The 44,095-nt window shown below is 45.3% G+C and carries 43 protein-coding genes; 22 read left to right on the forward strand and 21 right to left on the reverse strand.

The genetic code is table 11. From position 1 onward, the window contains the following. Positions 1-509 precede the first annotated feature (509 nt). The 3 genes from glgX to ACTIE0_RS07270 all read left to right on the forward strand — a co-directional run bounded on the left by glgX (position 510) and on the right by ACTIE0_RS07270 (position 6,216). On the forward strand, positions 510-2,576 hold the full coding sequence (glgX, locus tag ACTIE0_RS07260) for a glycogen debranching protein GlgX (protein ID WP_006622503.1): 2,067 nt from the start codon (positions 510-512) through the stop codon (positions 2,574-2,576). Between the two features lie 35 nt (positions 2,577-2,611). Further along, on the forward strand, positions 2,612-3,349 hold the full coding sequence (gene purC / locus ACTIE0_RS07265; protein WP_006622504.1) for a phosphoribosylaminoimidazolesuccinocarboxamide synthase: 738 nt from the start codon (positions 2,612-2,614) through the stop codon (positions 3,347-3,349). Positions 3,350-3,585: 236 nt separating this feature from the next. After that, positions 3,586-6,216, forward strand: a complete 2,631-nt coding sequence (locus ACTIE0_RS07270) for a cell surface protein (RefSeq protein WP_006622505.1) — start codon at positions 3,586-3,588, stop codon at positions 6,214-6,216. Positions 6,217-6,247: 31 nt separating this feature from the next. Here ACTIE0_RS07270 and ACTIE0_RS07275 read toward each other — a convergent pair whose 3' ends face one another. Then, complete coding sequence (locus ACTIE0_RS07275; protein WP_006622506.1) at positions 6,248-6,445, reverse strand: hypothetical protein; 198 nt, start codon at positions 6,443-6,445, stop codon at positions 6,248-6,250. 164 nt (positions 6,446-6,609) lie between these two features. Between ACTIE0_RS07275 and ACTIE0_RS07280 the strand changes: the two genes are divergently transcribed. After that, entirely contained in the window at positions 6,610-7,506 is an 897-nt protein-coding gene (locus tag ACTIE0_RS07280; protein WP_006622507.1) for a segregation/condensation protein A, read from the forward strand. A gap of 364 nt (positions 7,507-7,870) precedes the next feature. Here the strand turns inward: ACTIE0_RS07280 and ACTIE0_RS07285 are convergent, their stop codons facing one another. The 3 genes from ACTIE0_RS07285 to ACTIE0_RS07295 all read right to left on the reverse strand — a co-directional run bounded on the left by ACTIE0_RS07285 (position 7,871) and on the right by ACTIE0_RS07295 (position 12,189). Beyond that, a complete protein-coding gene (locus ACTIE0_RS07285) occupies positions 7,871-9,487 on the reverse strand; it encodes a Ppx/GppA phosphatase family protein (protein WP_006669427.1) in 1,617 nt (538 codons plus the stop codon). Positions 9,488-9,662: 175 nt separating this feature from the next. After that, complete coding sequence (locus ACTIE0_RS07290; RefSeq protein ID WP_006669425.1) at positions 9,663-10,961, reverse strand: YcjF family protein; 1,299 nt, start codon at positions 10,959-10,961, stop codon at positions 9,663-9,665. A 13-nt stretch (positions 10,962-10,974) separates the two neighbouring features. After that, positions 10,975-12,189 (reverse strand): DNA double-strand break repair nuclease NurA, encoded by a 1,215-nt coding sequence (locus ACTIE0_RS07295; protein WP_006618294.1) that lies wholly within the window; start codon positions 12,187-12,189, stop codon positions 10,975-10,977. A 206-nt stretch (positions 12,190-12,395) separates the two neighbouring features. Here ACTIE0_RS07295 and ACTIE0_RS07300 point away from each other — a divergent pair, with 206 nt between their 5' ends. Beyond that, positions 12,396-15,455 carry an ATP-binding protein gene (locus ACTIE0_RS07300; protein WP_006669424.1) on the forward strand — a complete coding sequence of 1,020 codons (3,060 nt, stop codon included), beginning with the start codon at positions 12,396-12,398 and terminating at the stop codon, positions 15,453-15,455. 636 nt (positions 15,456-16,091) lie between these two features. Here the strand turns inward: ACTIE0_RS07300 and ACTIE0_RS07305 are convergent. After that, the gene (locus ACTIE0_RS07305; RefSeq protein WP_006618292.1) at positions 16,092-16,331 is read right to left on the reverse strand and encodes a hypothetical protein; all 240 of its coding nucleotides are present in this window, start codon (positions 16,329-16,331) and stop codon (positions 16,092-16,094) included. Positions 16,332-16,660: 329 nt separating this feature from the next. Next, positions 16,661-16,858 carry a heterocyst-inhibiting protein PatX gene (patX, locus tag ACTIE0_RS07310; protein ID WP_006618291.1) on the reverse strand — a complete coding sequence of 66 codons (198 nt, stop codon included), beginning with the start codon at positions 16,856-16,858 and terminating at the stop codon, positions 16,661-16,663. 224 nt (positions 16,859-17,082) lie between these two features. On the opposite strand from patX, the gene ACTIE0_RS07315 reads away from it, so the two are divergent. Both ACTIE0_RS07315 and cobN read left to right on the forward strand, forming a co-directional pair. Next, positions 17,083-17,367: a DUF3288 family protein gene (locus ACTIE0_RS07315; RefSeq protein ID WP_006618290.1), complete on the forward strand. Its 285-nt coding sequence runs from the start codon at positions 17,083-17,085 to the stop codon at positions 17,365-17,367. Positions 17,368-17,372: 5 nt separating this feature from the next. Then, the gene (gene cobN, locus ACTIE0_RS07320; protein ID WP_006669422.1) at positions 17,373-21,083 is read left to right on the forward strand and encodes a cobaltochelatase subunit CobN; all 3,711 of its coding nucleotides are present in this window, start codon (positions 17,373-17,375) and stop codon (positions 21,081-21,083) included. A gap of 47 nt (positions 21,084-21,130) precedes the next feature. Here the strand turns inward: cobN and ACTIE0_RS07325 are convergent, their stop codons facing one another. Next, a complete protein-coding gene (locus ACTIE0_RS07325) occupies positions 21,131-22,789 on the reverse strand; it encodes a mechanosensitive ion channel (protein WP_006622516.1) in 1,659 nt (552 codons plus the stop codon). Between the two features lie 310 nt (positions 22,790-23,099). Between ACTIE0_RS07325 and ACTIE0_RS07330 the strand changes: the two genes are divergently transcribed. Further along, positions 23,100-23,552, forward strand: a complete 453-nt coding sequence (locus ACTIE0_RS07330) for an SRPBCC family protein (protein ID WP_006622517.1) — start codon at positions 23,100-23,102, stop codon at positions 23,550-23,552. 119 nt (positions 23,553-23,671) lie between these two features. On the opposite strand, the gene ACTIE0_RS07335 is transcribed toward ACTIE0_RS07330, so the two are convergent. From ACTIE0_RS07335 to ACTIE0_RS07350, 4 genes are all read right to left on the reverse strand, one after another. Further along, a complete protein-coding gene (locus ACTIE0_RS07335; RefSeq protein ID WP_006669421.1) occupies positions 23,672-24,316 on the reverse strand; it encodes an alpha/beta hydrolase in 645 nt (214 codons plus the stop codon). A gap of 232 nt (positions 24,317-24,548) precedes the next feature. Next, entirely contained in the window at positions 24,549-25,373 is an 825-nt protein-coding gene (locus ACTIE0_RS07340; protein WP_006622519.1) for a SirB1 family protein, read from the reverse strand. A 56-nt stretch (positions 25,374-25,429) separates the two neighbouring features. Continuing rightward, positions 25,430-27,166 carry a DNA mismatch repair endonuclease MutL gene (gene mutL / locus ACTIE0_RS07345; RefSeq protein WP_006669420.1) on the reverse strand — a complete coding sequence of 579 codons (1,737 nt, stop codon included), beginning with the start codon at positions 27,164-27,166 and terminating at the stop codon, positions 25,430-25,432. Next, positions 27,163-27,639 (reverse strand): hypothetical protein, encoded by a 477-nt coding sequence (locus ACTIE0_RS07350; RefSeq protein ID WP_006622521.1) that lies wholly within the window; start codon positions 27,637-27,639, stop codon positions 27,163-27,165. Before ACTIE0_RS07350 ends, mutL begins: the two co-directional genes overlap by 4 nt. Positions 27,640-27,660: 21 nt before the next feature. Here ACTIE0_RS07350 and petN point away from each other — a divergent pair, with 21 nt between their 5' ends. Next, on the forward strand, positions 27,661-27,750 hold the full coding sequence (gene petN, locus ACTIE0_RS07355) for a cytochrome b6-f complex subunit PetN (RefSeq protein ID WP_006615846.1): 90 nt from the start codon (positions 27,661-27,663) through the stop codon (positions 27,748-27,750). Between the two features lie 424 nt (positions 27,751-28,174). Here the strand turns inward: petN and ACTIE0_RS07360 are convergent, their stop codons facing one another. The 5 genes from ACTIE0_RS07360 to bioB all read right to left on the reverse strand — a co-directional run bounded on the left by ACTIE0_RS07360 (position 28,175) and on the right by bioB (position 33,056). Beyond that, entirely contained in the window at positions 28,175-29,200 is a 1,026-nt protein-coding gene (locus tag ACTIE0_RS07360) for an ABC transporter substrate-binding protein (protein WP_006622523.1), read from the reverse strand. Between the two features lie 106 nt (positions 29,201-29,306). After that, positions 29,307-30,566: an FAD-dependent hydroxylase gene (locus ACTIE0_RS07365; protein ID WP_006669419.1), complete on the reverse strand. Its 1,260-nt coding sequence runs from the start codon at positions 30,564-30,566 to the stop codon at positions 29,307-29,309. A gap of 258 nt (positions 30,567-30,824) precedes the next feature. Further along, the gene (gene lspA / locus ACTIE0_RS07370; protein ID WP_006622525.1) at positions 30,825-31,301 is read right to left on the reverse strand and encodes a signal peptidase II; all 477 of its coding nucleotides are present in this window, start codon (positions 31,299-31,301) and stop codon (positions 30,825-30,827) included. A gap of 16 nt (positions 31,302-31,317) precedes the next feature. Continuing rightward, positions 31,318-31,902, reverse strand: coding sequence for a biotin transporter BioY (locus ACTIE0_RS07375; protein ID WP_006622526.1), 585 nt, complete (start codon positions 31,900-31,902; stop codon positions 31,318-31,320). An 11-nt stretch (positions 31,903-31,913) separates the two neighbouring features. Next, on the reverse strand, positions 31,914-33,056 hold the full coding sequence (bioB, locus tag ACTIE0_RS07380; RefSeq protein ID WP_006622527.1) for a biotin synthase BioB: 1,143 nt from the start codon (positions 33,054-33,056) through the stop codon (positions 31,914-31,916). Positions 33,057-33,568: 512 nt separating this feature from the next. Here bioB and pstS point away from each other — a divergent pair. The 5 genes from pstS to pstB (ACTIE0_RS07405) all read left to right on the forward strand — a co-directional run bounded on the left by pstS (position 33,569) and on the right by pstB (ACTIE0_RS07405) (position 38,747). Next, positions 33,569-34,645, forward strand: coding sequence for a phosphate ABC transporter substrate-binding protein PstS (gene pstS / locus ACTIE0_RS07385; RefSeq protein WP_006622529.1), 1,077 nt, complete (start codon positions 33,569-33,571; stop codon positions 34,643-34,645). Between the two features lie 247 nt (positions 34,646-34,892). Beyond that, on the forward strand, positions 34,893-35,858 hold the full coding sequence (gene pstC / locus ACTIE0_RS07390; protein WP_006669418.1) for a phosphate ABC transporter permease subunit PstC: 966 nt from the start codon (positions 34,893-34,895) through the stop codon (positions 35,856-35,858). A 66-nt stretch (positions 35,859-35,924) separates the two neighbouring features. Further along, a complete protein-coding gene (gene pstA / locus ACTIE0_RS07395; protein ID WP_006669417.1) occupies positions 35,925-36,830 on the forward strand; it encodes a phosphate ABC transporter permease PstA in 906 nt (301 codons plus the stop codon). A 74-nt stretch (positions 36,831-36,904) separates the two neighbouring features. Beyond that, positions 36,905-37,714, forward strand: a complete 810-nt coding sequence (pstB, locus tag ACTIE0_RS07400) for a phosphate ABC transporter ATP-binding protein PstB (protein WP_006669416.1) — start codon at positions 36,905-36,907, stop codon at positions 37,712-37,714. A 205-nt stretch (positions 37,715-37,919) separates the two neighbouring features. Further along, a complete protein-coding gene (pstB, locus tag ACTIE0_RS07405; RefSeq protein WP_006622533.1) occupies positions 37,920-38,747 on the forward strand; it encodes a phosphate ABC transporter ATP-binding protein PstB in 828 nt (275 codons plus the stop codon). A 91-nt stretch (positions 38,748-38,838) separates the two neighbouring features. Here pstB (ACTIE0_RS07405) and ACTIE0_RS07410 read toward each other — a convergent pair whose 3' ends face one another. After that, a complete protein-coding gene (locus ACTIE0_RS07410) occupies positions 38,839-39,006 on the reverse strand; it encodes an NblA/ycf18 family protein (RefSeq protein ID WP_006669414.1) in 168 nt (55 codons plus the stop codon). A 233-nt stretch (positions 39,007-39,239) separates the two neighbouring features. Between ACTIE0_RS07410 and ACTIE0_RS07415 the strand changes: the two genes are divergently transcribed. Together ACTIE0_RS07415 and ACTIE0_RS07420 are read left to right on the forward strand one after the other, a co-directional pair. Then, entirely contained in the window at positions 39,240-39,833 is a 594-nt protein-coding gene (locus tag ACTIE0_RS07415) for a phycobiliprotein lyase (RefSeq protein WP_006622534.1), read from the forward strand. A gap of 112 nt (positions 39,834-39,945) precedes the next feature. Further along, a complete protein-coding gene (locus tag ACTIE0_RS07420) occupies positions 39,946-40,548 on the forward strand; it encodes a Uma2 family endonuclease (RefSeq protein ID WP_006669413.1) in 603 nt (200 codons plus the stop codon). Positions 40,549-40,754: 206 nt separating this feature from the next. On the opposite strand, the gene ACTIE0_RS07425 is transcribed toward ACTIE0_RS07420, so the two are convergent. After that, positions 40,755-40,919, reverse strand: coding sequence for a hypothetical protein (locus ACTIE0_RS07425; protein ID WP_439516866.1), 165 nt, complete (start codon positions 40,917-40,919; stop codon positions 40,755-40,757). A 28-nt stretch (positions 40,920-40,947) separates the two neighbouring features. Here ACTIE0_RS07425 and ACTIE0_RS07430 point away from each other — a divergent pair, with 28 nt between their 5' ends. From ACTIE0_RS07430 to ACTIE0_RS07440, 3 genes are read left to right on the forward strand one after another with little or no spacing between them, the layout of a single operon-like run. Next, positions 40,948-41,082 (forward strand): hypothetical protein, encoded by a 135-nt coding sequence (locus ACTIE0_RS07430; RefSeq protein ID WP_006669405.1) that lies wholly within the window; start codon positions 40,948-40,950, stop codon positions 41,080-41,082. Then, positions 41,079-41,417, forward strand: a complete 339-nt coding sequence (locus ACTIE0_RS07435; RefSeq protein ID WP_006669404.1) for a nucleotidyltransferase family protein — start codon at positions 41,079-41,081, stop codon at positions 41,415-41,417. The genes ACTIE0_RS07430 and ACTIE0_RS07435 overlap by 4 nt, the downstream gene beginning before the upstream one ends. After that, positions 41,404-41,745 carry a HepT-like ribonuclease domain-containing protein gene (locus ACTIE0_RS07440; RefSeq protein ID WP_006669403.1) on the forward strand — a complete coding sequence of 114 codons (342 nt, stop codon included), beginning with the start codon at positions 41,404-41,406 and terminating at the stop codon, positions 41,743-41,745. Before ACTIE0_RS07435 ends, ACTIE0_RS07440 begins: the two co-directional genes overlap by 14 nt. On the opposite strand, the gene ACTIE0_RS07445 is transcribed toward ACTIE0_RS07440, so the two are convergent. After that, positions 41,742-41,882 (reverse strand): hypothetical protein, encoded by a 141-nt coding sequence (locus ACTIE0_RS07445; RefSeq protein WP_187758434.1) that lies wholly within the window; start codon positions 41,880-41,882, stop codon positions 41,742-41,744. The genes ACTIE0_RS07440 and ACTIE0_RS07445 overlap by 4 nt on opposite strands. A 21-nt stretch (positions 41,883-41,903) precedes the next feature. Between ACTIE0_RS07445 and ACTIE0_RS07450 the strand changes: the two genes are divergently transcribed. The 3 genes from ACTIE0_RS07450 (at position 41,904) to ACTIE0_RS07460 (ending at position 42,837) form a co-directional block, all read left to right on the forward strand. Beyond that, complete coding sequence (locus ACTIE0_RS07450) at positions 41,904-42,074, forward strand: hypothetical protein (RefSeq protein WP_193520637.1); 171 nt, start codon at positions 41,904-41,906, stop codon at positions 42,072-42,074. A gap of 143 nt (positions 42,075-42,217) precedes the next feature. Continuing rightward, positions 42,218-42,589 (forward strand): hypothetical protein, encoded by a 372-nt coding sequence (locus tag ACTIE0_RS07455; protein ID WP_150105338.1) that lies wholly within the window; start codon positions 42,218-42,220, stop codon positions 42,587-42,589. Further along, positions 42,586-42,837: a hypothetical protein gene (locus tag ACTIE0_RS07460; RefSeq protein WP_006669408.1), complete on the forward strand. Its 252-nt coding sequence runs from the start codon at positions 42,586-42,588 to the stop codon at positions 42,835-42,837. Before ACTIE0_RS07455 ends, ACTIE0_RS07460 begins: the two co-directional genes overlap by 4 nt. 75 nt (positions 42,838-42,912) lie before the next feature. On the opposite strand, the gene ACTIE0_RS07465 is transcribed toward ACTIE0_RS07460, so the two are convergent. Together ACTIE0_RS07465 and ACTIE0_RS07470 are read right to left on the reverse strand one after the other, a co-directional pair. Then, on the reverse strand, positions 42,913-43,389 hold the full coding sequence (locus ACTIE0_RS07465) for a hypothetical protein (RefSeq protein ID WP_006669407.1): 477 nt from the start codon (positions 43,387-43,389) through the stop codon (positions 42,913-42,915). After that, on the reverse strand, positions 43,376-43,690 hold the full coding sequence (locus ACTIE0_RS07470; RefSeq protein ID WP_006669406.1) for a type II toxin-antitoxin system RelE family toxin: 315 nt from the start codon (positions 43,688-43,690) through the stop codon (positions 43,376-43,378). Before ACTIE0_RS07470 ends, ACTIE0_RS07465 begins: the two co-directional genes overlap by 14 nt. Positions 43,691-44,095: the final 405 nt, after the last annotated feature.

The following is a 44,095-nucleotide window of genomic DNA, read 5'->3' on the forward strand; positions in this document are numbered from 1 at the left end:
ACTCCAAGGATTTGGGCGGCTTCCTTGGGTTTGACATATCTGGCAATAGGTTTATCCTCAACTCTTCTCGCTTATTATACCGTATTGCCGTAAAATGTTAACCTAATTTGAGATTAAATCATGCTTTGATTCGGCGACATTGAAAATTGGCATTCCCACGAGATCACCCTGAACTTCAGAGTTGGTAGACTTAACAGTTTCGCCGAGTCTCATTTTACCATAAATCTGTCGCGAAATGTGTCGCGATCGCCTAAAATCTTAAAGGATTTCTTGACAACATCTTGGCCATAGCTGCCTCGATTGGGAACTAGGGGACATCCCTCATAGACTGAACATACTAAGAAAACACCCAAATCTAACTAAAAGTCAACGAGAAACAATTTCTCCCATTAAAGCATGGTTGCTACATACAGCCTTTGAGGACCAACCTCAACAGTTTCCGGTGAGAATTTGGCGTTCCACCTGAGAATATTAAAACCTCTAAGATTTTCAAAGGAGTCGATTAATTAATGAAGTCTGATATTGGGCGCGGTCAGAGTTTCCCCCTCGGTGCTACAGTTTATCCTGATGGGGTCAATTTTTGCTTATTTTCCAAAACCTGTGCATCTTTAGAGTTGCTGTTTTTTGATGCCCAAGATGATGCCAAACCTAGCCGTGTGATCAAGTTTGACCCTCAGTATAATAAAACTTTCTACTACTGGCATATTTTTGTCAAAGGCATTAAGGCAGGGCAAATTTATGGATATCGCGCCTATGGAATGTTTGAGCCGGAATTGGGCTATAGATTTGACGCGGATAAGGTACTGCTTGACCCCTATGCTAAAGCTGTGGTTAATACCGAAAATTATAGTCGGGAAGCGGCCTCCAAACGTGGTGATAACTGTGCTAAGGCTATGAAAGCCGTAGTCGTAGACCCCAAAACTTATGATTGGGAAGATGATAAGCCGCTGGAAATCCCCTATTCTCAAACCGTAATCTATGAGATGCACGTGGGCGGTTTTACCCGCAATCCTAACTCAGGTATTCCCCCGTCTAAACGAGGAACTTATGCAGCCTTAATTGATAAGATACCTTATCTAAAAGACTTGGGAATCACTGCAGTAGAATTAATGCCTGTTCATCAATTTGATGAACAAGACGCTGTTCCGCCTCGAAAAAATTACTGGGGTTATAGTACAGTTTCCTTTTTTGCTCCCCATAGACAGTATAGTTTTAGGCGCGACCACCTCGGACCTGTTGATGAATTTCGCGATATGGTGAAAGCCCTTCATAAAGCGGGTATTGAGGTAATTTTAGATGTAGTTTATAACCACACCGCCGAGGGAAATGAGAATGGTCCGACTCTCTCATTTAGGGGGATTGACAATTCTATGTATTATATGCTGGAGGAGGAGAATCAGTCGTTTTATAGTAACTATAGTGGCTGCGGAAATACCATTAAAGCCAACCATGAAATCGCGGGACAAATGATTATTGATAGTCTGCGCTATTGGGTTTCCGAGATGCACGTGGATGGTTTTCGGTTCGATTTGGCATCAATTTTTTCCCGAAATCGTGATGGTACACCCATGGAAGATGCGCCGATTTTATGGATTATTAAATCTGACCCGGTATTGGCGGGAGCCAAACTAATTGCTGAGGCTTGGGACGCAGGGGGACTGTATGAGGTGGGGTCTTTTGCAGGCGATCGCTTTACCGAATGGAATGGACAATTTCGGGATGATGTTCGCAGTTTTGTCAAAAGTGAACCCAAACAAATCCAACGCCTAGCCTATCGAATTATGGGGAGTCCAGATATTTACCCCAAACCCGATCGCGAACCTCATTGTAGCATTAACTTTATCACCTGTCACGATGGCTTTACCCTCAATGATTTGGTTTCCTATAACCAGAAACATAATCAAGCCAATGGTGAAAATAACCGGGACGGACACAATGATAATCGCAGTTGGAATTGTGGAGTTGAGGGCTTAACTAATGATACCTATATCGAAGCCCTACGCAATCAACAAATGAAAAACTTGTGGACAATTCTGTTAGTATCCCAAGGAACTCCCATGCTGTTAATGGGTGATGAAGTCCGCCGCACCCAAAACGGAAATAATAACGCCTATTGTCAAGATAACGAGTTAGGTTGGTTTGACTGGAGTGATGTCGGTAAACACCCGGAACTATTGCGATTTGTGAAAAATCTGATCCGATTTACCCAAAGACTGCAAATTTTTCGGATTGAAAGCATTTTAGTCATGGACCCCAATAGTAAATTACCTAACATTACATGGCATGGGGTACGCTTAAATAAACCCGATTGGGCAGATTATTCCCGCAGTATTGCCTTTAGTTTACGACATCCCGAAAAACAGGAATATCTTCATATTATGCTCAATTCTTATTGGGAACCCCTCCTGTTTGAGATACCTATTCTCCCAAAAGGTCAACGGTGGTATCGTATTGTGGATACAGCTTTAGCAGTCCCCAATGATTTCTGTACCGAGAAAACAGCCCCCCCAATTCAAGGGAATCACTATCGAGTCCAGGGACGCGGATCAGTTATTCTGATGGCACAGTCCCGGTAGCAATTACCAAAATACTAACTTAACCATCGCGCTATATGTCTGATATCTCTGACCGACAACAACTGTATGAAGGGAAAGCCAAAATCGTCTATACCACTGATGACCCAGAGGTGTTGCTGGCTTACTATAAGGATGATGCCACAGCATTTAACGCCCAGAAACGGGGGACGATTAAAGGGAAGGGTGAAATTAATAACACCATGTCTGGTCATCTGTTCAAACTCCTAGAGGCGGCGGGTGTTCCCACTCATTACATTGATACCCCTAGTCCTAATGAAATGCGGATCAAACGGGTGAAGATTGTTCCTGTGGAAGTGATTGTTCGTAATATCGCCGCAGGGAGTCTGTGTAAACAGACGGGAATTCCCCTGGGAACAGTTTTGCAGCCCCCTTTGGTGGAATTTTGCTATAAAAATGACCAGCTAGGTGATCCTCTACTAACTCGCGATCGCCTCTTGGTGATGAATTTGGCGACCCCAGAACAGCTTAAATCTATGGAAGACCTCAGCCGCCAGATTGACCAGATTTTGAGTGACTTTTTCAGTGAATGTGGTATCACTCTGGTAGACTTTAAGCTAGAATTTGGCATTACCTCTGATGGTCAGTTAATATTGGCTGATGAGATTAGCCCTGACACTTGTCGCCTCTGGGACCAAGCCGAAACTGACCCTAACCTCCGGGTGATGGATAAGGATCGCTTCCGTAATGACCTCGGAAATGTCGAGAGTGCTTATCAGCAAGTATTAGCTAGGATTCTCAGTCGTCTGGGTTGAACTGCCGGGTTCTACCATCAGCCCCCTTATAGGGACACGACAGGAACCCGCGAAACCCGGTTTCTCTCAGTCTTCTGGCTTCCTCAAAAGATTGTGCCAAGAAACCGGGTTGTCTCTCCGAATAATTGGGCAAAATACCTGAAAATTTCGGATTGGGTCAGGTATCTGGGACGGGAAAAGGAATTTTTCCACCTTGAGGTTGTAACATGATCGATGGCTGATTATTTGGTGTGTGGATGTCCAAGAATGTCAATAACATGGGCTTCTGTTCTTTCTGGGTTGCCTGTTTGGCAACTTCAGCAACGTTTGGGCTATCAAATTCTGCTAGTGGTAAAACCCCTCCACTGATTTTCAATGACTATCAAGGGTCTTTGGCAGTTTCTGATCAGTCTAACGATGCTCATAAGGAGTCAGAAGCGATCGCTATCCCTTCTGTCCAATCGGGGACGACCAGCTCAGACCCGACCCAGTTTCCCCTATTTCAACTCAAAAATAACGACTACCAGAAACTGGCAGATTTTCCTCGGTCCGTAAGTTCCCCATTGGTAGCACTGGAAAACGTCGATGATAGCCTTGTAGCGTCCGACAGCACCGCCAGCGCCAGAACACAGGCACACAAGGAGCCTGCCTCGACCAAGGTGGAAATGGGTCTCGCCTCCTGGTCGGAAAATCCACCCACGCCAGTATATTCGCCTTTTGAACCCTCTCTGGGTAAGCCGGAGTCAAAACAGGCGAATTTTGATGTCATGCCGTCAGCAGACCAAATAGCCATTGCTAACCTTCAGGAAAGGTCAAAGTTTAGGCTCCCTCACTCTCCACAAGACTTGGATAGTTCCACCAAAAGCCATTTATTGACCCCTCAGACACCTTTGGCTGTGTCTCAGGAGCGCGCCGCCGGGGTAAGGCCATCAGAAGACTGGTCTAGGGAGCCTCAATGGGTGGTTAATTTGATGCAGGCGATCGCCTACGAGTGTGAACATTGCAGCCTCGACGGCACTAGGGGCCAGGAAAATCTGGAGTTAGCCCAAAATAATCTACCGCCATCAGTCCCCGGAACAGGCCAGCCGGGAGAACCTGATGTGCTAATTGCTGAAGTTCTCGTATCGGGAACTGATAATGAGCAGTTGGTGGATGTTGTCTATGGGGCGATCGCAGTTCAACCAGGACGCACCGCTACCCGTTCCCAACTCCAACAAGATATTAATGCCATTTTTGCCACCGGTCTATTTAGAAACGTCCGAGCTGTCCCAGAAGATACCCCCCTGGGAGTCAGAGTCACTTTTGATGTCGAACCTAACCCTCCCCTACAGCAGGTTATTATCGAAGGAGATCAGGTTCTCCCCTCCGAGGTCGTTGATGCTAGTTTTGCTAATCAATTCGGTCAAATTATCAACCTGCGACGCATTGAAGAGGCGATCGACGATATCCAAACCTGGTACCAACAAAATGGCTATGTACTCGCCCAGGTAATTGCCGCCCCAGACGTTACCACAGAGGGGGTAGTAACTTTAAGAGTCGCTGAGGGCGTAATTTCCGAGATTATAGTTCGTTTCCTCAATGCTGATGGAGACCCAACCGACCCTGACGGTAATCCCGTTACAGGTCGCACCCGTGACTTTATTATCACCCGTGAAATTCAGTTGCAGCCCGGAGATGTCTTTAACCAAGCAACTATTCAACAGGACTTAGGTAGGGTATTCAGATTAGGCATTTTTGATGATGTCCGACTTCAGCTTGAACCTGCCCCCGAAGACCCCACCAAGGCTAATATGATTGTTAATGTCATTGAACGTAGCACTGGGTCCGTCGCCTTTGGGGGTGGTTTCAGTTCCGCCACCGGTTTGTTTGGAACTCTTAGCTATCGTGAAGCCAACTTGGGGGGAAATAATCACCAATTAGCCGCCGAAGTGCAGGTTGGTGAACAGGTTTTACTCGTCGATTTGAGCTTTACAGACCCTTGGATTGCTGGAGACCCTTACCGCACCTCCTACACTGTTAATGCTTTTCGCCGCCGTGGGATTTCTCTAGTTTTTGAGGAAGGCTCCGAAGATGTTAGACTCCCTAATGAAGACCGCCCTAGGGTAATTCGGACTGGTGGTGGTATTAGTTTTACCCGTCCCTTTGCCGAAAATCCTTTTGTTGACCCCGACTGGGTGGCTTCCTTGGGTTTTCAATATCAACGCGCTCAGGTAACAGATTCTCGTGAACGTATCACCCCCCGCGATGAGAGAGGTAAACTTCTTTCCGCTAGTGAGTCTGGCGAGGATGATTTATTTACCGTTCAGTTTGGGTTGGCCACCGATCGCCGTAATAATCGCCAAATTCCCACCAGTGGCTATGCTTTTCGCTTCGGAACAGAACAATCGATTCCCATAGGTTCCGGGAATATATTTTTTAATCGCGTCCGAGGTAGTTATAGTTATTATATCCCCGTTGATTTCTTACAGTTGGTTCCAGGCGCACCCCAAGCCTTAGCTTTCAATATTCAAGCTGGCACAATTATGGGCGATTTCCCACCCTATGAAGCCTTCCCCTTGGGGGGTGCTAACACTGTCCGAGGTTGGCGTGAAGGTGCTTTAGCCGCCGCCCGCAGTTTTGTCTTGGGTTCCGTCGAGTATCGCTTCCCAGTCTTTTCTGTTGCTAATTTTTTGATTGGCGGCGCTTTATTTATTGATGGTGCCCATGCTTTGGGTACTCAAAGCAGTGTCCAAGGAAATCCTGGCGGTATTCGTGGTAAACCCGGCAGTGGGATTGGTTTCGGGGGCGGCGTTCGCATTCAGTCTCCTCTCGGTCCAATTCGGATTGATTATGGGATTAATGATGAAGGCGGAAATCAGATCCACTTCGGTATTGGTGAACGCTTCTAAATCTCCAGTCAATTACATCTAGTTGGGTGCCTCAGAATTCCCAAATAGACAGGGCACCCAATAACCCTACGCCGTGTTTTATTAAAGCGAGAAGGGGGGAAATTAATAAACGTTCTCGGTTCTGGATTAGACGAGCGATCGCTTCCCATTGTCCATCTCGGAAAGTAGCGTCAGGGTTATTGAGGGCGGTTTTTAAATAAGACAAGGCTTGGGATTTTAAAGATTCCATGATCAGTTAAACTCAGGCATACTAGAGACCATCATATTCATTGTAATCAAAAATATCTAAGTCAGCCCTCATAGCCTTATGCTATAATGCGGAAGCCTACATCCAGCTATAGTAGTAAGCACAAGTTCCTGTTCACACCCCAGCCGACCGGAGAAACAACGCCTATGACCTCTGACAAACCCCAGGACGCTTTAGCCAGCCTCTCAGAAGGAATTGCGCTTCTGATTGATTTGGCTAAACAGGGAGAAATAGATCCCTGGGATGTGCGGGTGATTGACGTGATTGATCGCTACCTCAGCCAACTGACTCCCGGGGTTGATTCCGTCTCCAATAATCAGTTTGTAGAACTTTCCCAATCTGGTCAAGCCTTTCTTTATGCTTCTATGCTGGTGCTACTCAAGGCGGATAGCCTCATGGATTCTGATGCGGCTGGGGATGATGATGCTATGATTACCGAAGAGTTAGAATTTTTGGGGGAAGATTCAGAAGCTGAGTGGCTGCGTCCTCAGAATTTGGAACGACAGTTACGCCGCCGCGCTGTGGCTAAGGTTCCCCAAAAGCGTAAAGTCACACTCCAAGAGTTGATTGATCAACTACAATTAATGGCGACTACCATCGCCCAACACCAGAGTCGTCCCCGTCCCCGTCGTAATGTTTCTGTTAACAAAAATAAAGCAGCTAAAGCGATCGCTGAATTAGCACACCAAGAAAACCTGGTCGAGATGGCTGGAAAATTAGAGGAACTTCTCCAGGCTGAAAGTGTAGACCCACAAGGCGATTGGTTAGAACTTGAACAATTATTAGTTCTCTGGTCTAATCTGATTGGTAAGCAGAAAACACACACCCCCAACCTGTTAGAATCCACCAATCTACTCCCAGAGTCAGCCGCAAATACTCCGCCTATTTATAATTCTAAACATGATCGAGTTGGGGTTTTTTGGGCTTTGTTATTATTATCGGCTCAGTCTAAGGTAGAGTTATCCCAGGATGAATTTTATCAGGATATTAAAGTCAGGACTTTAAATATATCCCCCCAGCCTGAATTAAACAACATCCGATAATCAATTAATAATTAATAATTAATAATTAATAATTGTAGGGGCGGGTTCCTCTAGGACCTCGGCTTTCAAGGAGAATATTAATAAACCCGCCCCACCCCACCCGGTAATTAATTAATTAATAATTAATAATTAATAATTGTAGGGGCGCGCCTCCCCTAGGACCTCGGCTTTCAAGGAGAATATTAATAAACCCGCCCCACCCCACCCGGTAATTAATTGATAATTAATAATTAATAATTAATAATTGTAGGGGCGCGCCTCCCCTAGGACATAGCCTACCAACGATAAGATAAATAAACCCGCTTTCTGGGGAGAGGGGGAAAGGGTAGCGCCACATCAATTATCGGGTTAGTTGACAGTTAATTTAAGGCTCTAAAAACGCCGCCAGTTTGATGTTATATTGTTGCTCGAACACATCTTTTTTGATGTCTAAACTCCACAATTCCAAAGCACAATTATCCTGGCGGTCAACCGGTTTCAGTATCAATTTAAACTCTTTTTTATCACGATCGCACTCACAATTAACCTCAGCTACAGCCCCTATTTGACGACGGTCTAAAGCCACCGCTAACCGCATCAAAGGATTAAGACGGTCGATAATGTGACGGTTTTTCTTCGACAAGTTTTGATAATTTTCATGTTTCTTTTTGGGGGCGCTTTTCCGGTGATAACGAGCCAGATTAGCAATCATCTCAATTTCGGTTTCAGTATAACCCAAAAGTTCCCCATTACGGATTAAATAATAGGAGTGTTTATGGTGTGCAGAATGACTAATATATAGCCCGCAGTTATGCAAAATAGCCGCCGCCCACAACAACTCTCGTTCCGCCGATCCATAGTCATGGAGAACGCCATGAGTTTGGTCAAATAGGCTGAGAGAGAAGGCTGCCACCCGTTCACCATGTTCTAAATCTACATTATATTTTTGAGCAATTTTGAGGATGCTACGTTGTCGGATAGAACTTTCATATCGTAGGCGGTCTTCAATCAACCCATGGGTAAGCATCCAATCAACAATTACCCCTTCCCGCAAACTTCTTTCACAAATAGTCAGAGATTCTATTTCTAATAAACTCATCGCCTCCTGTAAAATCAGCGCCCCAGCCAGGATAATTTCCGCCCGCCGATCATTTATGCCAGGAATTTGTAACCTTTCTTGGTAGGATAACTTCCGCAGACGACTAACGATATTGTGTAACTCATTTAAAGTAATTTGGTATCCTGCTAAAGGTGTAGGCTCAGTGCCTAATTTTTCCTTAGCAATCATCACCGCCAAGGTTTCAATTGTACCGGAAGTGCCGACTAAATGGGATACTTTTCGATTGGGGAGATGAAGACGCAACTCATCAACGGGACGTTCCAACATTCCCCGAATATAGGCTTGTACAAACAGAAATTCTGTGCGAGATATAGGGTCAGTTTTGATATATTCTTGAGTGAGACGGACAGCCCCGACCTTGGTACTACTGAGAAATTTAGGTTCTCCACCATCTCCCAAAATCAACTCTGTCGAACCCCCTCCGATATCAATAATAACGTGGGGTTCGTCGTGAAATTCCATAGCCGAGAGGACACCCAAATAAATTCTCCGGGCTTCTTCAGGACCAGAAATCAGGTTAACTTCGAGATCCAATTCATCGGATACTTGTTTGATAAAATCCCGACCGTTGGGCGCTTCCCGGACTGCACTGGTAGCGACAGCAATAACTTGTTCAGCGTTAAAAGTTTTGGCTAGTTCCTGAAAGCGTTTGAGGGTGGCGATCGCCCTATCCATGACTTCCGGCTTGAGTTGTCCTTTAGGTCCACAGTCTCCGAGTCTGACCGTATCTTTCTCTCGGGCAATAATCGTAAATGCGGGTAGACTCTTATCAATTCGCACTATGACCATGTGCAGAGAGTTGGTTCCTAGGTCAATAGAAGCCAAAATATGTTCGCCACTGGGCCTTAATTGCTTCCCTAAATGCGGAACTGATGTAGCCATAACAAATATATATTAAGCGATTCTAAATTCTATCTTAGATCAAAACTTGCCACTTCAATATCCCCTGTAGACAATCTTAGCCACCAGTAGGGGCGAACAGTAGGGGCGAAAAATTTTTCGCCCCGACAATTGTCCTTTGTCTCCTTCTACCCCTTTCCCAGAGGGAGGGGGAGTTTCATGGTCCATTGTCGATTTGGGTTTGAGAATTTTTAAAGGCTTGTTTCATCACCGATTGAATTCGCTTAGGATCGGGTTTTTTGCCACCCATTAAATCCCCGAAATATACACAAGTAGCTTCACCTAAAGCCCCCGTATAAGCAAAAGCCCAAGAAGCAGCGATCGCACTTCCAAAAGCCGGAATAAACTTAATTAATTCCCGACCGACCGCCTGAGCGAGAAATCCACCAGCGATCGCACTAACAATACCCCCAGCTTGGGAGGGGGTAATAGTTTGACCGTAGAGTTTTCCTAGTAACCCCACCATAGACACTTGTAGGGCTGTTAAAACTGGCATAGTCGCAAAAGGTAGGGGAACCGCTGCTATAGTAGCCGCCATAATTGAAAAAGCTAAAATATAGCGCCTTCCCACGTCTCGATATAAACTACTTAATTCCTGTCCCGCCTGTCCTTCCAAAAGCTGATAAATAGTCCTGGCTTCCGCTTCTGGCAACAATTCTATCAAAGTATCCCTAAAAGTTTCTAACCCATAAAATACCGGGGTGTAGCCATCTTCTTCTAGGGTAAAATCAATGGCAACTAGGCGATTATATAAATTATCAAAATCCTCTTGTATGGCATCAAAACTTCGCTGAAAGTCTGGAAAATCCGGCGGATAGGCGGGATGATTTGCCGTTCCTGTGGGGTAGACTTCATGGAGACAAGTTACCACCAATAAACAGGGTAAATCAGGGTATTTTGACCGTAAACTAGCCGCAATAGTTCGCAGGGTATCTGTAGCGAAATCATTAATTTTCACCGTCAAAATTAGCACCCGTGCGCCGCGAGTTTCCTGCTGTAAATTCTCCACCAATTCCGCTACCAACTCATCCGTATCCTGATTAATATCCCCCAGTCCGACCGTATCCGTAAAAATCAGTAAAGGTAGATCCCCGGAAGGGTAAGCATATCGTTGAGTGTTTTGGGTGTGGGGCTTAAATCCCTGGCCGACAATTTCCGCCGAAACTCCTGTTAATCCCCGAACAATGGAACTTTTACCCGCTTGAGGTTTCCCAATTAGCAGCGCTTCTGTAGTTGGAAGTTCAGCCCGGACGCGCTCTAAAATCTCAGCAACTTCGCTCTCACTAACATTAAATAATCCCCCAATTTTATCAGTTATTTTCCCTAGAGTCAAGACTTTTTTCAATCCTTCGCCAAGAGATTCCCATGGCGCTTTATTGGGCTGTTTTTGATGATTCTGGGAAGACTGAGAAGGTTCTGGGGGTAAATTGCTATCAGTATCAGATGGTTCAGACATAATTAAAGGTGTGTTAAGCAATACTTCCGCGTTTGCGTGCTTCTTTGTAGGAGATACCGACGTTAGGGAGTCCGGCGCGAATCATTTGGTCTTCCAGCATAGCAAAAAACCGAGTCCGATCGCCTCCTCTCACCACCGCTTGATTGTGGGCTTCCGCTAAAGCCACCGGGTAACCATAGCCTTTATAAACTTGGGCTAACATAATTGATAAAGCTAACTCAAATTGTTCCGTATTTTCAGCTACCCAAGCCGGACATTCAATTCTAGCGATTTCTGTGCCGACATTCACATAACAGAAGTAGATGGAATCAAAATCATAATAATCTAAAATACGCGATCGCGATCGCCAGAGGGGGCTGCGCTGTCCCGGTTTCAGATAATTAGACCATAGCACCGTATCTCGCAGAGGTTCAGAAATTTGACAGGGGGCTTGTTTAATCTTGCCTTTTTTGTCCACTTGACCGAAATCTGGGCAATTTCGCGCACAATCAGGTTCATTATACGGACACCCTTGCAATCTCAGAAACGAAATAGTTTCGCTACTGCGAGAGGCGCTGACATAACCCATCATCGGAATACCAGACACTTTAATCATATCCCAGGCTTCTAAAATCGGTTCGATAATGCGATCGCGCGCTTCTGTTGGCAATGTTTCCAAAAACCAGTAAACTAGGGAACCATCTACTAAGGCGAGGGCCGGGTTAAGGTTGTCCCCTTGAATCGTAGCAATCTCTCGGGCTGTTTCCGCGAGGGCGATCGCTTCCGAAATGCTGCGTTGGTAGCCCATCCATTCCTCTGTGCGAATACCCCACTGGCGCGAAATATATAGGTCTTCGGGACGATAAAAAATTTCGGGAACACTATCAAGGATCGGGTGGCGACTTTGACCGTAATAGAGGACAACCCTACCGATGTTGATTAGGTAACAATAGGCGATTTCGTGGGCGTTAGGGGCGATTTGGGACCCGTCTGTGGCAAAAACTGTATGGGCGGCGGGTGGTGCTTGAATCGTGAAACAGCTATCTAATTGGTCTATGGGGATGGCGGGATGAAAGGGAATCCGATCTACCCAGTAATTCAGGCTTTCTATCAATTCTTCTTGATGCTTTTGGGCTTCTGTCAGCAGGTTTTGTGCTGCTTTTAGGCGATCGCTCGCCGCTTGGGCTTCACGGGTCAAGTGTTTACTCATCCCTTGCATTTGGCGAGCCAGTTGAGTTAGGTCAAGCATAGTATTCGGGCGTGAAGTCACACCTAATTATAAATCTCAGAGGTTAACTTGATGTAGCTACCCGGAAATACTTATCGCTGATTGCCAATATAAGTTTTTCGGTACATAATATATATGTTAGGCTCTATTGACAATTTTATGCTCACAAATCATCGGGGCTAATGCTGGGTTACTTTTATGATTAACAACTAGGAGTTAATTAGATAATGGATAAAGTCGAAAATTTTGCCTTAACATCTGTTGATCTCAGTAATTGCGATCGTGAACCCATCCATATTCCCGGTAAGATTCAATCTCACGGTTGTTTGCTAGTTCTCCAGGAACCAGAACTAATCATTTTACAAGCTAGTTGTAATACTCAACTATTTTGGGGGCGGGAAGTAGAGGCTGTTGTTGGCAAAACTTTAAGCCAAGTATTTACCCCGATCGCCTTTCAAAAAATATCCCAATCTCTGAAATCCCATGATCTCAAATATTCAAACCCCATTGATATCGAATTAACCCATAACAATACCCCCCAACAATTGACCGCTATTGTCCATCGACATGATCATGTATTAATCCTGGAGTTAGAGCCACATATACCCACACAAACCCACCGCGCTTATGGCATTTATGCACAAATTCAATCTTCCCTTCCCGCTATTGAAAATAAAAACAGTTTCGAGGAATCTGCCCAATTTTTAGCCCAGGAAATTCGCCAATTAACCGAATACGATCGCGTTATGATTTATCGGTTTGAAACTGATGGGAGTGGCATTGTCGTAGCCGAAGATAAAAAACCAGAATTAGAGCCTTTTCTCGGACTCCATTACCCCGCTTCCGACATCCCCAAACAAGCCCGACAACTCTATTCTAAAAACTGGGTGAGGATTATTGTTAATGTTAATGATAATCCCGTCGCTATTTACCCTCTTCATAATCCCATTACTCAAAAACATATCGATTTGAGTTATGCCACTCTTAGGAGTGTTTCCCCTATCCATATTGAATATCTGCAAAATATGGGGGTTTCCGCTTCCTTGTGTATTTCTCTCATTAATGACCAAAAACTATGGGGTTTAATTGTTTGTCATCACTACAGCCCTAAATTTGTCTCCTATGAATTGCGCCAAGCCTGCGAATTATTAGGGCAATTTATGTCAGTGGAACTGTTCCGTCAATATCAAAAAAATTGGGAAGCCTATCAGATTAAAGTCAAAAAAATTCAGCAACTCTTTAGACAAGAACTCTCCGTACATGAATCGGATTTAATTAATCGAATTAGGACAATGATTGATTCTAGTGGTCAACATTTACTAGAATTAGTTAATGCTCAAGGTGTCGTCATTGGCTTACAGGGAGAACTCACTGAGTTCGGAGAAACTCTCCCTCAACCCGATTTAGATGATCTACTCTCCTGGCTGCGTAGCTATTACCCACAGGAAATTTTTTATACCGATCGCCTCGCTGAAATTTACCCACCTGCTCAAAATTACATCAACCAAGCCGCTGGGTTGCTGGCTATTTCCATTTACTTAGATCAAGCCACTTATCAAATAGTTTGGTTTCGTTCAGAAATTATCCAGACTGTTACTTGGGGGGGGAATCCTAACAAAGCAGTTGTTATTGATGATCATAACCAAATGCGCCTATCTCCTCGCCAATCTTTTGAAGCCTGGAAAGAAACAGTTAGTGGTCATGCTTTGGGTTGGAATGAATTAGAAATTAACGCCGCCATGGAACTCCGCAATACTTTAATGTTGGCGGTTTTGCATTTCTCTCATTTCGCCTTAGAAGAAGTTGCGAAACGCGCGGAAATGGCGAATCGAGCTAAAAGTGAGTTTTTGGCTAATATGAGCCATGAAATCCGCACACCCATGAATGCCATTTTGGGTTTTTGTGATTTACTCAAAGGATTGGTTGAAGATGATAAACAACAATCTTATCTCGATGCGATCGCCGCTGGGGGTCGAGCCTTAATTAGTTTGATTGATGATATTTTGGATCTCTCCAAAATTGAGGCGGGAAAACTTGAACTTGAGTATCACCATGTCTATTTGCCAATATTACTACAGGAAATCCAGCAAATATTTTTACCCACAGCTATGGCTAAGGGTTTATCACTACAGATTAATTTTGAACCCAATGTTCCTAAAATTATCGCATTTGATGAAGTCCGACTCCGCCAAATTCTCTTTAATATTGTCGGAAATGCTATCAAATTTACCGAAGATGGTTCCGTTACGATTTCGGTTCGCGCCCAAAATTGTGATGATGATTCTCGCATCACTCTGGAAATTATGGTAGCAGATACTGGTATTGGAATAAATCCAGATCAGCATCAACAGATTTTTGAAGCCTTTGTACAAAGTGAGGGACAAAGTAATCGTCGCTATGGTGGGACTGGACTCGGTTTGGCTATTACTCGAAGACTCACCCATCTGTTGGGAGGTACACTAACTCTCGACAGTCAGTTAGGCTTAGGAAGCGTTTTTACTTTTACCTTTCCTGATGTCCAAATTACACAATCTCATCAATTAATTAATCTACAACCCGCCATTTATTTGTCAGATTTAATCCCCTCTACTATCCTAGTGGTCGATGATGTCGAGTCTAACCGCAAGCTAATTGCTGGTTATTTTGATACCACAGAACACCTACTGCTAGAGGCTAAAGATGGATACCAGGCGATCGCTATGGTTGAAACTCATCATCCTGATGTCATTTTAATGGATCTACGAATGCCCGATTTAGATGGCATTGCGACCAGTCAACTCATCAAACAAAACCCCCACACTGCTAATATTCCCATTGTTATGTTAACCGCTTCTGTGGTCGCCAAAGATTTTGAATTAAGTCAAAATTTATGTCAGGGATATCTACGCAAACCTGTCAATAGAGAGCAACTCGCCGCTGTATTATCCGATATTTTAGCACGCAAAATCGATATTCAACCGCCTAACATACCTCAACAATTAACTGAAAAAACAGCAATTAATATCACTAAATTACCCTTGAATCAATTGCTAGAGTTAAAGGAAATTTTACGCAAGGAAGAAGAGAAAGGATGGCCAGAATTACGCGATCGCATGACTCAAAGAGAGTTGCGATCGTTTTTGCGACGCTTACAAAAGTTAGCTAAAAACTATCCCTGGAAGCCTCTCCAAGATTATGTCACCATTCTCGATCAGCAATTTGCAGACTTTGATTGGGATAACTTACCAGATACTATCAATAACTTCCCCACATTAAGGCGATCGCTTCAACAACTAGATTCTCCCTAGTCCCCCCGGTACTAAGTCATGGCTTTGTAAAGATTTTGTCATGAGTTGATGAAACTAGCCTCCAGATCATCTATAGAATCTTTGAATTTTGCCACCTTTCGGGTATATTTGAAATAGGGAATTTATCAAAATATCTCGGTGGTGTTAGGGGCAAAAGATTCTCAGTAAAATTACTGAATTACTCATGTAACTTGGTCTATTAGTTCAAGCCAAAAGCCAGTGATTTTACTTACATACTAACTCGCATTCATCTGGGGGAGGTCTATTATGACCGGTCTGGAACTGATTATTTTTATTTTTGGCCCGTTTATTTCATTTAGTTTGGCTTGTTTACTTGTATCTAACCAACGAGAGTTTGGCACCGAACCGGATACCAACAAATACTAACACTAACATATCATCAAAAATTTTCTTGGTGCAGCCACCTAGCGGACAACCGCCCCAAAGCGGACGGGTTGGGTTAGGGAATTGGGGCAGGTAATTATCTACCAAAAAGGCGATCGGGGGGCATATATATCTATAAGTCTCCGATCGGTGATCAAAAGTTCCCGGAAACCACCACTAAAATTGGTACTCCCATGAGTGGTAGCTTCCTGGTGTCTAGTGCTGACCACTAGCTAGGTAGGTAGAGACCGACTAGCGCCGACCATCTCCTGGCTGAGGATAGGAGGGAGACTCCTCTGGGGACTTATTATCGACTGCCATAATCTGGCTATCAACAATGGTCGCCATCTCTTGGGTCAATTGTGTATGAAAATCTAGGGAAGCCACGGAGATGGTTTTTGTCTGCGCGGGGGAAGGGGCGACTAAGGCAGCAGCGCCTACAGAAGCGATCGCAGCACTAATAGCCAAGGAAGCCAAAGCATTATATAGCATTTTTAAAGACCCTATCGATATGTGGTAACAGAACTTGCTTAAAATACTTGGGCTAGATTTCCATATCCGGAAAAAAATATAATTTTTCCCAAAAATCTCTAGTCTAGTTGGATGACAATCAGAATTTTATGAAGACATGGGGGGGGAGACAGTAAACGGAGTAATTCAGATATATTCGGCGTAATATTAGCCAGAAGTGACGATAATCACTCATCCGGGATCCGCCAGCAGTATCACCCATAAAAATAATCCCTCAATTGACAAGGGTTAATTGAGGAGACTATCTGATATATTGCGGGTAATAAAGTATATTTACATGGTTGGATGTCTTAGCCTTTCCTGCCGCTACCTCGGTGGGGGGTAGGACTGGATTCAGTCTCTGGTATTTGGTTGTCATTGACTTGAACTAGCTCATAAATTGATTCATGGGAAGACTCAGACGGGGTAGCTGTAGTCTCCAATTTGGGTTGATTAGCTAGATTAATGAGTGCCAAGCCAGATAGCATAATTAAACTGGAAAGACGCATGAGGGAATGTCCTTATCAAAGTTTCCACTATCTAATACCAGCGGGATATCAGCTATCCGGTAAAAATCGCAAAATGGGATAACTAGGAAATCATTAATCACTGGAAAATAGGGGATTTTACGGATTCATTAATTGCCCCCACCTGCCCCCCATTGGCTAGACCTATCTGGTAATAATGCTTAACTGGGGCTATAATTAACCTGAGTTCTAGGAATGCTGCCAAGATGGACGATCGCCAACAGAAACACCCCCAGTACAAAAGCGATCGCCGAATGGTTGATCAGCTTTTGGCCAATCAGTCACCGGGAGACTTAGAACTGGCGGAACTTGCGCGTCTGAAAATCCGTTACCAGGGGTTCCCCGGCGCTTGGGATATCCAAAAAGACCTAGATCGACTTTTGCAAATGTGGAATTACACGGAAGACAGCCTCTTTGAGAAAACTCGCGCCATTCATGCTGAGGGTCATGTTTACCGCGCTAAAAACCGAGATAGTGATGATTGGGTATAAATAAGATGCACAGAATTGCAGCGATACCAGGAGGCTGGAACCCCGATACAGAGGGGGTTATCTTTATTGAACAAACTGCCGCGCCAATTATTGTTTTAACTGCAGCGGATACAGAAATTCAAACCTTAGCAGCAGCCATAGCTGAGTTACCCTCAGACTTTCCCAATTTACGAGTAACTAATTTGCTGAACCTGCAACAGCAGCTTACTATAGACACCTATGCTGAGGAGGTCTTATCTCAGGCGAAGGTTGTAGTTTTGCGACTGTTGGGGGGACGTTCCTATTGGTCCTATGGTTTGGAAGTTTTGGCGGAAATCGCGGAAACTAAAGGGGTAGAATTGATTATTTTACCGGGAGATGATGGCGGCGACCCGGATTTAATTACTCAGTCTACGGTTCCCCTAACTGTAGCTAACCGAGTTTGGCAATATTTTAGTGAGGGAGGGGTAGAAAATACGATCGCAGCTTTGCAATATATAAGCGATCGCTATTTAGCCACTAATTACAACCCGCCGCCACCTGTAGCCATTCCCAGGGTCGGTCGTTATCCGTGGCGCGCGCTGTCCCCCGTCTCTAACTATCGGGAAGTGGGAATATTATTCTATCGCGCCCATTATCTATCAGGAAATACTGCCCCCATTGATAGCCTTTGTCAAGCCTTGGCGGCTCGTCAACTTAACCCGGTTCCCCTGTTTGTTTCATCCTTGCGAGATCCAGAAATCCAACAGGAGGCGATCGCCTATTTAACCAAAGCCAGACTCTTAATAAATACCACAAGTTTCTCGATTTCATCCCTGGATAATTCCGACCTACCCAGCGCCCCTCTGTTTTCTTTAGATATCCCCACATTACAAGCCATTCTGAGTGGTATTAGCGAACAGAGATGGCAATCAAGTCCCCTCGGATTACCTCCCCGTGATGTGGCGATGAATATCGCTTTACCAGAAGTAGACGGCCGCATTATTACCCGCCCAATTTCCTTTAAAACTGTCAAAAATAGCGATACCAGACTAGAAACAGATATTGTTCATTATCAACCCAAAAGCGATCGCATAGAATTTGTAGCCGACCTCGCCGCCAACTGGGTCAAACTCTCAGAAACCCCCACCCACCAAAGGCGCATCGCCCTAATTTTAGCCAACTATCCCACCCGTAACGGTCGCCTCGCCAATGGTGTCGGACTAGATACCCCCGCCAGTTGTGTAGAAATTCTCCAGGCTTTAAAATTAGCCGGATATACCGTCAGCGATTTTCCCCTTACCGGAGATGATCTGATTCAGGAACTGACCAGGGGAGTGACTAACGACCCAGAAGGGCGAGATTTTCGGGAAGTTAAGCAGTTTTTAAAATGGCAAGACTACCTGACTTATTTTAACACTTTACCCGCCGTTGTGCAAGGGGGAATTAAAGAACGTTGGGGGGTGCATTTTTTTGAGAATCCGCCGGAGATATTACCGATTGCTGGGGTACAATTTGGCAATGTTTTTGTGGGGATTCAACCATCACGAGGTTATGATATTGATCCGAGTCTGAATTATCACGCGCCGGACTTGGAACCGACCCCAGAATATTTGGCTTTTTATGAGTGGCTAAGAAACCACTTTGAGGCTCATGCGGTGGTTCATGTAGGGAAACATGGTAACTTAGAATGGCTACCGGGTAAAGGGGTAGGACTGTCGGAGGAATGTTACCCAGAAATCGCCCTGGGACCTTTACCGAATTTCTATCCGTTTATTGTTAATGACCCTGGGGAAGGTTCCCAAGCGAAACGCCGATCGCAGGCGGTAATTTTAGACCATTTAACGCCGCCAATGACTAGGGCTCAATTATATGGACCTTTGCAACAATTAGAAGGGTTAATTGACGAGTATTATGAGGCTCAAGTATTAGATCCATCTCGGTTAAAAACTATCAGCGATCGCATTGTGGAGTTAATCCGCAAGGAAAAGTTAGACCGGGATTTGGGCATCTCTGACGGGGAAATGGTGTCGGAATTATTTGGCACAATTGACGGTTATTTATGTGAACTAAAAGAAAGTCAAATCCGCGACGGTTTACATATTTTGGGGCGCTGTCCAGAAGGGAGACAATTGCGGGATTTAATCATAGCCATAGCCCGTCATCCCAGCCAAAATCGATGGGGTTTAACCAGGGCGATCGCTCAAGATTGGGGTTGGGAATTAGACCCATTAACAGCTAATCCGGGGGATTTATGGGAGGTGGAAGGCGACCAGAAAAACAGTGAAATCTGTAGGACAGTCGGGGATGCGATCGCCTTAATCGAAGACCAAGCCGCGATTTTAATCGACCAATTAATCAGCCAAAATAGTCAGGAATTCCCAGGGGAATTGACCCGCCAAGAATTAGTTTGGATCGAAAATATCCTCCTCCCCAATCTGAAAAAATGCGATCGTGAAATTCAGAACCTATTAAGGGGACTTGACGGCTGCTATATTCCCAGTGGATCATCCGGTGCGCCGACTCGTGGACGACCTGATGTTCTCCCCACCGGACGGAATTTCTACGCGGTCGATATTCGCGCCATTCCCACAGAAACCGCTTGGCGGGTCGGTCAGTTAGCAGCCGAAGCCTTGGTAGAAAAATACACCCAGGATCATGGAGAATATCCCCAAACTCTAGGGCTATCTGTGTGGGGAACTTCCACCATGCGGACGGGGGGAGATGATATCGCCCAGGCTTTAGCCTTGTTAGGGGTACAACCAGTCTGGGAGGGTGCGTCCCGGCGAGTGGTGGATTTTGAAATTTTGCCGATTTCCATATTGGGACGACCCAGGGTTGATGTCACCTTACGCATTTCTGGGTTATTTAGAGATGCTTTCCCCAATTTAATCGACTTATTCGATCGCGCTGTGGAGATGGTTTCTCAGTTATCAGAAACCCCCTCAGAAAACCCGATCGCCGCCACGGTCTATCAGGAAACTACCGCTGGGGTGGAGGAAGGTTTGACGGAAGATGAAGCTAAAATGCGATCGCGTTTGCGGGTATTTGGGTCAAAACCGGGGGCCTATGGTGCTGGGTTACAAGGATTAATTGAAGCCCAAAATTGGACCGATGACAGCGACCTGGCGCGCGCTTATTTGAATTGGAGTAGTTATGCTTATACTGGCGGTCAGGGAATTTCTGCCCCCCAAGCCTTTGCTAACCGTCTCCAACAAATGCAGGTGGTTTTACACAATCAGGATAATCGAGAACATGATATTTTGGACTCCGATGATTATTATCAATTTCAGGGAGGGATGACGGCCGCGGTGCGGGTTCTCCGAGGCGAAAATCCCGATACTTATTTTGGTGATAATTCTCTCCCAGAAAATCCCAAAGTCCGACAGTTGCGGGAGGAAATCGCTAGGGTATATCGGTCGCGGGTGGTGAATCCTAAATGGATTGCTGGGGCGATGCGACACGGTTATCGGGGGGCTTTTGAAATGGCGGCTACAGTAGATTTTTTATTCGCTTATGATGCTACCGCCCAATGTGTTGATGATTTTATGTATGGGGGGATAGCTGAGGCTTATATATTAGATGCACAAGTCCAAAATTTTGTCCGCGAAAAGAATCCTTGGGCGTTGCGGGATATGGGGGAAAGGTTACTAGAAGCACACCAGCGAGGGTTATGGTCTTCCGTAGACAGAGATTTATTAGATAGACTACGCAACGTGGTTTTAGAGGCGGAAGCTGCGATCGAAATGGCAGAATAAACAGTAGAGGCAGGGTGATAACCTGCCCCTAAGAGGCGATCGCGCCTTTACTGTTTTAAGCGAGAGATGATCTCACGAATTTGCTCCGATGCTACATCGCGACCTCCCAAACCAAAGGCGATCGCAATAGCAACAGCGATCGCACCCAGTAGCAAGCCAAAAGCCAAATTCACAATATCACTAGCAATTCCCATTTGCTGAAGTGCCATAGCACCCACAAAGATAATAACAGCAATGCGGGCAGCCTGAGCCAGCAATTTAGCCGAAGAAGTGCCGGAACTCGATATCAAATTATGAGCCAAGTTAGCCAAGTATAAACCAATGCCAAAAATGATCACACCCAATAGCACTCGGCCAGCAATGATTAACAACTGCTCAACAATCAAAGTTAAAGCAGTTAAGCCCAAAATGTCCGTAGCCGTCACTACCGCAAAGAACATCACACCTACCAAAGCAATCACACCCACGATTTCCGAAGGTGTTTGCTTCGTGGCACTGGTCACAGGCTTATCATCTATCACCTCATCCTCTTCTGTGGTCTGAGTTGGGGTAGAAACCGGACTAGCCTTAGATTCAATTCCCAACCAAACAAAGATATTGTTAAAACCCAGATTGGTTAGCAGGTTAGTCACCAAATCTCGGACAATCACCCCAAACATATAAGCCAACACCAATATCACACCCGCAATGAAAACTTGGGGAATGACATTAAAGATCTGATTCAGCATCGAAATCGCTGGGTCAGAAATCGCATTAATCTGGAGCGCTTGCAGGGCTGAGATGGCAATAGGAATCATCAGCACAACATAAACAATTGTGCCTAGCACAGAAGATAGGGATGTAGTCCCCATCGCCCTTTCTAATCCCAACTGATTGCTGAGACGATCAAAACCAACAGCAGCCAATAAATTGGTAACAATGCGACTGACGATTTGAGCCAAAAGCCAACCACCTGCCGCAATAACTAAGGCTTTCAGGATATTGGGTAGACTCGACAGGATTTGATTGACCATCGTCTGCACCGGAGATAGCAACCCAGCTAACTCCAAAGTGCTAAGAATCATGGGCAGAAACAGCAGGAAAATAAACCAATAAATGGCATTTCCCAAGGTGTGACTCAGAGAAAAATGGCTCTCGTTTGCCCCATGGGGAACCTGCTGGTTGAGTCGCTCATCCAGCCTGAACATATCCAGGAACTTAATCATCAAGGTTCGGCAAATGGTAGCCAATACCCAGGCCACCCCTAACAATCCGGCTGCCCCTAATATCCTAGGTATGTAGCGGGTGATTTCATTCAACAGGGTAGTCAGGGGAGCGGAAACAGAAGTTAACTGGAGTCGGTCAAAGAAACCAATAATCGCAAAAATAAAGATAACCCAGAAAACTAGGGTCCCTGCCCATTTTTCTACGGGAAAGTCCTCACCGCCTTCCGTAGACCCAGAAATCCAACTGACCAGTTTATTATCTATATCGGTCTTTTTGAGTAGCTTTTTGACCAATGAAGCCGCGAAAAGAGCAAGTAGGTAGCCAACTAACAGAATCAAAAGGGCTGTCCCAAAATCTACCAGGGATATATCCCCCAGGCGAAAATTCATCAAGTCATCAACGGGATTCGGTGATGAACCCTCTTGAGCTAAACTTAAATGGGATAGGTTCCCTATTCCTATCCCCAAGGGATTGGGAATTATACACGAAGTTTCAATCATAATCTTTGTAGATGGGTTCTAAAGTTTTACAATCTAACAGAATAATTATCCCCCTAACATCTCCCCAGGGAAGGAAACTAGCAAAATTTGATCAACTCTGTTATTTTCCTCGGTGATGATGTTGAACTCAAATCCAGGTGAGATTCACCAGTAAATCTATGCTCATCAGTTTTCGTCACTGGTTCCGATTGTTATAAAATGCCTACAGATGAGTTAAACCTCTGTGTGTACAAACTTGTTTGATCTCACCGTTGGGGTGGACATTAGTTCGTTCAACGGATAACGTTCTGAATATAGCTTGAGGCTTAGGATGTCATCTCGTCAAGTATTTGAACAGTCTATTCACATTAAAGCGATCGCCACTACGGTTGAACGCTGTATTACCGATCGCCATTTGATGCGTCGTTGGTTAAATCCCGCCCTCCGTTGTGACCCAGTGGGCGATTGGGATACTGATGTAGGGGGACGTTCCCGCTTTGTTATTCAAATTCCTATTATTCAACCTACCTTAGAGAGTATTGTCCTGGAAAGAGAACCGGGGCTAATTGTCTGGGGATTTGATGGATTTTTCCAAGGATGCGATCGCTGGGAATGTCAACCCCAATCCCAGGGAACTTACTTATTAAATCGCTTTGAATTTGAGATTAATAACCCCTTAATTGCCTTTGGTTTTAATCGGTTCGCCGCCCCTTGGACTAAGGCGGACATGGAAGCTCAATTGCGACGGTTGAAGCGAGTAGCAGAAGAACAGCAAAACCTATAGCGATCGCTTCCCAGATAAAAAGGGAACCTCCCCCATACACGAGAAAGATCCCCCATTGTCTGACAATCTAATTACTCCGAGAGTATCCCCAGTCTCAAGCCTTGGGGATTCCTTCCTACCTAATTACAAATCAGTTGTCGAATTTCTGGTTGAGCTCTCAAAAACTCGATCGCTTGTTCTCCTAGTTCACTAACGTCATCATACAAACTCATCAGATTATTGACATCTACCGTGATCGTATCAACCGATTGGAACCCTAAAACCACATCCAACATGGTTAACCGACCATCTCGAGTTGAATCTCGCAAAGCCGACAGTACATCATCAACAATGTTATCAATAGAACTACCAGGATTAATAAACAGACTAAAGGCCCCCACAGCTAATCGACCATAACTCGAACCTAACAGGCTATTAACTGTATCTGTGGGAACATTTACCCCAAAATTCAGAGCATTGCGGAAAGTGGTAATTTGAGAATCACTCAGTTCCGCCAAAGTAAATAAAGAGTTCAGTTGGTTAGACTTTTCCCCAGTTTCAGCAAATGTCTCCAAATCTTGAAACTCTAAGGAAATACTAGCGGGGCCGTAAATTAATTGGATCGCTTCGACTGCAGGAGCCGGGCGACTCATGAAAATTGTCAGACTAGCAGTGATTCCTACAATCATCACTAAACTCAGGGATATATATTTAGAGATCCCTTTGGTGAAGACACTGTAAGGGCTACGAAGTCCCTGACGAAAAGATTTTAGCGAAAAGTTCATGCAATATCTCCAGTAGCTTGGAAACCGCCTAGTGATTGTCACTACTAAAAAGCGACTTAGCCGATTTGGCGGTCAGGAGGATCGGCTTCCCCCCAGAAGAGGTCAATTTATCAATCAGCCTACCCTTTGACCGTGGGACACACGGCTGTAAGTTCAGGTTGATAACCCTATCTGTTTTATAGGTTTACTAGACAGGTTGAATGGTTCCCCAAATCCTTACTAATTAAACGATTCAGATATCCAAGTCCATTCTATCTAGTAACTGCTGAATTATACCAGCATCCTGAGCAGTTGGAAGGTGGTTAAGATAATCTTCTAAGTCACAGCGAGCCTCTGACCAGCGATACAGTTGATAGTAAATAAGACCGCGATCGCGCTTTTCTTTAATATCATCAGGAGACAAGATCACAATCCTCTCCACTACCTTCAGCGCCTCCTCAAATTCCCCAACATTCATATAAATTGCCTTCAGATTTTGCAGCATCCGCCTTAAAAATTGCCGTGGTGCGATCGGATTGAGAAATTCCGGCCGTAATTTCATCGGCTGTCCATAAATTTCCGACAATCTCAGCTCACAGTCCTCGGGGAATAGCACTTCTCCCCGTCCAAACGCATCAACATAAATCCCCGCATCTTCAAATTCTGGCTTAATCAGAAAATGTCCCGGCATCCCAATTCCCACCATCGGAAAATCCATGCGTTTCGCTATCTCTAAATACACCAAGGACATCGTAATCGGAATACCAGTCCGACGGTCTATCACCTGATTGAAAAAGCTATTTTTCGGGTCATAGTATTCAGTCCGATTACCCCGAAATCCTAATTCATCATAAAGGTAATGATTAATCGCCTTAATTATCCGCAGGGGATAAGCCGGCTTTTCCAGTCTCTCTAACACATCCGCCGCCATCCTATCTAAGTGTTGCAGATATTCTAAATGGTTAAAATATGGCTGATGTTCTCGGGCAATATATAGGGCAGCCTTAGCCAAATCTATTTGATTTTCTGGCTGGCTAATCTCCTCATAAAACTGTTGTCTTGGTTCCGCAAAAGTCATGTTTATATTAAGTAGCTTTTCGTCGATAATTACTCAGGGTCATTATCCCCATATCATCATAGGCCATGACTTTTGCCAATCACCCAACTGCGACGGAAAAATCGGGCTAGGGAAGATTCCTCTAAACTTAGGAAAATCGGACGACCGTGGGGACAAGTCCGGGGGGAACGGGTAGTCACCCATTGATCTAATAGGGTTTGCATTTCGGTTAAACTTAGGGGCGTGCCGTTGCGAATAGCACTGCGGCAAGCGGTGGCTACTTGGGCAGCCTGTAAATCGCCGCCATGGCTTAGTTCAATCAGCGCTTCTTGACAGTCTGGGCGATCGCACAGAATTTCTGGGGCGCTTCGGATGGCCCAGAGTCCCTCCCCAAAGGGGTCAACTTCCAAATTGAGGCGGGTTAGTTGTTCTAGTTGCGCCTCGGACAAATTCGCTAAGATGATCGGAGTTGACAGGGGGATTACTTGCCAACGCCTGCATAATTGTTCATAAATTACCCTTTCGTGGGCAATGTGTTGTTCTACTAACCACAAACCCTCTGGGTGTTCGGCCACAATATAGGTATTGTGAATTTGACCGATCGCTTTTAGTTTGGGAACATCAATTCTCTGGGGGTTTTCCGCTGATTCTAGGGGGGTGGGGCGGGTTCGGTATGAGGCAGTATCTTCCGAGACGCGCAACAGCTTCTCGATGGGATTAACCCCCGCTGAGAGACTTTCTGGGTTCAGCTTGAGAGTCTGATCAATGGCTAGGTGAATTTGATCTTGCCAGTGTTTGAGATAATGTAAATAAATCTCGGCTTTGCTAGGATGGCGATTCCAATCAATTAAGGCGGGGTCGATATGCAGATGCACAAAACAAATCGGATAGCGATCGCGCCCACAGGTACGAGCAAAAGCCGATAATATCGTAGGCTCCAATTCGGGCGATCGCACCATACGACCATTAACTCCTATCTTAACCCAATCCTTGCGGCCACGTGAAGCGCGATCGGGCAAGCCAATCACCACCTCTAACCATGATTTCGATAGGTTTTCATGGCACTCTTCTACCGATTCGGGGGGGTCTACATCCATTTTTAAATATTGCAGATCCCCCGCCCTGATACCCCTAATAAATTCTGGTAGCATCTGTTGGGTGGTCATCGCTGGCCCAAACCTGAGCCAGGGGCGATCGTTTTGGTGAATTTGCCATGTCACCTGGGGATGACACAGCGCTATCTGTTGTAACAACAGCTGCGCCCCCCGCAATTGTTGGGTCGCTGTCGGTCCGGCTGTGCGGCGCGAAGACCAGTTAGCAAACAGATTACTCACTCTTACTACAGTACCAGGTGCGATCGCCACCGCTTCCACCATTTCCGTCTCTCCCTGATGGTTATACACTACCCGCCATCCTGAACTTGGGGACGAGGAAAAACCAGGGCGACTGAGAATCTCTAAATCAGACAGTTGCGCGATACTGTGCAGCGCTTCTCCCCGAAACCCTAAACTGCTAATCTTTAATAAATCCCTCGCTGTCGCAATTTTACTGGTACTATGAGCCAGGGCAGCTAGTTTCAGGTTGGCTAAATTCATACCCTCCCCATTATCTGCCACCTCAATTCGCCATTGTTGCGGCCATAGAGAAACTGATATCCGCGTCGCCTTCGCATCAATGGCATTTTCTACCAATTCCCGCACCACCGCCGCCACTGAGTCTATCACTTCTCCTGCGGCTATCAGGTCAACGACTTCTTCTGACAGGATTTTAATGGAGTTCACAGTATATCTATAACCTGGTAAACCTTTGATCACTCCCCCTCTGAGGAAAAGTATTTAATCCAACCCCGCCGCATCCCTATCTCTACCATAATTCCCCCTACTGCAAACATCACTAAATTTTCTACCACCCAGAGGGCCATTTGTGCGAGAGGTTGGGGCGCTATATCCCATATAGCCAACCCCCGGACTAGACCGAAAGCAAACACCACCCCTAGTTTCAGTTGCGGGTTATTATCGCGGCGGACGGTGTAGCGATAAGTCACACCGAAGAGAAAGCCACTAATTATGGCGATCGCTCCCTTGACGATTAAATGCACATCCAAGGGTAGCCCCTCTCCTAGGATACCACTAACGGTCAACTCCATCATTAGGGCGATCGTCCCTACAGAAACACCCGCCCAAATACCCGCCACTAGGGACTGTATGCGTTCAGCCGGACTAAAGTTAGAAGATGGATGCGACTGGCTCAATTTCAGGATATGATAGCCTCTGAAGTCAATTTTCATCTGGTTTTGTAAAATACTACTATGGATATTTTGTCATTAGGTTGGGTTGGATTGTTAGTCGTCTTTACTTTCTCCATTTCAATGGTTGTCTGGGGTCGTAACGGCTTTTAGGCTATCCAGCATCACCAAAAACGAGGGTAAATTATCCTTTTCGCCCTCACTCACCAGTAGGGGCAAAAAATGTTTCGCCCCTACAACTTATTGATCCATTAATTCCCTGGTCACATAGGGCGGGTTTATTAATAGCCCAACCCGGAGGGCGGGTTTATTAATATTGTCTGGGAGAGTTGAGTTGACAGCCCAACCCGGAGGGCGGGTTTATTAATATTGTCTGGGAGAGTTGAGTTGACAGCATAACCCGGAGGGCGGGTTTATTAATATGGTTTTGGAGAGTTGAGTTGACAGCAGAACCCGGAGGGCGGGTTTATTAATATGGTTTTGGAGAGTTGAGTTGACAGCAGAACCCGCCCCTACAATAATTAATTATTAATTATTAATTATTAATTATTAATTATTAATTATTAATTATTAATTATTAATTGATAAATCTATCATCTACTGAATTAGAGAATAATGGCACATCATTTATGATACCATACTTCTCGAATTTGGCAGCCATACTTTGCCAGCGATCGCTATTTATTTTCCCTAAATTCTTATCTGTAAGTCCCCCAGTGACATAATTAGCTACCTGTTTCAGAGAAGCTATTTGATAATCTAAATCGTCATACTCTCCACCGGGTTCTGCATAATTATTAACAATAATTTTCGCCGCCTTTTCCACATCATCCAAAGCCAACCGCCAACCCGCAAATGTCACCTCTAAAAATTTCTGCACTATTTCCGGGTGGTATTGTAATAGTTCATTATGGGCAAAAATTACCTGAACATAGGCATCATAACCATAATCACTAAATTTAATAATGTTAGGTGTAATCCCGGTTTTGGCAGCAAATCCAATCGGTTCGTCTACAATATAACATTGTACAGCATCTACTTCACCCCTCAGTAGCAGATCATGTTTTTCCTCTCCTGAAACTAGGATAATTTCAATGGCATGGGAGGGGATGTTATCATAACCCATAGCCATTTGCATAATCGAGTAACTTTCCCCCTCCATTCCTACCCGTTTCCCGATTAAATCTTGTAAGTCATAAATCTGACTATTTGGCATCGACATTAACCCCAAAGGGGAATTTTGGAACATCGTAGCTATAGCTTTTATCGGTTGACCCGCAATTTGGGCATTCATAATAATATCCTGTTCACCACAACCAATAATCGCCGGATTTTTGGCTACTTGATTAGTTACAATCATCGCCGTTTCTCCCGGTCTAATTTCTACCGCCAAACCACTGCTTTTATAGAGATTATAATAATCAGCCAGCAACACCCCAGCAAATTGGGCATTATATTTCCAGTCTAACTGCATAATAATTTGATCAGGGTGTGTAGCTAACTCATTAGCAGCTACAGCCGCCGGACCTCTCAACTTATCTAGCAGTAAAGACCCCCCCAGAAAAGCAGAAGTTTTTAAAAATTGGCGACGATTGATAATCATGGTCTAAATTACTGATATATAGCGATCGCTTTTAAGATACTCCCACCCTTGGTCAAAAATCAACCCCTCAGCATCACCCCCACCCCCATAATTGATAACTCCCTATTTACTTACATTCAGTAATTTGGGGCGCGCGTCCAAATAATCCCGTCATTATTCGTAATGACAAATAACGCAAAGGTCGGATTTTTTTTAATCCCCAAAGTCCCCAACGACGCAAGATAACTTTAGGTCGCCAATTCCCCGAAAACATCCGATCCAGAAAATCCGTAAACCCCAAAATTAACAGGTTTTCTCCCCGCCGCCATTTCTGATATCGGTTGAGAGTTTTCATGTCGCCAATATCTTCACCCGCTTGATAAGCCTTTTTCACAATTTCGGCGATCGCACCAGCATCACGAATCCCCATATTTAACCCTTGACCTCCCACCGGGTGACAACAATGCGCCGCATCTCCTACTAACGCTAATCTATGATTAACATAGCGATCGCTTTGCATCAATTGCACGGGAAACACTATGCGATCGCTCAATAATTCTAAGCGCCCCAAAACTCCACCCGTCCGATATTCTAGCAATTCCAAAAACTCCCCTTTATCCATTTTTTGCCACTCATGGGCTTGGCTATGGGGCGCAGTTAACACCACTTGACAGCGATTTCCCGGTAGCGGCAAAACTCCCATCGGTCCGCTTGACCAGAATTTTTCAAATGCTACATTATTATGATGTTTTTCTGTTTGAATCGTAAACGCTATACAGGACTGCCAATATTTCCAACCTTTCGTCTTAATTCCAGAGGCTTCACGCAAGGGAGATTTAGCACCATCAGCAGCTAGGACTAACCTCGCTTTAATGGTCTTAATTCCCTCCCCATTTTCTACCTCGATTTCGGCGCGATCGCTATAATAATTAACTTGTTTCACTGTCGCTGGACACCACCAATGCACCTCGGCGCAATCTTCCAGAAACCTTTGCATTGCTGTTAGGATAATCGAATGTTCTCCCACATATCCTAATGCTTCCGTCCCTAAGTCCCTCGGTTCAAAATTGATCACATTTGGATGATCGCTATCACTCAGACTAATTTGATAAAATGTCGTTATTTTGGGGAGAATGTCTCCCCACACCCCGATATCATCTAAAATGCGCCCAGTTTGTAACGTTAAAGCATAGGCTTGGCGACGACTGGCGGCGATCGCTTTTGGCTGAGGTTCAATTAGTGCTATTCTTAACCCAGAATTTCTTAGGCTACACGCTACTGTCGCCCCCACAATACCACCCCCCACAATTGCTATATCATAGTCTCCCTCACCCTTCACCGATTCTGTTATTATCGATTCTGCTGCTAACAATTCATTTACTACCATTGGCCCGCTATTACACTCAATGCTCCACTTTCATCTATCATACATAGTATATTGTTAAGTTTTGTAACAAAAAATTAAGAAATGTTAAAAATTTTCGCTTTTTGGGGAGGGGGGTTGCTTTTGCGGCTGCCTTGCGCTATACTTTTATCATAATGGGATAGTTGCAATTTTTTTATTTTTCCCTATTTCTTATTATTTAGGATATGTCAATATCATAACAGAAAGCGGCGGTCGATGTCAACCCCTTGACCAGAAAAATTATGGGTGAGAATGGGGCTGAAAAGCAGCGATCAGCAAACAGATAATCCCGACATTAATAGAAATATCAGCGACATTAAACACAGGAAATTGAATCAGGCGGAAATCGAAGAAATCGACCACATGACCAGAAACAAAGCGATCGATACCGTTACCCAAAGCGCCGCCAAGAATCAAACCATATCCCCACTGTTCCCAGGAAATGAGCCGAGGGCCAAACCAAGCCCAAAGCATTAATCCCAGACTAACCAGCAGAGACAACCAACGCAGCCAATAAACACCGCCATTGCTGAACAAACTAAAAGCCGCCCCAGTATTAACGACATATGTAATATGAAAAATACCGGGTAAAATGGGGACAGTTTGGGGAGGGGTAGTCAACTCAAAAGTCTGCACGACCCAAAACTTAGTCAAATGATCTATCACCAAACTGATAGTTGCAGCTATCCAAAAAGTCGAGTTTTTTTTAAATCCCATGGAGGATAATTTTGAGTTAATAAAACATTAACCCCCGGAGGACATAGGATATAACAGTTACCGCACAAGCCACAGCCAACTGACCACCGAGGGGAGTAAGAGAATAGCTGTGAATAGCCGTCATGAGTGGAATTATGCGATCGCCTACATCATTCATCAAATGAGTAGCAACCAGATAAAGTATCCCCACCAAGTGAATAGTAATCAATCCACACAGACAGCTAAATCCCAGCAATTCCAACTTAGGATGATTACGAAAAGCCAAAAAACCACAGACCCAACCACCGGGAACAAAACCCAATAGATAGCCAAAGGTAGGCTCTGCGAGGTAGCCAAAGCCGCCGCCTTGGGAAAAAACAGGTAAAACCGTCAAACCCAAGGCTAGATAGGCAATTTGAGACATAGCCGCCGCATTTTTTCCCCCCATACACCCCACCAGTAGAACTGCTCCGATCTGATAGGTAACACCCAAGGAATGTATCTGAATGTTAGGCTGACTCCAAAGGCTAGAGGGGTCGGTGACAAACGCTTCCAAGAAGGTGCCACCGATAGTCAGAAGTACGCCAATGATCGCCCATAAAAATTCAACTGGTGGTATCAATTGTCAGGGAGTTATACTGAAGTTTTAGTCTGGTGTTTATGGTTGGGTTTTTGTCCGGGAATAGGAGCCTCTCCACCCTCAAGACCGAGAGACTCTAACATAGCCCGATCGCTTTCGGGAGGTTGACCCATAGTAGTTAGGTAATGTCCGATCAGCATGGCATTAATCCCCGCTTTCAGACCTAACCCTTGTAATTCTCCCATAACAGCTTCCCGTCCCCCTGCATATCGCAAAATTTGCTCTGGGAGGAGCAGGCGAAAAATAGCGATCGCTTTCAGTGCTTGATATGGGTCAAGACGGGAGCGCCCCCCCAAAGGGGTTCCTTCACGGGGGTTAAGTAGATTAATCGGAACCGACTCTACCTCAAGTTCCCGCAATGCTAAAGCCAGGTCAACACGGTCTTCCCAGCTTTCCCCCATACCGATAATGCCACCCGTACAGGCTTGAATACCAGCAGCCTTGATATTTTTCACAGTTTCAACGCGATCGTGCCAACTATGAGTCGTCACAATATTACCGTAAAAACTTTCGGAAGATTCCAGATTGTGATTGTACCTAGTCACACCTGCTTGCGCCAAAGCCTGAGCCTGTTCTGGGGTAATTTCTCCCAAAGCACAACAGGGTTTAATGGAAGTTTCCGCCTGAATACGGCGAACCGTCTCTAGGATCTGTTCAAACTCACTAGACTTGGGGCTATTGTACTTAATACCCCGTCCCTGAGAAACCAAACAAAACCGTTTCGCCCCAGCTTCTTCAGCAGCTTTCGCCTGAGCCAGAATTTCCTCTGGAGATTTTAGCCCATAAATAGGCGAATTTTCCCCAGGGTGGTGAACCGACTGGGAACAGAAACTGCAATTTTCCGAACAGTTCCCCGACTTGACATTAATAATGCTACATAAATCTACCATTATGCCACAACAGGCTTGACGTACTCGGTCCGCCGCCTCACACAGCAGCAGAATGTGATCATTTCCTTCGATCTTAGTCAGTGCGATCGCCTCTTCTCGACCAATGCGATCGCCCCCAATTACCCGGTCAGCCAGGGAATTGAGCCACTGCAATAGTTGCTCTGTTGTCTGACCCGTAGGTGTAAGCGACCAAGACTCAGCATTGAGTTGGGACTGACGGTTAGTTGATGGCAGTGCTTGAACCACGATTAAGCCTTAAACTGCGTAATTACCTTAATCTCCCCATCCTAGCATCATCTCACCCCAAGCTCAATGGCAACCCCACCCCGTGGCCATAGATGGCAATTGTTAATTATTCATTAATTTTCCTCCCCCTGGTAAAGTTAGGTGCTACTAAAATTTATCAATCTCCCCACAGATCAGACTAAATAAGCCGCCTTTCTTTGACATAAGATGTTCCCCCCAATTAGAATTTAATAAAAACAGCACCATACCAGCCACCTATAGTCAAGTTAGCCTTGATTAAGATTAGTTTAAGGTTAGGTTATCCTTGACAGAAAAACCAAGTTAAGCTAAATCTTTAGATTTTTTTCTAACCATAAACTCCCCTTGTGGAGTCATCAATCTTGTGGTAATTTCTTGTGTAGGTATCGGGCTTAAAGTCTGTTTTTGTACCTGAGTATCAAATTAAACCAGAACCTTAATCGGTTATTGTTCATCTGATTTCCTAGTCGTTTCACCAAGTGGACGTATTTTTCATGGTTCTCAATCGCAAAGTCCTTTTAGCAGTAGCCTCCCTACCAATACTATTGGGAGCAACCGCCTGCGCTCCCGGTCCCCAAGAAGGAGAAACTCGCGGCCAAAGGATATCCATTAGCGGCGCTGGGGCGACCTTCCCCGCCCCCCTATTTCAACGTTGGTTTGATGCCTATAACCGCCAGGTAGACCCCAACGTACAAGTTAGTTATCAGTCCGTCGGAAGTGGGGCTGGTTTAGAGCAGTACATCAATGGCACAGTAGACTTCGGAGCCAGTGAAGCACCAATCACAGACTCCGCCACTCGCACAGAATCCTTCATCGCCGCCCACGGTCACGATCCCATTCAACTTCCCTTAACCGGAGGGTTTGTTTCCTTCTCCTATAACCTACCCGGAGTTGAGAACCTCCAACTGAGACTATCTCGGCAAGCCTACTGTGGTATCGTGACCGGACAGATTACCCAATGGACTGATCCGGCGATCGCCGCCGATAACCCCAACCTCAATCTTCCTAACCTACCCATTATCTTCGCTCATCGTTCCGACGGTAGTGGAACCACCTTTGTATTTACTAACCACATCAATACAGTCTGTCCTGACTGGCCTGCTGGTGTCGGCACCTCCGTAGACTGGCCTATAGGTATTGGTGGTCAAGGAAACGAAGGTGTAGCCGCGGCCATTCAGCAAAACGAGGGAGCCATTGGATTCCTATCTTATGCCTACGCAGCCCTCAACAACATTGACTCAGCTTTAATCGAAAACCAAGCCGGAAACTTTATCACCCCATCTCCAGAAGCAGCAGCTAAAGCCTTACTTGATGAACCCGTACCCGATAACTTTGCTTTGCTAGTTCCTGACCCCTCCGGTGCTGAGTCTTACCCCATTGTCGGTCTAGTTTGGGTAATGATCTATCAAAACTATGAAGACGATGCCAAATGGCAAGCTCTGCGTCAGGTTTTTGAATGGTCTTTAGGTCCAGAAGGCAGAGCCTTAGCAGAAGAACTCCTTTTTGTTCCCACCCCCGATCCTTTAGTACAAAGGATTAAAGCTGTCTTTGACACCGTAAATGCCAACTAACAGATTCCCTTAGACAATTCAGGAGTGCCACATTTTTGGTACTCCTACTACCGAAACTTTTATCGAGTTGGGATATATAGCCCAGAGTCTGGGTGTGTTAACAAACCACTCCGTTAGCCTTTTCCGGTTCAATGGATAACTGACAACTACTCCCACACTTTCCTAGTCCCAGTTACTTCCTGAACATTTTGGCGATCGCTCCTTCCTGTAAATACTCAACTAATCAAAGTGGAGACAAAACAACATCATGACCCTGGTTGATCCATCAAATCAATTCACTAGCCGTAGCCTGGAAAAACGAACCAGCACCATTAGAGTCATCGATATCGGCTTCTGGGGATTAACCCTACTCCTGGCTATTGGTGCCGGAGCCGTTTTACTTTGGGTAATCTTACAAACTGCGATCGAGGCTACCCCCGCCATTCGCGAATTTGGTCTCGGTTTTTTAGTCAATACAACCTGGAACCCTGTAACCAACGTATATGGCGTGCTACCCCAAATTTATGGAACCTTAGTTACCGCCTTTATCGCTCTAGTAATTGCTGTTCCCCTCGGCATTGGGGTCGCTGTCTTCCTCACCGAAGGATTTGCTCCCAAATGGGTGACAACTCCCATCGCTTTTGCGATCGAGCTAATTGTAGCCATTCCTAGTGTGGTTTTAGGCATTTGGGGCATTTTTATCCTCATTCCCATGATCAGACCCGTTTTTAGATTTCTCAACAGCTACTTCGGTTGGATTCCCCTTTTTGGTGGCCCTACCCCCTCCGGTAATAACCTCTTACTGGTCGGTTTAGTCCTATCCATTATGATCGTCCCCATTATCATCTCGATTACCCGTAGCACCTTTGAAGCCCTACCCAGAGACCTCCGCAATGGTTCCCTCGCTTTAGGAGCCACCCGCTGGGAAACTATTCTCAGAGTCCTTATCCCCGCTGGCTTATCTGGGATTATCAGTTCCGTCATGTTGGGAATGGGTCGCGCTATGGGTGAAACTATGGTAGCCGCCATGCTAGTCGGTAACGCCAACCGCATTAACATATCATGGTTACAGCCCGGATCAACCATTACAGGTCTCATCGCCTCCCAGTTTGGCGAAGCCGGACGCACCCAAGTAGCCGCTCTCATGTATGCAGGTTTAGTCCTGATGATCCTATCCCTGGTCGTCAATATCTTGGCCGAACTCGTCATTCGTCGATTTCAGAATATTGAGTAAGGTTTCTGACTTTGACCTGAGTTTTTTGTTCACTCAATCCCCGATTAAGTTTAGCAAGCATAAATTATGGATAATCTAGGTCGTCAGCCTTCCTTTCCTTCTGAAGGCGATAGTTTCGATATCAGCGAGAAAACCATGGCTCGCCATCGCCGTCTCGTGGGACGGGTCTTAACAGTCTTAACCATGGTCTTTGCAGCCACAGTTGTCATTCCCTTGCTGTGGGTCCTCCTTAGCGTCTTTCAAAAAGGCGTAGGCGCTTTAGTCTTTCCCGATATCTTCACTAAATTACCACCCCCTCCCGGCCTCTCTGAGGGCGGTTTTGGTCATGCCATTATCGGTAGCTTAATGACCCTCGGAATTGCTACCATGATTGCTGTTCCCTTTGGTGTCATTGCCGCTATTTATCTAGCCGAGTTCGGTCGCGGCACTAAGTTAGCCTACTTGGTCAAGTTCTCCTGTAACGTACTTACCGGGGTTCCCGCCATTTTATGTGGCTTATTTGCTTACTCCATTGTCGTCAGACCCATGGGAGGATTTTCCGCTTTTTCCGGTGGGGTCGCTTTGGCTGTCTTGATGTTACCCATTATTATTCGCTCTACCGAAGAGGCTTTGTTATTGGTTCCTAATGAAATGCGGTTAGCTGCCACTGGTATTGGGGCTACCCGATTTCAAACTGTAGTGCAAATTGTCTTACCCGCCGCCCTAACTTCTATTGTCACAGGTGTTGTTCTCTCTGTCGCCCGCGCCTCTGGAGAAGCTGCACCCTTACTGTTTACCTCCTTTAACAATAACTTCTGGGCTGCTAATGTTTGGGAACCAGTTGCTACCCTACCTATCTTGATTTACTTTTTCTCGATTATTCCCTACAAAGCATCTCAGGCTTTGGCTTGGGCCGCCGCTTTGGTCCTGTTGTCACTTGTCCTTATTTTCAGCGTTTTAGCCCGGTATTTCAGCCGCCAAAAAACCTTTTAACCTACCCACCCCCCCCTTTTTTTGCTCACCTATTCTGCCTCACTGTTCTTTTAGCTTGACCAATTGGAGAAACCATGCAACAATATATTAGTGATGTGTCCGTAAATACTCGGCGCATTTTTGAGATTAAAAATCTATCGGTTTACTACAGCGGTGCGATCGCTCTCCGGGATGTTAACATGGATATCCTGGAGCGCAAGATTACCGCTTTTATTGGCCCCTCTGGCTGTGGTAAAAGTACCCTCTTACGCTGCTTTAACCGCACTAATGACCTGGTTCCTGGTGCTGAGGTTAAAGGGCTTTTGAATTACCGAGGTCAACCCCTCTATCATAAGGGAGTTGATCCCGTTGTTGTCCGCCGCCGCATTGGTATGGTCTTTCAGCAGCCTAACCCTTTCCCTAAGACCATTTATGATAATGTCGCCTATGGTTTGCGCGTAAATGGGATTAAAGATAACTTAGATGAGAGGGTCGAAAAAGCCCTACGCAGCGCCGCCCTCTGGGATGAGGTTAAGGATAATATGAAAAAGTTGGGGACTTCTCTATCGGGAGGACAGCAGCAACGTTTATGTATCGCTAGGGCGATCGCTGTTCAACCCGATGTTATTTTGATGGATGAACCCTGTTCCGCTTTAGACCCCATTTCCACCATGCGAATTGAAGATTTGATGGCTGAACTAAAGGAACATTATACCATTGTCATTGTTACCCATAATATGCAGCAGGCTTCTCGCGTAGCTGATTATACCGCCTTCTTTAACGCCGAAGCCCTAGAAGGTGGTAAGCGCGTTGGTTATTTAGTCGAAGTAGATACCACTGAAAACATTTTTTCCTGTCCCCAAGACCAGCGAACTCATGATTATGTTAGTGGTCGTTTTGGCTAAACCATAAACCTCCATATATAGCAATATTACATGATGATTGGTAAAATTAAACCTACTCCCCCCGAATCCCATACGGCGGGGATGTTCATGGTTATCCTTAACTCTCATCACCCCGCTATATATCCCATTAATTCCCCAACTGTATTAATCAAGTTGTGGGGGTTCTATTTGTACAATTGCTCAACAATTCAGGAGTTAACTGCTCATGATGGATGCTAGTATTCCCGATACTGCTAATGTGACTGATACCGATATAGTCATCCATGCTGAAAATATTGATGTTTTCTATGGGGATTTTAAGGCAGTTCGCGGCGTGACTATGGACATTCTCCAAAAACGAGTAACCGCTTTTATCGGACCTTCTGGCTGCGGTAAAACTACTATTCTCCGCTGCTTTAATCGCATTAATGATTTGATTCCAGGCTTCAGGTTGTCCGGGAATATTTACTATCAGGGTCAGAATTTATACGATCCCATTGTCGATCCTGTCCAAGTGCGACGACAAATTGGTATGGTATTTCAGAAGCCTAACCCCTTCCCTAAGTCTATTTATGAAAATATCGCCTATGGGGTGCGCGTCAATGGTTTGGCTAAGTCTAAAGCTGATCTCGATGAAATTGTAGAGCGATCGCTCCGTCAGGCTGTACTGTGGGATGAAGTCAAGGACAAACTCCGACAAAGTGGTTTGGCTTTGTCTGGGGGTCAGCAACAACGTCTATGTATTGCGCGCGCGGTTTCCGTTCAACCTGATGTAATTCTCATGGATGAACCTTGCTCCGCTTTGGACCCTATTTCTACCATGCGGATTGAAGAACTCATTGTTGAGCTAAAACAACAATACACTATCATTATCGTTACCCATAATATGCAGCAAGCAACTAGGGTCGCTGATATGACTGCCTTTTTTAACGCTAAAGCCGAAGATGGTAGCAAGCGTTTTGGCTACCTCGTTGAGTTTAGCGATACTCACAGTCTGTTCCAAAATCCCCAAGAAGAAGCCACCCAACAATATGTTAGTGGTCGCTTTGGTTAAGCACAACCTATCCCCAAGAGGTCAGAAGCTACTTAATTAGCCCTGTCTGACCTCCCTCTGGTTGTGGTGATTGGTTGATGGTGTTTTGACGCTATGCGCCTTTCATCCAGTTTTTCAGTAAGTTATCCTTAACCATCCCTTGGCGAAAAACCTCGATTAGATACTCCTGAGCTTCTTCTAAACTTAGGTGTTTGACTTGTTCCTGGATAACCTTCAGCTTGAATTGTTGCTCTATGCTTAGATTTCCTGGGGTTTGCATTGTTCGCTCCTCCTCTGAAATTCTAGGATTGAGACTACGGTTTTGGATTAAACCGTAATTTTTGTTTACCTGGAATGTAAATTATCGTAACATAAACTTGACAATCTGTTCATCATGGACATTTAGCCACTAATCTATTTAACAAAACTTTGGATTTTCCGCTCTGATAGCCACAGACTCAGCCCTAACTGCCATAAAATAAACTGATAGCCGTCAGATTGGAGATTGAGTTAATGGATGCTATAGAATTTTTTAATATGAGTGCCGGAAGATGGCGATCGCTAAGGACTACCCATCACCTAGCTTTTCGTCAAGCCGAAAAAGGATTTTCTGATATCAATGTAACCTCCCTTACCGCTGATGACCCCCAGGTAGCCGAGATCTGCAAAATGCACGATATTGACCCGAGTTTGGCGGCGGGGGGCGCTCATGTCACCTGGAATGGCGAAATGGCTTGGGATAAGGAAGACGAAAATCATAAGGGTTCTACCGTATTTGCGATCGTACCAGACCCAGATGATCCGCGCCGGGGTCGAATGCTGCGGGAACGCGGTTATGCCGAAATTGTCCCCGTGATTGGACGTTTTGAGATGGACGAAGAGGACGGCTTAACCTTAATAACCGAATATGAAACCATGAGTTCCATTGAGCGTTTTTGGTTTGTGGGTCCTCATGTAAGAATGCGATCGAGTGCCGTCAAGCGGTTCGGAGGCTTCAACACCTCCACCTTCTGCACAGAAATCCGCATCGACTCTGATTCTAACACAACCACAACTTCCGAAGCCGACAAACCATCTGCTGATTTTATCTCAGCCTTTGGTTGGTAAAACCGTAACCCCCCTGAAGTCCCAAGGTTTTCAGGGGAGTTAGTTGTTGTGTTTTAGCGGCTACTAACTGGCTGGCTTTCAATAAACCATCAAAAACCATTATACCATAGCCATGACATCTATAACCACCGACAAAACATATACTTTTGAGGACTACCTCAAATATGATGATGGCACAGACAACCATTATGAATTAGTCAATGGACAATTAGAAATCATGAACCCACCAACCATCAGACATTTGCTAATCGCCGATTTTATCCGGGATACTTTAAAAGCCGAAATAACTCGGATGAATTCACCTTGGTTGTGTTTGAAAGAAGCCGGGGTGAGAACCTCACCGAGGAAGTCGCGATTGATGGATGTCTGTGTCGTATCCAGAGAAAAAGTTGTAGAATTGTTGGATGAATCGGCAGTTTTTCAAACGCCACCCCTCCTAGTGGTGGAAGTGGTCAGTCCCGAATCGGTAAACCGGGATTATCGGTACAAAAGAACGGAATATGCGGCGGCGGAAATCCAGGAATATTGGATTGTAGATCCGATATTAAATAAGATATCGATTTTGCGGCTGGATGAGGGTTTATATGAAGAAACTGTGTTGACGGACAATCAACAAATAGTCTCTCAAGTTTTCCCGGAATTAAGGTTAAATATCGGAGACATTTTCGCAGCGGGCAATATTTTCACCTCCCCGGAAAATCCCCCGCAATCCTAAAAAGCGGGGTTATATCAGCCACGCAAACATTTAATAAACGGGGTTTCTAGTAGGTTGGCTGGTGCGATCGCTTGACAACACACTCGGACTCTAGTAGGTTGGGTGGAGCGATCGCTTTACACAAAACAGGCGGCTAGGCTGGGAGACTCTAGTAGGTTGGGTGGAGCGATCGCGAAACCCAACACAGTCGGCTAGGCTGGGAGTGGTTAAGTTTTGGTGGAGTTTACGGAGTTCACATAACCTACTCCTGGTGCGATCGCTTGACAACACACTCGGACTCTAGTAGGTTGGGTGGAGCGATCGCGAAACCCAACACAGTCGGCTAGGCTGGGAGTGGTTAAGTTTTGGTGGGGTTTCCTGGGTTCACCCAACCTACTCCTAATGCTATAATTAGCTTAAATGGCTCAACTGTTTAAAACCGGGCGTTTGACGGTGGGCTATGTCAGTAAATCGGCATATATGCCCCTCCCTGCTTTTCAGCCAATTCTGAAACAGCAAGATATCCCGCTTGACTCTCAGGATGAGGTTAAATGACTACCAAAATAAGCGATCGCCAAATTTATGCTCGCCTAGGAATTACCCCTCAACAACTGGCTGAATTTTGCCAACGTTGGCAGATCGTTGAACTTGCCCTATTTGGATCCATTCTCCGAGATGACTTTAACGCCAATAGTGACGTAGATATTTTAGTCACCTTTCAGCCTAATCACTCTTGGGGTTTAGAGTTTATTCAAATGCGAGAACAACTCTCTACTCTTTTTAATCGTCCTGTTGATCTCATCACCCAACAAAGTATTCTCAATAGTCATAATGTTCTCCGTCGCCAGAGCATCCTCAATTCAGCAGAGGTCATCTATGGCCAAGGATAAACAGGCATTAATAGATATTCTAAAGGCTATCCAGCAGATTATTAGTTATGTTGAGGATATCAAAAAAGAAGACTTGCAACAAGATGATGAAAAACAGGCGGCTATTTTATATAGGATTATTATTGTTGGGGAAGCAACTAAACGATTATCCCCTGAATTTCGTCAACAATACCCCATGATTCCTTGGCGGGAAATGGCGGGTCTACGAGATGTGGTAATTCACGATTATGATGAGCTAGATTTTGACATTCTTTGGAATGTTATTCAGGTCAATTTACCTGATATATTACCTCAAATACAATTAATTTTTAACTCCTTGAACGACTAATTCAGAAACCCCGTTTCTGCCATAACCTTTGCCTCCTCACCCAAATCTGCCTCAGAAACCCCCTTTCTCAACCCCTCAACCCATCCCCCGCCGCCACTTTCTAGTAGGTTGGCAGGTGCGATCGCTTTACACAACACACTCGGACTCTAGTAGGTTGGGTGGAGCGATCGCGAAACCCAACACAGTCGGCTAGGCTGGGGGTGATTAAGTTTTTGTGGGGTTTCCTGGGTTCACATAACCTACTCCTGGTGCGATCGCTTTACACAACACACTCGGACTCTAGTAGGTTGGCTGGTGCGATCGCTTTACACAACACACTCGGACTCTAGTAGGTTGGCTGGTGCGATCGCTTTACACAAAACACTCGGACTCTAGTAGGTTGGCAGGTGCGATCGCGAAACCCAACACAGTCGGCTAGGCTGGGAGTGGTTAAGTTTTTGTCAGGTTTCCTGGGTTCATATAACCTACTGATTTGTTGGGTTTACGGAGTTCACATAACCTACTCCTGGTGCGATCGCTTTACACAAAACATTCGGCTAGGCTGGGGGTAATTAAGTTTTTGTGGAGTTTACGGAGTTCACATAACCTACTCCTGGTGCGATCGCTTTACACAAAACATTCGGCTAGGCTGGGGGTAATTAAGTTTTTGTGGAGTTTACGGAGTTCACATAACCTACTCCTGGTGCGATCGCTTTACACAAAACATTCGGCTAGGCTGGGGGTAATTAAGTTTTTGTGGAGTTTACGGAGTTCACATAACCTACTCCTGGTGCGATCGCTCTGGGTTCATATAACCTTGGCTATAGTGAATTTAAGCGTAATTATTCAAGGGGAAATTGTATGACCGGAAAACCACTAGAAATCGAGGGAATTTGGGAAGAAATTGTCAGCCATTCCGATGCCTTAGCAGGATGCCAAGTGCGGGTGACAGTTCTGTCTCGCCCACCCCAGTCCCCATCTCCAGACAACTCTGCCCCCTTTCGTCCGGCTGGCGATCGCTCTTTACTGAGACACGCCGGAACTTGGTCTGGTGATGACCTGGAGGATTGTCTAAACATGGTTTATGAGACTCGTCAGCCTCTGGAGTTTTAATGGTGTATCTGCTAGATACAAACGCCTGTAGCCGCGTGATTCAGGGAGATTTAACCGCGCCATCAACTCGATGGTTTAAGTGGGGGAATGGCAATCTGACAATTCTTGGTTCAGTTGTGCCAATGATATCCCGCCTTCTGTTTTGAGTCTAATTCGCGATTCTGTTAACATCTCGATAAAACTAGGATTCAAACTCAGACTCGCGGTTTCTAGATCCGCATCCCGAATCGGAATCAGGACAGCAGTGGCTTGAGCGTCAACGGTGATGATGATTGGTCGATCGCTCATCTGTTGGATATAATCAGCAAGCGATCGCCCGGAATGAACAGCCTCAACCCTGAACTCGCCGCCATTGGCTTCGAGATGTCCGGCGGCTTTAGCGATAAACTCAGGATGAGAATTAAAACTGTGGGTCAATTCATCAGCTAACCGAATCGACATTAGCGCCGCTTGAGGTTGTTCGTCAACTGTGATGATCAAAGGTTGGCGATCGAGGGTTGCCATATATTCGGTTAACGGGGCTGTAGCTTGCGATAAATTAAGAGTCTTCATCTGTTTCCTCCCATAAGCGATCGCCGAATCTAACTTGATTTCTGTCCTTGATGCCAACCGCCAAAATTTCCACAATAGCCTCCGGCTCTTCCTCTACATCATAGTACACACGCAACTGCCCAATCCGCAATTCCCAAGATGCCAAGGGATTAGGACGCATTAGCTTCCGGTTGCGGGTTTCCACAGTAGGTTGACTGGTGAGTTGTTGAGAAATCCCTTCGAGTACCATACTCCGTTGTCGCGCCGTCAACTCCCGGATCTGGTCGGCAGCGGTTGGCGAGATAATAACTTGATACGGCAAAGTTTAACCTCCTGCTGATGTGACAAAATAATATTGGCTATTCTCTCCCGTAACAGGCAGTTTACGCTTGCTTTATCGACTGATTTCAGACTTCCGGTTTTCTTTGGTGACTGTTTTGCATTGTGACCTTTGGCTTTCCATTCCTTGCAAATGTAGAAAATGAACTCCGCCCAAGACATCTCCCACCACAACCATTTATAGTAGGTTGGGTGGAGCGATCGCTTTACACAAAACACTCGGACTCTAGTAGGTTGGCAGGTGCGATCGCTTTACACAACACAGTCGGACTCTAGTAGGTTGGCTGGTGCGATCGCTTTACACAACACAGTCGGATTCTAGTAGGTTGGCTGGTGCGATCGCTTTACACAACACAGTCGGACTCTAGTAGGTTGGCTGGCGCGATCG

The organism is Limnospira sp., assembly GCF_051859755.1.
In the GTDB taxonomy this organism is placed as follows: Bacteria; Cyanobacteriota; Cyanobacteriia; order Cyanobacteriales; family Microcoleaceae; genus Limnospira; species Limnospira fusiformis.

Excerpts from the sequence above, each read along its gene's own strand:
- glgX (WP_006622503.1), top strand. The coding sequence starts at position 510 with ATGAAGTCTGATATTGGGCGCGGTCAGAGTTTCCCCCTCGGTGCTACA.
- purC (WP_006622504.1), top strand. The coding sequence starts at position 2,612 with ATGTCTGATATCTCTGACCGACAACAACTGTATGAAGGGAAAGCCAAA.
- ACTIE0_RS07270 (WP_006622505.1), top strand. The coding sequence starts at position 3,586 with ATGTCCAAGAATGTCAATAACATGGGCTTCTGTTCTTTCTGGGTTGCC.
- ACTIE0_RS07275 (WP_006622506.1), bottom strand. The coding sequence starts at position 6,445 with ATGGAATCTTTAAAATCCCAAGCCTTGTCTTATTTAAAAACCGCCCTC.
- ACTIE0_RS07280 (WP_006622507.1), top strand. The coding sequence starts at position 6,610 with ATGACCTCTGACAAACCCCAGGACGCTTTAGCCAGCCTCTCAGAAGGA.
- ACTIE0_RS07285 (WP_006669427.1), bottom strand. The coding sequence starts at position 9,487 with ATGGCTACATCAGTTCCGCATTTAGGGAAGCAATTAAGGCCCAGTGGC.
- ACTIE0_RS07290 (WP_006669425.1), bottom strand. The coding sequence starts at position 10,961 with ATGTCTGAACCATCTGATACTGATAGCAATTTACCCCCAGAACCTTCT.
- ACTIE0_RS07295 (WP_006618294.1), bottom strand. The coding sequence starts at position 12,189 with ATGCTTGACCTAACTCAACTGGCTCGCCAAATGCAAGGGATGAGTAAA.
- ACTIE0_RS07300 (WP_006669424.1), top strand. The coding sequence starts at position 12,396 with ATGGATAAAGTCGAAAATTTTGCCTTAACATCTGTTGATCTCAGTAAT.
- ACTIE0_RS07305 (WP_006618292.1), bottom strand. The coding sequence starts at position 16,331 with ATGCTATATAATGCTTTGGCTTCCTTGGCTATTAGTGCTGCGATCGCT.
- patX (WP_006618291.1), bottom strand. The coding sequence starts at position 16,858 with ATGCGTCTTTCCAGTTTAATTATGCTATCTGGCTTGGCACTCATTAAT.
- ACTIE0_RS07315 (WP_006618290.1), top strand. The coding sequence starts at position 17,083 with ATGGACGATCGCCAACAGAAACACCCCCAGTACAAAAGCGATCGCCGA.
- cobN (WP_006669422.1), top strand. The coding sequence starts at position 17,373 with ATGCACAGAATTGCAGCGATACCAGGAGGCTGGAACCCCGATACAGAG.
- ACTIE0_RS07325 (WP_006622516.1), bottom strand. The coding sequence starts at position 22,789 with ATGATTGAAACTTCGTGTATAATTCCCAATCCCTTGGGGATAGGAATA.
- ACTIE0_RS07330 (WP_006622517.1), top strand. The coding sequence starts at position 23,100 with ATGTCATCTCGTCAAGTATTTGAACAGTCTATTCACATTAAAGCGATC.
- ACTIE0_RS07335 (WP_006669421.1), bottom strand. The coding sequence starts at position 24,316 with ATGAACTTTTCGCTAAAATCTTTTCGTCAGGGACTTCGTAGCCCTTAC.
- ACTIE0_RS07340 (WP_006622519.1), bottom strand. The coding sequence starts at position 25,373 with ATGACTTTTGCGGAACCAAGACAACAGTTTTATGAGGAGATTAGCCAG.
- ACTIE0_RS07350 (WP_006622521.1), bottom strand. The coding sequence starts at position 27,639 with ATGAAAATTGACTTCAGAGGCTATCATATCCTGAAATTGAGCCAGTCG.
- petN (WP_006615846.1), top strand. The coding sequence starts at position 27,661 with ATGGATATTTTGTCATTAGGTTGGGTTGGATTGTTAGTCGTCTTTACT.
- ACTIE0_RS07360 (WP_006622523.1), bottom strand. The coding sequence starts at position 29,200 with ATGATTATCAATCGTCGCCAATTTTTAAAAACTTCTGCTTTTCTGGGG.
- ACTIE0_RS07365 (WP_006669419.1), bottom strand. The coding sequence starts at position 30,566 with ATGGTAGTAAATGAATTGTTAGCAGCAGAATCGATAATAACAGAATCG.
- lspA (WP_006622525.1), bottom strand. The coding sequence starts at position 31,301 with ATGGGATTTAAAAAAAACTCGACTTTTTGGATAGCTGCAACTATCAGT.
- pstS (WP_006622529.1), top strand. The coding sequence starts at position 33,569 with ATGGTTCTCAATCGCAAAGTCCTTTTAGCAGTAGCCTCCCTACCAATA.
- pstC (WP_006669418.1), top strand. The coding sequence starts at position 34,893 with ATGACCCTGGTTGATCCATCAAATCAATTCACTAGCCGTAGCCTGGAA.
- pstA (WP_006669417.1), top strand. The coding sequence starts at position 35,925 with ATGGATAATCTAGGTCGTCAGCCTTCCTTTCCTTCTGAAGGCGATAGT.
- pstB (WP_006669416.1), top strand. The coding sequence starts at position 36,905 with ATGCAACAATATATTAGTGATGTGTCCGTAAATACTCGGCGCATTTTT.
- pstB (WP_006622533.1), top strand. The coding sequence starts at position 37,920 with ATGATGGATGCTAGTATTCCCGATACTGCTAATGTGACTGATACCGAT.
- ACTIE0_RS07410 (WP_006669414.1), bottom strand. The coding sequence starts at position 39,006 with ATGCAAACCCCAGGAAATCTAAGCATAGAGCAACAATTCAAGCTGAAG.
- ACTIE0_RS07415 (WP_006622534.1), top strand. The coding sequence starts at position 39,240 with ATGGATGCTATAGAATTTTTTAATATGAGTGCCGGAAGATGGCGATCG.
- ACTIE0_RS07420 (WP_006669413.1), top strand. The coding sequence starts at position 39,946 with ATGACATCTATAACCACCGACAAAACATATACTTTTGAGGACTACCTC.
- ACTIE0_RS07430 (WP_006669405.1), top strand. The coding sequence starts at position 40,948 with ATGGCTCAACTGTTTAAAACCGGGCGTTTGACGGTGGGCTATGTCAGT.
- ACTIE0_RS07435 (WP_006669404.1), top strand. The coding sequence starts at position 41,079 with ATGACTACCAAAATAAGCGATCGCCAAATTTATGCTCGCCTAGGAATT.
- ACTIE0_RS07440 (WP_006669403.1), top strand. The coding sequence starts at position 41,404 with ATGGCCAAGGATAAACAGGCATTAATAGATATTCTAAAGGCTATCCAG.
- ACTIE0_RS07460 (WP_006669408.1), top strand. The coding sequence starts at position 42,586 with ATGACCGGAAAACCACTAGAAATCGAGGGAATTTGGGAAGAAATTGTC.
- ACTIE0_RS07465 (WP_006669407.1), bottom strand. The coding sequence starts at position 43,389 with ATGAAGACTCTTAATTTATCGCAAGCTACAGCCCCGTTAACCGAATAT.